The organism is Cupriavidus sp. WGlv3 (assembly GCF_023952475.1).
Taxonomy (GTDB): domain Bacteria; phylum Pseudomonadota; class Gammaproteobacteria; order Burkholderiales; family Burkholderiaceae; genus Cupriavidus; species Cupriavidus phytorum.
In genome coordinates this window covers 1-57,056 of record NZ_JALHRX010000010.1, presented here as the reverse complement: position 1 = coordinate 57,056, position 57,056 = coordinate 1, and the positions used below count along the sequence as shown (strand labels likewise).

53 protein-coding genes and 1 tRNA gene (1 of these 54 running past the window's edge) are annotated in these 57,056 nt (G+C 67.5%); 9 read left to right on the top strand and 45 right to left on the bottom strand.

Annotated elements, in window-relative coordinates:
- The 4 genes from MKD38_RS17415 to pncB all read right to left on the bottom strand — a co-directional run.
- A protein-coding gene (locus MKD38_RS17415) for a 2-hydroxyacid dehydrogenase (protein ID WP_252678560.1) crosses the window boundary here: on the bottom strand, positions 1-551 show its 5' portion. 445 nt of this gene lie to the left of the window's left edge; the window shows 551 of its 996 coding nt (coding positions 1-551); the start codon lies at positions 549-551; its stop codon lies beyond the left edge, outside the window.
- 4 nt (positions 552-555) lie between these two features.
- Entirely contained in the window at positions 556-1,974 is a 1,419-nt protein-coding gene (locus MKD38_RS17410; RefSeq protein ID WP_252678559.1) for a sodium:proton antiporter, read from the bottom strand.
- A gap of 157 nt (positions 1,975-2,131) precedes the next feature.
- Positions 2,132-2,818 carry a LutC/YkgG family protein gene (locus MKD38_RS17405; RefSeq protein WP_252678558.1) on the bottom strand — a complete coding sequence of 229 codons (687 nt, stop codon included), beginning with the start codon at positions 2,816-2,818 and terminating at the stop codon, positions 2,132-2,134.
- A 108-nt stretch (positions 2,819-2,926) separates the two neighbouring features.
- Entirely contained in the window at positions 2,927-4,105 is a 1,179-nt protein-coding gene (gene pncB / locus MKD38_RS17400; protein ID WP_252678557.1) for a nicotinate phosphoribosyltransferase, read from the bottom strand.
- Between the two features lie 368 nt (positions 4,106-4,473).
- Between pncB and fdxA the strand changes: the two genes are divergently transcribed.
- The 3 genes from fdxA (at position 4,474) to MKD38_RS17385 (ending at position 6,308) form a co-directional block, all read left to right on the top strand.
- A complete protein-coding gene (gene fdxA, locus MKD38_RS17395; RefSeq protein ID WP_115703942.1) occupies positions 4,474-4,797 on the top strand; it encodes a ferredoxin FdxA in 324 nt (107 codons plus the stop codon).
- A gap of 86 nt (positions 4,798-4,883) precedes the next feature.
- Positions 4,884-5,993, top strand: a complete 1,110-nt coding sequence (locus MKD38_RS17390; protein WP_252678556.1) for an NAD(P)/FAD-dependent oxidoreductase — start codon at positions 4,884-4,886, stop codon at positions 5,991-5,993.
- A gap of 239 nt (positions 5,994-6,232) precedes the next feature.
- Positions 6,233-6,308: transfer RNA gene (locus tag MKD38_RS17385), tRNA-Asn, on the top strand.
- 111 nt (positions 6,309-6,419) lie between these two features.
- Here the strand turns inward: MKD38_RS17385 and MKD38_RS17380 are convergent.
- The 12 genes from MKD38_RS17380 to MKD38_RS17325 all read right to left on the bottom strand — a co-directional run bounded on the left by MKD38_RS17380 (position 6,420) and on the right by MKD38_RS17325 (position 19,857).
- Positions 6,420-7,187: an IclR family transcriptional regulator gene (locus MKD38_RS17380; RefSeq protein WP_252678555.1), complete on the bottom strand. Its 768-nt coding sequence runs from the start codon at positions 7,185-7,187 to the stop codon at positions 6,420-6,422.
- 60 nt (positions 7,188-7,247) lie between these two features.
- Positions 7,248-8,408, bottom strand: coding sequence for a CaiB/BaiF CoA transferase family protein (locus MKD38_RS17375; protein ID WP_252678554.1), 1,161 nt, complete (start codon positions 8,406-8,408; stop codon positions 7,248-7,250).
- A 12-nt stretch (positions 8,409-8,420) separates the two neighbouring features.
- Positions 8,421-9,587, bottom strand: coding sequence for an acyl-CoA dehydrogenase family protein (locus MKD38_RS17370; RefSeq protein ID WP_062800923.1), 1,167 nt, complete (start codon positions 9,585-9,587; stop codon positions 8,421-8,423).
- Positions 9,588-9,627: 40 nt separating this feature from the next.
- A complete protein-coding gene (locus tag MKD38_RS17365) occupies positions 9,628-10,605 on the bottom strand; it encodes a Bug family tripartite tricarboxylate transporter substrate binding protein (RefSeq protein WP_252678553.1) in 978 nt (325 codons plus the stop codon).
- A 47-nt stretch (positions 10,606-10,652) separates the two neighbouring features.
- A complete protein-coding gene (locus tag MKD38_RS17360) occupies positions 10,653-11,042 on the bottom strand; it encodes a cupin domain-containing protein (protein WP_252678552.1) in 390 nt (129 codons plus the stop codon).
- Positions 11,043-11,213: 171 nt separating this feature from the next.
- On the bottom strand, positions 11,214-11,909 hold the full coding sequence (gene kdpE, locus MKD38_RS17355) for a two-component system response regulator KdpE (protein WP_252678551.1): 696 nt from the start codon (positions 11,907-11,909) through the stop codon (positions 11,214-11,216).
- Between the two features lie 31 nt (positions 11,910-11,940).
- Positions 11,941-14,805, bottom strand: a complete 2,865-nt coding sequence (locus MKD38_RS17350) for a DUF4118 domain-containing protein (protein ID WP_252678549.1) — start codon at positions 14,803-14,805, stop codon at positions 11,941-11,943.
- An 87-nt stretch (positions 14,806-14,892) separates the two neighbouring features.
- Positions 14,893-15,522, bottom strand: a complete 630-nt coding sequence (kdpC, locus tag MKD38_RS17345) for a potassium-transporting ATPase subunit KdpC (protein WP_252678548.1) — start codon at positions 15,520-15,522, stop codon at positions 14,893-14,895.
- A gap of 28 nt (positions 15,523-15,550) precedes the next feature.
- Entirely contained in the window at positions 15,551-17,749 is a 2,199-nt protein-coding gene (gene kdpB, locus MKD38_RS17340; protein ID WP_371925711.1) for a potassium-transporting ATPase subunit KdpB, read from the bottom strand.
- 40 nt (positions 17,750-17,789) lie between these two features.
- Entirely contained in the window at positions 17,790-19,619 is a 1,830-nt protein-coding gene (kdpA, locus tag MKD38_RS17335; RefSeq protein ID WP_252678547.1) for a potassium-transporting ATPase subunit KdpA, read from the bottom strand.
- Entirely contained in the window at positions 19,619-19,708 is a 90-nt protein-coding gene (locus MKD38_RS17330; RefSeq protein ID WP_062800936.1) for a potassium-transporting ATPase subunit F, read from the bottom strand. The genes kdpA and MKD38_RS17330 overlap by 1 nt, the downstream gene beginning before the upstream one ends.
- The gene (locus MKD38_RS17325) at positions 19,708-19,857 is read right to left on the bottom strand and encodes a hypothetical protein (protein WP_252678546.1); all 150 of its coding nucleotides are present in this window, start codon (positions 19,855-19,857) and stop codon (positions 19,708-19,710) included. Before MKD38_RS17325 ends, MKD38_RS17330 begins: the two co-directional genes overlap by 1 nt.
- A gap of 452 nt (positions 19,858-20,309) precedes the next feature.
- Here MKD38_RS17325 and rpsU point away from each other — a divergent pair, with 452 nt between their 5' ends.
- The 4 genes from rpsU (at position 20,310) to MKD38_RS17305 (ending at position 22,884) form a co-directional block, all read left to right on the top strand.
- The gene (gene rpsU, locus MKD38_RS17320) at positions 20,310-20,522 is read left to right on the top strand and encodes a 30S ribosomal protein S21 (RefSeq protein WP_010814647.1); all 213 of its coding nucleotides are present in this window, start codon (positions 20,310-20,312) and stop codon (positions 20,520-20,522) included.
- Positions 20,523-20,702: 180 nt separating this feature from the next.
- Positions 20,703-21,614, top strand: a complete 912-nt coding sequence (gene nodI, locus MKD38_RS17315) for a nodulation factor ABC transporter ATP-binding protein NodI (protein ID WP_115680665.1) — start codon at positions 20,703-20,705, stop codon at positions 21,612-21,614.
- Positions 21,615-21,627: 13 nt separating this feature from the next.
- Positions 21,628-22,479: an ABC transporter permease gene (locus tag MKD38_RS17310; RefSeq protein WP_305882526.1), complete on the top strand. Its 852-nt coding sequence runs from the start codon at positions 21,628-21,630 to the stop codon at positions 22,477-22,479.
- Positions 22,480-22,518: 39 nt separating this feature from the next.
- Entirely contained in the window at positions 22,519-22,884 is a 366-nt protein-coding gene (locus MKD38_RS17305; RefSeq protein ID WP_252678545.1) for a hypothetical protein, read from the top strand.
- A gap of 4 nt (positions 22,885-22,888) precedes the next feature.
- On the opposite strand, the gene MKD38_RS17300 is transcribed toward MKD38_RS17305, so the two are convergent.
- The 29 genes from MKD38_RS17300 to MKD38_RS17165 form a co-directional block, all read right to left on the bottom strand.
- Positions 22,889-24,094, bottom strand: a complete 1,206-nt coding sequence (locus MKD38_RS17300) for an O-succinylhomoserine sulfhydrylase (protein WP_252678544.1) — start codon at positions 24,092-24,094, stop codon at positions 22,889-22,891.
- A 350-nt stretch (positions 24,095-24,444) separates the two neighbouring features.
- Complete coding sequence (gene purF / locus MKD38_RS17295; RefSeq protein ID WP_252678543.1) at positions 24,445-25,974, bottom strand: amidophosphoribosyltransferase; 1,530 nt, start codon at positions 25,972-25,974, stop codon at positions 24,445-24,447.
- A 103-nt stretch (positions 25,975-26,077) separates the two neighbouring features.
- Positions 26,078-26,575 (bottom strand): CvpA family protein, encoded by a 498-nt coding sequence (locus MKD38_RS17290; RefSeq protein WP_025585719.1) that lies wholly within the window; start codon positions 26,573-26,575, stop codon positions 26,078-26,080.
- A 40-nt stretch (positions 26,576-26,615) separates the two neighbouring features.
- On the bottom strand, positions 26,616-27,356 hold the full coding sequence (locus tag MKD38_RS17285) for an SPOR domain-containing protein (RefSeq protein WP_252678542.1): 741 nt from the start codon (positions 27,354-27,356) through the stop codon (positions 26,616-26,618).
- 107 nt (positions 27,357-27,463) lie between these two features.
- Positions 27,464-28,774, bottom strand: a complete 1,311-nt coding sequence (gene folC / locus MKD38_RS17280; RefSeq protein ID WP_252678541.1) for a bifunctional tetrahydrofolate synthase/dihydrofolate synthase — start codon at positions 28,772-28,774, stop codon at positions 27,464-27,466.
- Positions 28,775-28,920: 146 nt separating this feature from the next.
- Positions 28,921-29,793, bottom strand: a complete 873-nt coding sequence (gene accD / locus MKD38_RS17275; protein WP_092309714.1) for an acetyl-CoA carboxylase, carboxyltransferase subunit beta — start codon at positions 29,791-29,793, stop codon at positions 28,921-28,923.
- 180 nt (positions 29,794-29,973) lie between these two features.
- Entirely contained in the window at positions 29,974-30,771 is a 798-nt protein-coding gene (gene trpA / locus MKD38_RS17270; protein WP_252678539.1) for a tryptophan synthase subunit alpha, read from the bottom strand.
- A 1-nt stretch (position 30,772) separates the two neighbouring features.
- Positions 30,773-31,702, bottom strand: a complete 930-nt coding sequence (locus tag MKD38_RS17265; RefSeq protein ID WP_252678537.1) for a DNA-methyltransferase — start codon at positions 31,700-31,702, stop codon at positions 30,773-30,775.
- Positions 31,702-32,895: a tryptophan synthase subunit beta gene (gene trpB, locus MKD38_RS17260; protein WP_252678535.1), complete on the bottom strand. Its 1,194-nt coding sequence runs from the start codon at positions 32,893-32,895 to the stop codon at positions 31,702-31,704. Before trpB ends, MKD38_RS17265 begins: the two co-directional genes overlap by 1 nt.
- A 122-nt stretch (positions 32,896-33,017) precedes the next feature.
- Entirely contained in the window at positions 33,018-33,740 is a 723-nt protein-coding gene (locus tag MKD38_RS17255) for a phosphoribosylanthranilate isomerase (RefSeq protein WP_115710196.1), read from the bottom strand.
- Complete coding sequence (gene truA, locus MKD38_RS17250) at positions 33,727-34,545, bottom strand: tRNA pseudouridine(38-40) synthase TruA (protein ID WP_252678748.1); 819 nt, start codon at positions 34,543-34,545, stop codon at positions 33,727-33,729. Before truA ends, MKD38_RS17255 begins: the two co-directional genes overlap by 14 nt.
- 115 nt (positions 34,546-34,660) lie before the next feature.
- Positions 34,661-37,495 carry a motility hub landmark protein FimV gene (locus tag MKD38_RS17245; RefSeq protein WP_252678534.1) on the bottom strand — a complete coding sequence of 945 codons (2,835 nt, stop codon included), beginning with the start codon at positions 37,493-37,495 and terminating at the stop codon, positions 34,661-34,663.
- Between the two features lie 286 nt (positions 37,496-37,781).
- Positions 37,782-38,918 carry an aspartate-semialdehyde dehydrogenase gene (gene asd / locus MKD38_RS17240; protein WP_252678533.1) on the bottom strand — a complete coding sequence of 379 codons (1,137 nt, stop codon included), beginning with the start codon at positions 38,916-38,918 and terminating at the stop codon, positions 37,782-37,784.
- Between the two features lie 90 nt (positions 38,919-39,008).
- Complete coding sequence (locus MKD38_RS31030) at positions 39,009-39,140, bottom strand: hypothetical protein (protein WP_012353360.1); 132 nt, start codon at positions 39,138-39,140, stop codon at positions 39,009-39,011.
- Between the two features lie 111 nt (positions 39,141-39,251).
- Positions 39,252-40,319: a 3-isopropylmalate dehydrogenase gene (gene leuB, locus MKD38_RS17235; protein ID WP_252678532.1), complete on the bottom strand. Its 1,068-nt coding sequence runs from the start codon at positions 40,317-40,319 to the stop codon at positions 39,252-39,254.
- A 22-nt stretch (positions 40,320-40,341) separates the two neighbouring features.
- Positions 40,342-40,992, bottom strand: a complete 651-nt coding sequence (gene leuD, locus MKD38_RS17230) for a 3-isopropylmalate dehydratase small subunit (RefSeq protein WP_252678531.1) — start codon at positions 40,990-40,992, stop codon at positions 40,342-40,344.
- Positions 40,993-41,011: 19 nt separating this feature from the next.
- A complete protein-coding gene (gene leuC / locus MKD38_RS17225; RefSeq protein ID WP_252678530.1) occupies positions 41,012-42,421 on the bottom strand; it encodes a 3-isopropylmalate dehydratase large subunit in 1,410 nt (469 codons plus the stop codon).
- Between the two features lie 335 nt (positions 42,422-42,756).
- On the bottom strand, positions 42,757-43,458 hold the full coding sequence (locus MKD38_RS17220; RefSeq protein WP_252678528.1) for an ABC transporter ATP-binding protein: 702 nt from the start codon (positions 43,456-43,458) through the stop codon (positions 42,757-42,759).
- Positions 43,458-44,231: a high-affinity branched-chain amino acid ABC transporter ATP-binding protein LivG gene (livG, locus tag MKD38_RS17215; protein WP_252678745.1), complete on the bottom strand. Its 774-nt coding sequence runs from the start codon at positions 44,229-44,231 to the stop codon at positions 43,458-43,460. Before livG ends, MKD38_RS17220 begins: the two co-directional genes overlap by 1 nt.
- A gap of 23 nt (positions 44,232-44,254) precedes the next feature.
- Positions 44,255-45,517, bottom strand: a complete 1,263-nt coding sequence (locus MKD38_RS17210) for a high-affinity branched-chain amino acid ABC transporter permease LivM (RefSeq protein WP_252678743.1) — start codon at positions 45,515-45,517, stop codon at positions 44,255-44,257.
- 36 nt (positions 45,518-45,553) lie between these two features.
- Entirely contained in the window at positions 45,554-46,480 is a 927-nt protein-coding gene (livH, locus tag MKD38_RS17205; protein WP_012353367.1) for a high-affinity branched-chain amino acid ABC transporter permease LivH, read from the bottom strand.
- An 85-nt stretch (positions 46,481-46,565) separates the two neighbouring features.
- The gene (locus MKD38_RS17200; protein ID WP_252678526.1) at positions 46,566-47,681 is read right to left on the bottom strand and encodes a branched-chain amino acid ABC transporter substrate-binding protein; all 1,116 of its coding nucleotides are present in this window, start codon (positions 47,679-47,681) and stop codon (positions 46,566-46,568) included.
- A 536-nt stretch (positions 47,682-48,217) separates the two neighbouring features.
- A complete protein-coding gene (gltA, locus tag MKD38_RS17195; protein ID WP_115703985.1) occupies positions 48,218-49,519 on the bottom strand; it encodes a citrate synthase in 1,302 nt (433 codons plus the stop codon).
- 43 nt (positions 49,520-49,562) lie between these two features.
- Positions 49,563-49,850 carry an FAD assembly factor SdhE gene (locus MKD38_RS17190; RefSeq protein ID WP_012353370.1) on the bottom strand — a complete coding sequence of 96 codons (288 nt, stop codon included), beginning with the start codon at positions 49,848-49,850 and terminating at the stop codon, positions 49,563-49,565.
- A gap of 78 nt (positions 49,851-49,928) precedes the next feature.
- Complete coding sequence (locus tag MKD38_RS17185) at positions 49,929-50,630, bottom strand: succinate dehydrogenase iron-sulfur subunit (protein WP_011298473.1); 702 nt, start codon at positions 50,628-50,630, stop codon at positions 49,929-49,931.
- Positions 50,631-50,664: 34 nt separating this feature from the next.
- A complete protein-coding gene (gene sdhA / locus MKD38_RS17180; RefSeq protein ID WP_111517512.1) occupies positions 50,665-52,443 on the bottom strand; it encodes a succinate dehydrogenase flavoprotein subunit in 1,779 nt (592 codons plus the stop codon).
- 3 nt (positions 52,444-52,446) lie between these two features.
- Complete coding sequence (sdhD, locus tag MKD38_RS17175) at positions 52,447-52,812, bottom strand: succinate dehydrogenase, hydrophobic membrane anchor protein (protein ID WP_252678524.1); 366 nt, start codon at positions 52,810-52,812, stop codon at positions 52,447-52,449.
- An 11-nt stretch (positions 52,813-52,823) separates the two neighbouring features.
- Entirely contained in the window at positions 52,824-53,234 is a 411-nt protein-coding gene (gene sdhC, locus MKD38_RS17170) for a succinate dehydrogenase, cytochrome b556 subunit (protein WP_252678522.1), read from the bottom strand.
- A gap of 279 nt (positions 53,235-53,513) precedes the next feature.
- Entirely contained in the window at positions 53,514-54,416 is a 903-nt protein-coding gene (locus MKD38_RS17165) for a GntR family transcriptional regulator (RefSeq protein WP_115703986.1), read from the bottom strand.
- A 411-nt stretch (positions 54,417-54,827) separates the two neighbouring features.
- On the opposite strand from MKD38_RS17165, the gene MKD38_RS17160 reads away from it, so the two are divergent.
- Together MKD38_RS17160 and MKD38_RS17155 are read left to right on the top strand one after the other, a co-directional pair.
- Positions 54,828-55,811 carry a malate dehydrogenase gene (locus MKD38_RS17160; protein ID WP_252678520.1) on the top strand — a complete coding sequence of 328 codons (984 nt, stop codon included), beginning with the start codon at positions 54,828-54,830 and terminating at the stop codon, positions 55,809-55,811.
- Between the two features lie 128 nt (positions 55,812-55,939).
- The gene (locus MKD38_RS17155) at positions 55,940-56,920 is read left to right on the top strand and encodes an HpcH/HpaI aldolase/citrate lyase family protein (protein WP_115710206.1); all 981 of its coding nucleotides are present in this window, start codon (positions 55,940-55,942) and stop codon (positions 56,918-56,920) included.
- Positions 56,921-57,056: the final 136 nt, after the last annotated feature.

The following is a 57,056-nucleotide window of genomic DNA, read 5'->3' as shown; positions in this document are numbered from 1 at the left end:
GTCTCGGCGGGTAGCTGGCTGCGGTTGTGGTACAGCACGTTCATGCCAAACCCGCCCGCACGCCGCGCCAGCGCCTGGCCGATGCGGCCCATGCCGAGGATGCCCAGCGTGCTGCCGTACAGGTCCATGCCGACCAGCATGTCGTAGCTCCAGCGCTGCCACTTGCCGGCGCGCAGGTAGTGCTCGGCCTCGGTGACGCGGCGCGCGGTCGCCATCAGCAGGGCCCAGCCGAAATCGGCGGTGGTCTCCGTCAGCACGTCCGGCGTATTGGTGGCGACGATGCCCGCGGCCGTCAGCGCCGGCAGGTCCAGGTTGTTGTAGCCGACCGCCATGTTGCACACCGCGCGCAACGCCGGCAGCCCGGCCACGACGCCGGCGTCGATGCGGTCGGCGGCATTGGCCAGCACGCCGGCCTTGCCCGCCAGCCGCGCCTTCAGCGCGGCGGCGTCGAGCACCGCGTCCTGCTGGTTGTCGTCGACATCGAAATACTGCGCCAGATGCGCGATGACTTCGGGATAGATGGCGCGGGTGACCAGGACGGACGGCTTCATGGCATCAGATATGGAAGAAGAGGAAGGTCATGATGACGAACAGCGGCATCAGGAAAATGCCCGAATACAGCATGTAGCCGAAGAAGCTCGGCATGCGCACGCCGCGGTTCTCGGCGATGGCCTTGACCATCAGGTTGGGCGCATTGCCAATATAGGTGTTGGCGCCCATGAACACCGCGCCGGCCGAGATCGCGGCCAGCGTCGAGGCATCGCGCGTCATCAGCGTGGCGGGGTCGCCACCGGCGGTATTGAAAAACACCAGGTAGGTCGGCGCGTTGTCGAGGAAGGAGGACAGCACGCCGGTCGCCCAGAAGTACATGCTGTCGACCGGCTGGCCGTTGGCGTCGCTGACCGCGCGGATCACCCCCGAGAAGGCACCGTCGGTACCCGCCTTCAGCATCGCGATGACCGGGATGATGGTTAGGAAGATGCCGGCGAACAGCTTGCCCACCTCGAGGATCGGTTCCCAGTTGAATTCATTGCCCACGCGCGCCGCCCGCGGCGTGACCAGCATCGACACCACCGCCACCACCACCAGCAAGGCGTCGCGTACCGCGGCCTGCAGCGGCACCTCGGTGCCCAGGATGTCGAACGAGATGCCCGGCTTCCACAGCCCGCTCATCAGCACCAGGCAGACCACGGCCAGCAGCAGCACGAAGTTGAACTTGCCTTCGATGGCGATGCTGCCCGAATCCGGGGTCGGATCGACTGGCAGCTGTTCTTCCTTGTTGCGGTAGTAGTGCCGGTCGACCAGGTAGAACACCAGCAGCAGCGCCGTGCAGAGAAAGAGCGTTTCCGGGAAGATGTTGCGCAGGGTCCAGAAGAAATCGACGCCCTTCAGAAAGCCCAGGAACAGCGGCGGGTCGCCCAGCGGCGTCAGCGAGCCGCCCGCGTTGGCCACCAGGAAGATAAAGAACACCACCACGTGCGCCACGTGGCGGCGGTTGTCATTGGCGCGCAACAGCGGCCGGATCAGCAGCATGGCCGCGCCGGTGGTGCCCATGAAGCTGGCCAGGAACGTGCCCAGCGCCAGGATCCCGGTATTGAGCCCCGGCGTGCCGTGCAGGTTGCCGCGCACGCAGATGCCGCCGGCAACGATATACAGCGTGGTGATCAGCGCGATGAACGGAATGTACTCGGCGAGCAGCGCGTGCACGGTGCTGACGGCGGCGGCATGCGCGCCGAACATGAACGCGAACGGCAGCAGGAACAGCAGCCCCCAGCCGGCGGCGATCTTGCCGTAATGGTGATGCCAGAACTTCGGCCCCAGCAGCGGCCACAGCGCAATCGACAGCAGGATGCCGGCAAAAGGCAGCCCCCACAGCGGCGACAGCGACGCCCCGTCGAGGTCGGCGGCATGGCCTGCGGCGGGAAAGGCGGCCAGCATGGCCAGCAGTGGCAACAGCACGGGGGCACGTCGCATCAGGCAGGATCTCCTCGAACAATGCAGCGGTCATGGCGCGCGCGGCGCGATGCCAAAGCGCGCGGGCAAGCCTGCAAGTGTAATGCAAGGCCCTGCCGCGCTTCCCCTTGCGGCGTGCATTTTCGGATTGCGGCGCGCCGGCTTCGCGCCGCGTCGATCAGGCCGCGTCGACCAGGATCACATGCACGCGGTACGGGCCGTGGGCGCCCAGCACGATGGTCTGTTCGATATCGCCGGTGCGCGACGGCCCGCTGATGATGTTGGTGGCGCGCGGCAGGTCGCCGCGCTCGCTGCGCACCAGCGCAAACGCATCTTCCAGGCCGGCGACGATGCGCGAGCGCGGCACCACCGCGACATGGGTCTCGGGCAGCAGCGCGGCCGAGGCGAAGGTGGCCGGGCCGGACAGCAGCATCAGCGAGCCGGTCTCGGCAATCGCGCAGAAGCAGCCGGTGATGCCGACCAGGTCGCCATGGTCGCGGTCGGCCTCGGCGTCGCGTACCGGCGGGCGGCACTCCACCGCCAGCCCCGCGTCCTGCCACGGCAACCGGCCGAATTCATCCCAGGCGACCGCGCGGCGCACCAGGGCCAGGCTGTCCAGATAGCGCACCGTGGCGGCGGGCACGTCGGCCAGGGTCGCGACGCGCTCGACGGTCGAGGCCATGCGCTGCGCCTGTGCCAGGAAGGCTTCGGCCAGGTCGGACGCGGCGGCCGGACGCGGGCCCTGCGGGTGGCGGGCCAGGTAATCGGCGACGGCGCCGCGCTCGCCCGCGCTCGGCCGGGCCGGCCTGCCCTGGGCGGCTCGGATACGGGCAAAGATGCGGTCGCGGGCGTCGTTGGTGTCCATGGGGCCTGGCTTTGGGTGGCAATGCGCAAGGGCGCGATGCGGCGATTATAGGGTCGATGCAGCGGCGCGCTGCATGGTCGATGCAGCGGCGCGCCGCGCCGAAGCCTGCTACGCGGCGGGCTGAACCGAATACACCTGGCGCAGGTAGGCCAGGTAGCCGGGATCGTCGCACATGGTCTTTTCCGGCGTGTCCGACAGCTTGGCCACCGGCTGGCCGTTACAGCGCACCATCTTCAGCACGATCTGCAGCGGCGTGTAGCCCAGATCGTTGGTGAGGTTGGTGCCGACCCCGAACGCCAGCCGGCAGCGGCCATGGAAGCGCTGGTACAGCTCGATCACGCGCGGGATGTCGAGGCTGTCGCTGAAGATCAGCGTCTTGGTGCGCGGGTCGACGCGGTTGGCGGCATAGTGGGCCACCATGCGCTCGCCCCACCGCACCGGATCGCCGGAATCGTGGCGCACGCCGTCGAAGAGCTTGCAGAAATACAGGTCGAAGTCGCGCAGGAAGGCGTCGAAGCCATAGGTATCCGACAGCGCGATGCCCAGGTCGCCGCGGTATTCGCGCGCCCAGCGCTCCAGCGCAAACACCTGCGAGTCGCGCAGCCGCGGCCCCAGCGCCTGGCAGGCCTGCAGGTATTCATGCGCCATCGTGCCCAGCGGCACCATATTGTGCAGGCGCGCGAAGTGGACATTGCTGGTGCCGGCCAGCTGCGGGCCCAGCAGGCGCCGCATGGTCAGCAGCACCTCTTCCTGCCAGTCGCGCGAGAAACGCCGGCGCGTGCCGTAGTCGGCGATCACGCAATCGCTCAGCTCGGGCGCCTTCAGCAGCGACAGCTTGGTTTCCAGCCGGCGGCGGCCTTCGGCCAGGTCGGGCTGGGGCTGGGTGCGGCGGAAATACACTTCATTGACGATGGCCAGCACCGGCACTTCGAACAGGATGGTGTGCAGCCACGGGCCGGTGATGGAAATCTCGATCTCGCCGTTGCCCTGCGGCGACGGGCGCACCGAGACATATTTCTCGTTCAGGTGGAACAGCCCGAGAAAATCGACGAAATCGCTCTTGATGAAGCGCAGGCCGCGCAGGTAGGCCAGCTCTTCCTCGGTGAAACGCAGCTGGCAGAGGTGCGCCAACTCGGCGCGGATCTCGTCGATATACGGGGTCAGATCGATGCCCGCGTTGCGGCACTTGAAGCGGTATTCCACTTGTGCCTGCGGAAACTGATGCAGCACCACCTGCATCATCGTGAATTTGTACAGGTCGGTGTCGAGCAGAGACTGGATGATCATAGCGGGCCAGACGGCAATGCCGGGTCAGAACGCCATGCTACCTGAAGTCTGCCCGCTGCCGTCCTCTGCCGGGTTGTGCTGCGCAGCATGCCGGCGAGCAGACAAAGCCGCCAGGCGGCCTCCATGCGTTAAATCAAAAGTACATAAAGAAATAAGAAAACTATCTGATCCGGCTATATAGACCGGCTATCCTTGCCAGAAGGCTCGGCTACAATATCGGTTTCCGAAAGGCCTCGGCCGGCGCTCGCCCAACCCACGCTGCCCTGCGGCGCGCGGGCACTCCCATGTGATGGATGCGGCACGTCACGCCGGCAAGAAGCGGCCCCACAGTTTCCCATTAAAAGCCGACCCGTTTTCCTGGAACCGAAATGACTCACGTTGTCACCGAATCCTGCATCCGTTGCCGCTACACAGACTGCGTTGACGTGTGTCCGGTCGATTGTTTCCGCGAAGGCCCCAACTTCCTGGCCATCGACCCGGATGAGTGCATCGACTGCGCCGTGTGCGTGGCCGAGTGCCCGGTGAACGCCATTTACGCCGAGGAAGACGTACCGGGCGACCAGCAGCAATTCATCGAACTGAACGCCGAGCTGGCCCGCAACTGGCCCTCCATCACCAAGACCAAGGCCCCGCTGGCCGAGGCCGAGGAATGGAAGGACACCACCGACAAGCTGCAGTACCTGGAGCGCTGAGCGCACCGGGCAGCAAAGAAAGCCGTCCCCACGCGCTTTCCGCAATGCCGGGCACCCGCGTGCCCAACCAACGTATCAGGACGAATATGGACTTGAGCATTCCAAATCCCGTTGCCGACACGACCCGACAGGTCGAGGGCGGCAGCCCCGCAGGCGGCCAGCCGCTGGAAATCGACGCGCTGATCGTCGGTGCCGGTCCGGTCGGTCTGTTCCAGGTGTTCGAACTGGGCCTGCTCGAAATCAAGGCCCACGTCATCGATTCCCTGAAGGTCGTTGGCGGCCAGTGCGTCGAGCTGTATCCGGACAAGCCTATCTACGACATCCCGGCCGTGCCCAGCTGCACCGGCCAGGAACTGACCGACAACCTGCTCAAGCAGATCGAGCCGTTCGAGCCCACCTTCCACCTGGGCCAGGAAGTCTCCGTGGTCGAGCGCCGTGACGACGGCCGCTTCTTCGTCGAGACCTCGCTCGGCACGCGCTTCATCACCAGGACCATCTTCATCGCCGCCGGGGTGGGCTCGTTCCAGCCGCGTACGCTCAAGGTCGATGGCATCGACAAGTTCGACGGCAAGCAGCTGTTCTACCGCGTCAAGGACCCGAGCCGCTTCCACGGCCGCAACCTGGTGATCGTCGGCGGCGGCGACTCGGCGCTGGACTGGACCCTGGACCTGGTCGGCAAGGCCGAGTCGGTGGTGATGATTCACCGCCGCGACGGCTTCCGCGCCGCGCCCGCGTCGGTCGCCAAGATGAAGGAACTGTGCGAACAGATGGAAATGCAGTTCGTGGTCGGCCAGATCAGCGGCTATGAAGAGAAGGACGGCGTGCTCACCGAGATCAAGGTGTCCGGCGCCGACGGCGTGACCCGCCGCCTGCCGCTCGACGACCTGCTGGTGTTCTTCGGGCTGTCGCCCAAGCTGGGCCCGATCGCCGAATGGGGCCTGGACCTGGAGCGCAAGCAGATCAAGGTGGACACGGAAAAATTCCAGACCAATATCCCCGGCATCTTCGCGGTCGGCGATATCAACACCTATCCCGGCAAGAAGAAGCTGATCCTGTCGGGCTTCCACGAGGCTGCGCTGGCCGCGTTCGGTGCTGCGCCGTATATCTTCCCCGAGAAGAAGATCCACATGCAGTACACCACCACCTCGCCGAAGCTGCACAAGGTGCTGGGCGTGGAATCGCCGGTGTTCGACTGAGCTTCTTGCGGGTACCACGGAAAAACCGCCGCGAGGCGGTTTTTCCTGGCACAAAGCCGGAACCGTCGCTATAATGCGGCCTCGCTGTTCGGCGCCCACGGTCTGAAGCCGGCATCCGGCCTTCTGGATCGTACGCCAGGCAGCAAGCCAGCCTTCCCCGCACCCCGTGACAAGAACTAAATGTCGAAAGGGTGTTGACGAAGAAAAGAGAAACTGGCTATAATTTCTTTCTCAGCTGTTCCCCGATAGCTCAGTCGGTAGAGCGACGGACTGTTAATCCGCAGGTCCCTGGTTCGAGCCCAGGTCGGGGAGCCAACCGATACGGAAGCCCGGTGCAATCGCACCGGGCTTTTTCGTTTTCCGTTCGCTGCGAAGCTCGAAGCGGAGCGCCACGACCGATCCGGCCGCAACGCCCTCCTCTTTTCCCTACCCTTGCAACGACGGTGCCGCAGCCTCCAGCGCCGCGACGATGCCCTGCGCATTGAGTTCCACCCGATGCAGCGGCCCCGCCACCGACAGGCCATAGGTTGCGCCGCCGATCGTCACCGGCACGGCGATGGCGCCAAGGTCGGGAAACGATTCGCCGAAATTCGGATACCAGCCCTGCTTCTGCCAGCCTCGCATCGCCGCTTCCAGCGCCTGCGCCGAGGCGATGGTGCGCGGCGTGCGCGCGGCAAAGGACACGCCCGACAACAGCTCGGCGCGTGCGCCAGGCGTCAGCGTGCCGAGGATGGCGCGGCCGATCGAATTGACATGCGCGTCGCGCAGTTCGCCCGGCGCTGCGATATAGCGCACCGGGTTGGGGGATTCGCGCACTTCCAGATACAGCACGCGCCCGTCGTCCTGCAGCTTGCCGAACACCACGGTCTCGCCGGTGGTGTCGCGCAGCGATTCCAGCACCGGCTGCACGCGCTCCAGCAGCGGGTCGTTGCGGGCGATGCGTTGCGCGATATCAAGCAGCCGGCGCGTCGGGTAGTAGCCCTGGCGGCGGCCGGTCTCGTACAGATAGCCCAGCGAAGCCAGCGTGCGGATCAGCCCCAGGCAGCTCGACATCGGCGCGCCCAGCAGCTTGGCCAGTTCGGTCAGCGTCAGCGAGCGACCTTCGCGCGCATAGATTTCCATGATCTCGATCACGCGCAGCGCCGTCTTGACGCTGCCGTAACCGGACTTCTCCGCCGCTTCGTTTGCTGCCATCGTTTGGCTTCCTCGACTTCAGTATCCGTTGGCCGGGATTGTACGCGGCGGCAGCGCGGGTCAGTCCTCCTGACGCGCGGCTGGCGGCAAGGACTGTGGCCAGCTGCGGATATTGCCGGGCGTGCGCGAGAAGCGCGTCGGAATGCCCACGCCGCGCAGGCGCCCTTCGCTCGGATGGTCGTACTCGAACAGCATGCCGGTGGCGCGCAGGTGCGGGTCCTCGGCAAGGCTGTCGAAGTGCGGCACCTCGCTGTGCGGGATGTCGGCATCGCGCAGCAGCGCCAGCCATTCGGCGGTGGTGCGCTGCGCGACGATCTCGGCCAGCGTGGCATAGAGCGCGTCGATATTGGCGCTGCGCGCGGCCGGCGTGGCGTAGCGCGGATCGCTGGCCAGCGGCGCATGGCCGGAGACATCGAAGAAGCGCTGCCATTGCGCGCTGGTGTACGGCAGCAGCGCGATATGCCCGTCGCGAGTGCGGTACGGCTTGCGATGCAGCGACATCACGCGCGGATAGCCCGCCGGCCCGAGCGGCGGCACGAAGGTCTGCCCGGCCAGCTGTTCCGTGGCCAGGAACGACACCAGCGTCTCGAACATCGGCACCTCGATGGCCTGGCCGCGGCCCGAGCGCTCGCGCTCGTACAGCGCCATCGGAATCGCATAGGCCACGGTCAGCCCGGCGACCTTGTCGGCGAGGATGGTGTTGACGTACTGCGGCCCTTCGTTCGAGTTGGCGCCCTGGAACTGCGCCATGCCGCTGCGCGCCTGGATGATGTCGTCGAACGCCGGCGCGCCGGCGTACGGCCCTGACTCCGAATAGCCATAGGCGCCGCAGTAGATCAGCCGCGGATGGTCCGCGCACAGCGAGGCATAGTCGAGCCCGAGCTTGCGCAGCGACTGCGGCCGCACGTTCGAGACAAAGACGTCGGCGCCGGCGATCAGCGCCTTCAGCGCCGCCAGGTCGTCGGGCTGCTTCACGTCCAGCACCACGAACTGCTTGTTGCGGTTCAGGTTCAGGAAGCTGGCGCCCATGGCGGCGTGCCGCGCCGGCTCGGCATGGCGGAACACATCGCCCGCCGGCGGCTCGACCTTGATCACCTCGGCGCCCATGTCGCCAAGGATCTGTGTGGCATACGGCCCCATCGCCACCGAGGTCATGTCGATCACGCGGATCCCGGCCAGCGGCCCGGTCGGCGCACTGGCCTGCACTGGCTTGTCTTGCATCGCCGCTCCCGCTCAGTACGACTTGGGCAAGCCCAGCACGCGCTCGGCGATAAAGCACAGGATCAGCTGCGGGCTGACCGGCGCGATGCGCGGGATATACGATTCGCGCAGCAGCCGCTCGACCCGGTACTCGCGCGAGTAGCCCATGCCGCCCAGCGTCAGGATCGCGGTCTGGCAGGCATTGTGGCCGGCCTCGGCGGCGAGGTACTTGGCGGCGTTGGCCTCGGCGCCGCACGACTGGCCCGCGTCGTAGCGCGCCGCGGCCTTGAGCATCATCAGGTTGGCCGACTCCAGCTGCATCCAGGCCTGCGCCAGCGGATGCTGCACGCCCTGGTTCATGCCGATGGGGCGGCCGAACACCACGCGTTCCTTGGCGTACTGCGTAGCGATGGCCAGCGCCGCGCGCCCCAGCCCGATGGCCTCGGCCGCGATCAGGATGCGCTCCGGGTTGAGCCCGTGCAGGATGTACTCGAAGCCTTTGCCCTCTTCACCGATACGGTCCTCGTCGGGGATAAACAGGTCATCGATGAACAGCATGTTGGTGTCGACGGCGGCGCGGCCCATCTTGTCGATCTCGCGGATCTCGATCTTGCTGCGGTCGACCTTGGTATAGAACAGCGACAGCCCCTCGGTCGATTTCTTCACCGACTCCAGCGGCGTGGTGCGCGCCAGCAGCAGCATGCGGTCGGCCACCTGCGCGGTCGAGATCCAGATCTTGCGCCCGCTCACCGAATAGCCGCCTGGCACCTTGCGCGCAAAGGTCTTGAGCTTGGTGGTGTCGAGCCCCGCGTCGGGCTCGGTCACGCCGAAGCAGGCCTTCTCCTGGCCTGCGATCAGCGGCGGCAGGAAGCGTCCCTTCTGCGCGTCGGTGCCGAACACCACCACCGGGTTCAGGCCGAACACGTTCATGTGCACCGCCGACGCGCCCGTCATGCCCGCGCCCGACTGCGAGATGGTCTGCATCACCAGCGCCGCTTCCAGGATGCCCAGCCCCGCGCCGCCGAAGGCCTCGGGCATGGCCACGCCGAGCCAGCCACCTTCGCACAGCGTCTGGTAGAACTCGTGCGGATAGGTGCCGGACTTGTCGAGGCGGTCCCAGTATTCCATGTCGAATTGCGCGCAGACCTGCTGCACCGCCTCGACGATGGAGGCCTGTTCTTCGGAGAGATCGAAATTCATCGCGTTACCTGCTTGCTGTCGTTGTCGGTTCGATGGTGTCTTATTCCGGCTGGATGCCCGCGTCCTTCACCAGCCGCGCCCACTTCTGCAACTCGGCCACGACAAACTGGTTGAGCTCGGCCGGCGTGCTGCCGAACGGCTCGAAGCCCAGCGCATGGAACTGCGCGGCATGCTGCTTGCTGGTGGCGATCGCCACCAGCTCGCGGTTCAGGCGCGCCACCACCGGGGCCGGCACCCCGGCCGGCGCGAACACACCATTCCACGAGGTCACGTCGAAGCCCTTCAGCTCCGGCACGCTCGCCAGCGGCGGCAGGTCCGGCAGCAGCGCGCTGCGCTGCGCGGTGGTGACCGCCAGCGCGCGCAGCTTGCCGGCGCGCACGTTGGCGATGCCGGCGGCGAAGTCGACGAACATCGCCTGCACCTGGCCGCCCATCACGTCGGTCATCGCCGGCGGCGTGCTCTTGTACGGCACGTGCAGCATCTTCAGCCCCGCCATCTTCGACAGCGTCGCGCCCGAGACAATGCCGGTGCTGTTGCCGCTGGCATAGGTCAGGCCCGGATGCGCCTTGGCGTAGTCGACGAACTCGCGCAGCGTCTTGACCGGCAGCGCCGGGTTGACCACCAGCATGAACGGCAGGTTGCCCATGCGCGAGATCGGCGTGAAATCCTTGACCGGGTCATAGCGCAACTGCTTCATCAGCGACGGGTTGGCCGAATGCGTGGTGTTGGTGGTCATGAACAGCGTATAGCCGTCGGCGGGCGCCTTGGCCACGAACTCGGCGGCGATGGTGCCGTTGGCGCCGGGCTTGTTGTCCACCACCACCGGTTGCTGCAGCGACTCGCCCAGGTACTTCGCGGTCAGACGCGCCACGGCATCGGTACCGCTGCCGGCGGCAAACGGCACCACCAGCCGCAGCGGCTTGGCGGGGAATTCATCGGCGGCCTGCGCCGGGATCGCGGCCAGCACCGCGCTGCAACCCAGCGCCAGGCCGGCAAAAGCGTTCTTGAAGGACTTCACGGTGGTTGTCTCCTGTAGTTTTGTGCCCTGCCCGTGACCGCCGCCGGTCAGGCGGGCCGTATCACGCGTTCAGGGGATTCCTCGTAAGGCGGGGAATAGATCACCAGAATCTTTGCGGGCTCGTCGCTGACTACCGTGAAGACGTGCATCTGGTCCGGCGGGAAGAAACAGCAGTCGCCCGGGCCCAGCTCGCGGCGCTGGCCGCCGACCTCGGCGACGGCGCGCCCTTCCAGCACGTAGCAGACCTGCTCAATGCCCGGGTGCGCATGCGGCAGCGCGCCCTTGCCCTTCTCGATGGTGCCGTGGATCACTTCCAGATGGCGCGAGCCGACCGTCTCGGGCGCGATCAGCCGGCGGTTGAGCGTGCCGACATGGTTGGCGGGGTGGTAGCCCTCGACCTCATCGGTCGAGATGAAATACACGGGTTGGTCCGGCATGCGGCCTCCTGCCTGAATTCATGTTTATGAATAATAGTTTATACACATGAATTTACTCGTCAAACGTTTTCGACACGTTTGCGGGTTTACCGGGAGCGCCTGGCCGTGACGAGCGCCGTCCTCACGCGCCGCGTGATCGGTCGGAAATAGAGAATGTAACGCCTGGTGGGCCTAGCCGGCGAAGCGGTAACCGACGCCGACCTCGGTCAACAACCACGCCGGCTGGGCCGGATCGGCCTCCAGCTTGTGGCGCAGGTGGCCCATGTAGACCCGCAGGTAGTGGCTGCTGTCGGCATGGGACGGCCCCCACACTTCGCGCAGCAGCTCGCGGTGCGTCATGACCTTGCCGCGGTGCGCCAGCAGCACGGCGAGCAGGCGGTATTCGATCGGGGTCAGGTGCACCGCCTCGCCCCCGCGCGTGACCTGCCGGTTGGCGAGGTCGACGGCGACCTCGCCGAACGCCACCTGCGCCCGCCCCTGCGCGCCGGCGCGAGCATGCCGGCGCAACAGCACGCGCAGCCGCGCCACCAGCTCGCCCACGCCGAAGGGCTTGGTCAGGTAGTCGTCGGCGCCGGCGTCGAGCGCGCGGATCTTCTCGGTCTCGTCGGTGCGCGCCGACAGCACCAGCACCGGCACTTCGGTCCAGGTGCGCAGCTCGCCGATCATCGAGACGCCGTCGCCGTCGGGCAGGCCCAGGTCCAGGATCACCAGGTCGGGCTGGCGCGTGCCGGCCTCGATCAGCCCGCGCTGCAGGGTATCGGCCTCGTGCACGGTGCAGCCCTCGTCCTGCAGTGCCGCGCGCACGAAGCGGCGGATATGGGGCTCGTCTTCCACCAGCAGCAGCGTGGGCGAAAACTCGAATGGCATGACGCGTCGCTTCCTTGCAAGGTTGGCGGGTTCAGGCCGGCACGCCGGCCGCTTCGGGCTCCAGCACCGGCGGGGTGCCGCGCGGCAGCGTGACCACGAAGCGCGCGCCGCCCCCATCGACCCTCGCGGCCTGCGCGGGGTGCACCGGCTCGACCCGGATGCTGCCACCGTGCGCCTGCACGATCGCCTCGCACACGGCCAGCCCCAGGCCGACGCCGCTGGTGGCGGATTCGCGCTCGCCGCGCGTAAATTTCTCGAACACCTGGCGCGCCATCGCGGCCGGCACGCCGGGACCGTCGTCCTCGACGATCAGGTGCACCGAGGCTTCGGTGACCTCGCCGCGCAGCCGGATCTCGGTGCCCGGCGCGGTGTACTTGGCGGCGTTCTCGAGCAGGTTGCACAGCACGCGCTCGATCAGCACGCCGTCGCACTCCACCAGCGGCAGCGCCGACAGGTCGGCCACCACCACGCGGTGCCGCGCCAGTGCGTCGCGCAGCGACGCCAGCGCCGCGCCGGCCAGCTCTTCGAACGACTGCCAGGTCTTGCGCAGCGCCACATTGCGGCCCTGCAGCCGCGCCATGTCGAGCAGGTTGGCCACCATCGCATGCATGCGCCGCGCCTGGTCGCGCATGGCGCCGACCGTTTCCGCCACCCCCGGCGCCAGCGGCGGGGTGCCGCGCTGCAGGGTCTCGGCCATGCCGATCAGGCTGGTCAGCGGCGTGCGCAGGTCGTGCGACACCGCCGCCAGCAGCGAGCTGCGCAGGCGCTCGGACTCCATCGTCAGCAGGGCCTGCTGCGCGACCTCGACGTAATGCAGCCGCTCCAGCGCGATCGCGATCAGCGTGGCGAAGACATCGGCCTGGCGCCGCAGCGCCGGCTGCGCGAAGGCACGCCAGGCGCGCGGCTCGACCGCGAGCACGCCGCGCACCTGCATCGGCGCTTTCAACGGCAGGTACAGCACCGTGCCGGCCGGCAGCGTGTCGGTGCCGGTGCCGGCCGGCTGGCCGTGGTCGAACACCCATTGCGCCAGCACATGGTCGATGGCGTCGCTCTGCGCGGCGACGCCGGCTTGGGCAGCGCTCTCGGCATCGGTTGCGGCGGGCAGCAATCGCCCTTGCTGGCCGGCCCGGAAGAACGCCGCGCGCGCGTCGAACGCCGCGCGCAGGAAGCGGCTGCCGATGGCAACGATCTGCGCATCGGTCAGCGCCGCCGACAGTTCGCGCGCCAGCTCGTACAGTGTGCGCGCATCGGTCTCGCGCTGGACCGACACGCGCGCCTGCTCGCGCAGCCCGGCGGTGAGCTGGCCGATCACCAGTCCCACTGCCAGCATCACCAGGAAGGTCACCAGGTATTGCACGTCGCTGACCGCGAACGACAGCTGCGGTGGCACGAAGAAGAAGTCGAACGCACCCACCGCCACCAGCGCGGCGAAAGCGCCGGCGGTGCGTCCGTGGCGCAGCGCCACCCCTGCCACCGCCAGCAGGAACAGCATGGCGATATTGACCAGGTCGAACCATGGCCGCGCCAGCGCCGACAGCGCGGTGGCGCCGGCGCACCAGGCCACCGCCCACAACAGGCCGGGCCACTGCGCCGGACGGGCCTCGTCACCTTGCGCTTCGATGCCATGCGCAGCGCGGGCGGCATCGGGCGCGTCATGCCGGACCCCGTCGGCGGCGACTCGGATCACGTCGACCTCCGGACACGCGGCCGCCAGCGCATCGGCAAAGTTGCTGCGCCCGAACAGCCAGGCGCGCGCGCCCAGCCACGGCGCCAGCAGCTGCGCCAGCCAGGCATGCAGGCGGCCCGGTAGCGCATCGCCGCGGTCACGCCAGCGCGCCGGGGTGCGGCCGATCAGGACCTTGGTCAGGTTGTGCCGCCGCACATAGCCGGCCACTGCCGCCACCATGTCGCTGCCGGCCAGGGTCTCGGTGCGCGCGCCCAGCGCCTCGGCCAGCCGCATCGCCTCGTCGAGCTGCGCGCGCAGCGTGTCCGGCACCGGCGCCAGCCGCGGCACCGACACCGTCACCACATGGCAGTCGCAATCGAGTTGAGCCGCCAGCCGGCGCGCGCTGCGCACCACTTGCACGGCATCGCTGCCGTGGCCGATGCAAGCCAGCACCGCTTCGCGCGTGCGCCACACCGGCTCGATCGACGCCTGCTGGCGGTAGGCGCGCACATCGTCGTCGACGCGGTCGGCGGTGCGTCGCAGCGCCAGCTCGCGCAGCGCGATCAGGTTGCCCTTGCGGAAAAAGTGCTGCACCGCGTGGCGGGCCTGTTCGGGCACGTACACGCAGCCTTCGCGCAGCCGGCGCAGCAACTCGTCGGCGGGCAGGTCGACCAGCACGACTTCGTCGGCCTCGTCGAAGACCGCGTCGGGCACGGTCTCGCGCACGCGGATGCCGGTGATGCCGGCCACCGCCTGGTTCAGGCTGTCGAGGTGCTGGACGTTGACGGTGGTCCAGACGTCGATGCCGGCCGAGCGCAGCTCGGCGATGTCCTGCCAGCGCTTGGGATGGCGGCTGCCGGGCGCGTTGCTGTGGGCCAGCTCGTCCACCAGCACCAGCGCCGGCCGGCGCGCCAGCGCGGCGTCGAGATCGAATTCCTGCAGCGCGCGGCCGCGGTGCTCGAGCACGCGCCGGGGCAGCTGCTCGAGGCCTTCGGCCAGCGCCTCCGTCTCGGCGCGGCCATGGCTTTCGACCACGCCCACGACGACATCGCCACCCTGTTCGCGCAGCGCGCGCGCGGCCGCCAGCATGGCAAAGGTCTTGCCGACGCCGGCCGAGGCGCCGAAGTAAATGCGCAGGCGTCCGCGCGCGGAGCGTTCGCCATCGGCCTGCAGGCGTTGCAGCAGGTGGTCGGGATCGGGGCGGAGGTCGTCGGCTGGGCGCGCGGGCATGGTGGGCGCGCTCACGTTGCGGCAGCGCAAGCGCAGCCAGATTGTGCCATGCAGGCCGGCGCGTGGCCCCCAACGTGGCCTCCCGCCTCAGCGCGCCGGCAGCGCATCCAGTGCCAGGTTTAGCCGCAGCACGTTGACGCCGGCCTCGCCCAGCACCGGCAGCAGCGGCTTGTCGGTATGCGCGGCGATCAGCGCGCGCACCTGCGCGAGCGGCAAACCCCGCGCCCGCGCCACGCGCGCCGCCTGGTACTCGGCCGCGGCCACGCTGACATGCGGGTCCAGGCCGCTGCCGGAGGCGGTCACCAGGTCCACCGGCACCGGCGCGGTGTTGCCGGGATCGGCCGCGCGCAGCGCGTCGATGCGCGCGCGTGCCGCGTCGGCCAGCGCGGGGTTCGACGGCCCCAGGTTGGAGCCGCCGGAAGCCCCGCCGTTGTATGGCATCGGCGCGGTCGCCGAGGGCCGGCCCCAGAAGTCCCCGGGCGCGGAGAACGGCTGGCCGATCAGCTCGGATCCCAGCACCTTGCCGTCGCGCTCGATCAGCGAGCCGGCGGCCTGGTGCGGAAAGGCCGCGCCGGCAATCATGGTGATCGCCGCGGGGTACAGCAGGCCGGTCAGCAGCGACAGCGCCAGCAGGATGACCAGCGCCGGGCGCATCAGGCCGCCCTGCGCTTCAGTGTGCGCGGCGTGCGCGGTATCGGCTGTGATTGGATTGGACATGGTTGCTCCGAACATTGTTTGGGGTCGGTCAGGCCCAGCCCATGGCGGCCAGGCCCAGGTCGATCAGCTTGATGCCGGCAAACGGCAGCGCGATGCCGCCCAGCCCGTACACCAGCAGGTTGCGGCGCAGCAGCGCGGCGGCGCCGAGCGCGCGGTAGCGCACGCCGCGCAGTGCCAGCGGGATCAGCGCCACGATGATCAGCGCGTTGAAGATCACGGCCGACAGGATCGCCGATGCCGGCGTCGCCAGCCCCATCACGTTGAGCAGGTCAAGCTGCGGATAGGTGGTGGCAAAGGCCGCGGGAATGATCGCGAAATACTTGGCCAGGTCGTTGGCCACGCTGAAGGTGGTGAGCGCGCCGCGGGTCATCAGCATCTGCTTGCCGATGCCGACGATCTCGATCAGCTTGGTCGGGTTACTGTCGAGGTCGACCATGTTGCCGGCCTCGCGCGCGGCCTGCGTGCCGCTGTTCATCGCCACCGCGACGTCGGCCTGCGCCAGCGCCGGGGCGTCGTTGGTGCCGTCGCCGGTCATCGCCACCAGCCGCCCTTCGGCCTGGTACCGGCGGATCAGCGCCAGCTTGGCTTCGGGCGTGGCCTCGGCGAGGAAGTCGTCGACGCCCGCTTCGGCGGCGATCGCGGCGGCGGTCAGCCGGTTGTCGCCGGTGATCATCACGGTGCGGATGCCCATGCGGCGCAGTTCGCCGAAGCGCTCGCGGATGCCGCGCTTGACCGTGTCCTTCAGCTCCACCACGCCCAGCACGCGCACCTCGGCGCCGGTCAGCTCGGCCACCACCAGCGGCGTGCTGCCGGCCCGCGCCACGTCCTCGACCGCGTGCGTGACCGCATCCGGGAACTTGCCCGCATGCTCGGCCACGTAGCGGCGCACGGCATCGGCCGCGCCCTTGCGCACGCTGCGCCGCGACGTGCGCTCGTCGAGGTCGACGCCGCTCATGCGCGTCTGCGCGCTGAACGGCACGAACACCGGCCGCGCCGCGCCCATGCCCGGGGCGTCGGCGCCGGCCTGCTGGCGCGCCAGCGCCACGATGCTGCGGCCCTCGGGGGTTTCATCGGCCAGCGACGACAGCCACGCGGCGGCCCCCAGCTGGCGTTCGCTCACACCCGGCGCCGGCAGCAGCCGCGCGGCCTGGCGGTTGCCCAGCGTGATCGTGCCGGTCTTGTCGAGCAGCAGCACGTCGACGTCGCCGGCGGCCTCCACCGCGCGGCCCGAGGTGGCGATCACGTTGGCCGCCATCATGCGGCTCATGCCGGCCACGCCGATTGCCGACAGCAGCCCGCCGATGGTGGTCGGGATCAGGCACACCAGCAGCGCCACCAGCACGGTCACGGTGACCGGCAGCCCCGCGCCCGTCGCCAGCACGCTGTAGGCGGAGAACGGCAGCAGCGTGGCGGTGGCCAGCAGCAGCACCATCGACAGTCCGACCAGCAGGATGGTCAGCGCCAGCTCGTTGGGCGTCTTCTGGCGCCGCGCGCCTTCGACCATCGAGATCATGCGGTCGATAAAGCTTTCGCCCGGATTGGTGGTGATGCGCACCACGATCCAGTCGGACAGCACGCGGGTGCCGCCGGTGACCGACGAGAAATCGCCGCCGGATTCGCGGATCACCGGCGCCGACTCGCCCGTGATGGCGCTTTCGTCGACCGAGGCCACGCCTTCGATGACCTCGCCGTCGCCGGGGATCATGTCGCCGGCCTCGGTCAGCACCACGTCGCCGCGGCGCAGCGTGGTGGCCGGGCGCACCTGCACGGCGCCGTCGCGGCGGCCCTCGGCCAGCACGCGCGCGTTCGCGGTGCGCTTGAGCCCGCGCAGCGACGCGGCCTGCTGGCGGCTGCGGCCTTCGGCCAGGGCCTCGGCAAAATTGGCAAACAGCACGGTGACCCACAGCCAGATCGTTATCGCGACGATAAAGCCGGCGCTTTCCGTGGCATGCGGCTGCGGCGCGACCAGCGCACGCAGCGCCAGCAGCGTGGTCAGGATGGCGCCGGCGTAGACCACGAACATCACCGGGTTGCGCAGCTGCTCGCGCGGTGACAGCTTGCGCAGCGCCGCGAACAGCGCCGGGCGCACCAGTTCGGGCGACAGCAGGCGGAGCGGCGCGCGTGCCGGGTCGTGCGCGGCATCGTGGGCTGGATCGTGGGCGGCGCCATCGTCGGCGCGCTCCGGGGCGGCCTGGGGCCGCGTGCTCAGGGTATCGGGTTGCATCATGGAGACAGGTTCGCGAGTGGCGATGAGTCAGGACAGCGGTTCAGCGCGCGGCGCCGGCCAGCACGCCCTGCAGGTGTTCGGCGACGGGGCCTAGCGCCAGCGCCGGGACATAGGTCAGCGCGCCCACCATCAGCACTGCGCCGGCCAGCAGCACCACGAACAGCGCGCCGTGCGTGGGCATGGTGCCGCCGGTGGCCGGCAGCTTCGGCTTGGCCGCCAGCGAGCCCGCCAGCGCCAGCACCGGGATCACGATCCAGAAGCGGCCGAACCACATCGCCGCGGCCAGCAGCGTGTTGTAGAACGGGGTGTTGGCCGACAGGCCCGCGAATGCACTGCCGTTGTTGTTGGCCGCCGAAGACAGCGCGTACAGGATCTCGGAAAAGCCGTGCGTGCCCGGGTTGAGCACGCCCGCGCGGCCCGCGCCCGCCATCACCGCCACCGCCGTGCCCAGCAGCACCAGCAGCGGCGTGACCAGGATCACGATCACGGTCATCTTCATCTCGAAGGCCTCGATCTTTTTGCCGAGGTATTCCGGCGTGCGGCCGATCATCAGGCCGGCGATGAACACCGCCAGCACCGCGTAGACCAGCATGCCGTACAGCCCGGAGCCGACCCCGCCGAACACCACCTCGCCCAGCTGCATCAGCAACATCGGCACCATGCCGCCCAGCGCGGTGAAGGAATCGTGCATGGCATTGACCGCGCCGCACGACGCCGCCGTGGTGATTGCCGCGAACAGCGCGGAGGCGGCCACGCCGAAGCGCGTTTCCTTGCCTTCCATATTGCCGCCCGCCTGCAGCGCAGAGCCCGCGTGGTCCAGCGGCAGCGCGGACAGCACCGCGCCGGCGCGCTGCTCGGCGAGCGCGGCCAGACAGGCCATGGCCACGAACAGCAAGGTCATCGCCGCCAGCACCGCCACGCCCTGGCGGCGGTCCTGCACCATCTCGCCGAAGGTGAAGCACAGCGCGGCGGGGATCAGGAAGATCGCCAGCATCTCGATCAGGTTGGACAGCGCGGTCGGGTTTTCGTACGGATGCGCCGAGTTGGCGTTGAAGAAGCCGCCGCCGTTGGTGCCCAGCATCTTGATCGCTTCCTGCGACGCCACCGGCCCCATCGGCAGCGTCTGCGTGTGCGCCATGGCCGGCCGGGTCGGCACCCCGCCCTGTGCATCGGCGATGGGATTGCCGGCGGCGTCCGTGACCGGCTGGCTATAGGCCACCGGTCGCAGCAGCGCGGCATCGCGATAGCCGCCGAAGTTCTGGATCACGCCCTGGCTCGCCAGCGCCAGCGCAATCACCGATGCCAGCGGCACCAGCACGTACAGCGTGATGCGCGTCAGGTCGACCCAGAAGTTGCCGATGCCGCCCGCGCGCTGGCGCGCGAAGCCGCGGATCAGCGCGAACACCACGGCGATGCCGGTGGCCGCCGAGACAAAGTTCTGCACCGTCAGCGCCAGCATCTGCGTCAGGTAGCTCATGGTCGATTCGCCGGCATAGCCCTGCCAGTTGGTATTGGCGACGAAGCTGACGGCGGTATTGAAGGCCGAATCCGGCGACACCGCGCCGAAGCCCTGCGGGTTCAGCGGCAGCCAGCCCTGCAGGCGCTGCAGCGCATAGACCGCCACCGCCCCGAGCAGGTTGAAGGCGAGCACGGCCAGCGCGTAGCGCCGCCAGCCCATCTGCGCGCCGCCCCGCTCGCCGCCATGCACGCCGGCGAGCCGGTACAGCGCGCGCTCGAGCGGCCGGCCCCAGACGGTCAGTCGGTAGCCGTCGTCTTCGACCGCGCGGCGCAGGTAGCGGCCCAGCCATGGCGCCAGCGCCAGCAGGATGGCCAGGTACAGGGCCAGCAGGCCCGGGAAATCGGTCGGCATCAGAACTTCTCCGGGCGGCACAGCGCAATCAGCAGGTAGAGGAAGATGGCCACGGCAAGCGCGCCGGCCAGCAGTTCGGTCCAGTCCATCAGAGGTCTCCGCCGGTGGCTGCGTCCGGCTGCGGCCGGTCCGCGGCGGAAACCGGCCGCGCCGGGCCGCACAACCATGCGCACAGCGCGACCAGGGCGACGCTGGCGGCGCCGAAGGCAATCAGAACGAGCAAGAACATCGCATCCATGACGGGAGAATCGTGAGTGGCAGACGTCACCCAGATTAGGGATGCGGGGATAAAAACGGGGTAGAAAGACCCGCTATGGCTATAAAAACGGTATAAAGACGCCTCGCGGTTCCGTCGCGCGCGCTGCGGTCCGCTTGAAGTGGCCTGGAAATAACTATCAGGCCCGGCCGCCGCGCGTACGTTGCACTGCATTCTTGACAGCGCCGTCGTATACATGCCATAGTTACGGGCGTATAGCATTCATGGAAACCGGTACTGTCAGGCTCCAGTTATGTTTGGACCTGGCGCTATCACCCCTGACACTGGTTGCACGGACTGAAACGTCCACATCTTTCAGGTTCGCGGGGGCGCACCAGGGCATCGGCCCGGCGTGCAATACCAGTCGCTCCGGCGGCCGCAGTTTCCCCCCGTGTGAACCAGCCGCCCCGGCGGCAATCCCCTAAAGGACTGAATTGACTAAGATCGTCTTGAAACCCGGTGAGCCCGTTGAAGTTGCAATGCGGCGTTTCCGTCGTGCCATTCTGCAGACTGGCCTGATCGTTGAACTCAAGAGCCGTACCGCTTACGAGAAGCCGACGACCGAGCGCAAGCGCAAGAAGAAGGCCGCCGAAGCACGCCTGCGCAAGCGCCTGCGCATGCAGATGCTGCCGAAGAAGATGTACTGATTCCGGCACGCTTTGCTGCCTGGTTTAGCCAGGCAAGAAAAACCGCCAGTTCGCTGGCGGTTTTTTTATGCCCGCGCGCCGGGGCCCTCGCGTCCGCTGCACCGCGCCAACTGAGCCCGGCGCGGATGACCGGCATAATGGCGGATATTGCGCCGTTGCGGCGCCACACCGGACCCTGCCTTGACTGCCATCCTCGAGTTGCGCAAGGTGCGCAAGCAATACGGCGACACGGTCGTGGTCGACGACCTCGACCTCCAGGTTTTCCGCGGCCAGTGCTTCGGCCTGCTGGGCCCCAACGGCGCCGGCAAGACCACCACGCTGCGGCTGCTGCTGGGCCTGACCACACCCCTGGCGGGCACGCTGACGCTATGCGGCGAGCCCATCCCCGAGCGCGCGCCGCAGGCGCGCATGCGCGTGGGCGTGGTGCCGCAGTTCGACAATCTCGATCCGGACTTCTCGGTGATCGAAAACCTGCGCATCTTCGGCCGCTACTTCGGGCTGTCGTCGGCCGAGATCGAGCGGCGCGTACCGAAGCTGCTGGAATTCGCGCGGCTGGAAAACCGCGCCGACGCCCAGGTGCGCGACCTCTCCGGCGGCATGCGGCGGCGCCTGACCGTGGCGCGCGCGCTGATCAACGACCCGGACCTGCTGGTGATGGACGAGCCCACCACCGGCCTCGATCCGCAGGCACGCCACCTGATCTGGGAGCGGCTGAAGTCGCTGATGGCCAGCGGCAAGACCATCCTGCTGACCACGCACTTCATGGAAGAAGCCGAGCGGCTGTGCAACTACCTGTGCGTGATCGACGGCGGCCGCAAGATCGCCGAAGGCAAGCCGCACGAGCTGATCGACAGCCAGATCGGCTGCGACGTGGTCGAGGTCTATGGCGATGAACTGGAGACGCTGCGCGGCACCCTGACGCCGCTGGCGCAGCGCACCGAAATGAGCGGCGAGACACTGTTCTGCTACGTGCGCGAGCCCGCCCCGCTGCTGGCGGCGCTGCACGGCAGGAGCGGCGTGCGCTACCTGCACCGCCCGGCCAACCTCGAGGACGTGTTCCTCAAGCTGACCGGCCGCGAGATGCGGGACTGAACCAAGGGACGACATGAGCGAACAGGACCCCCGCGCGGACGCCACCGAGGCCTCCCCCGCCGCCGCCATGGCGGCGCGCCAGGCCTATCCGCAGCCGCTGCTGCCGCGCAACCTGCGCAACTGGATGATGGTCTGGTACCGCAACTACATGGTGTGGAGGAAGCTGGCAATTCCGTCGATGATCGGCAACCTGGCCGACCCGATGATCTACCTGTTCGGCCTCGGCCTCGGGCTCGGCCTGATGGTGGGCCAGGTCGACGGCGTGTCGTATATCGCCTTCCTCGCGGCCGGCACCACCGCGTCCAGCGTGATGATGTCGGCCAGCTTCGAATCGATGTATTCGGCGTTCTCGCGCATGCACGTGCAGCGCACCTGGGAAGCGATCATGCATGCGCCGCTGACGCTGGGCGACGTGGTGCTGGGCGAAATCGCCTGGGCCGCCAGCAAGGCCGTGCTGTCGGGGCTGGCCATCATGCTGGTGGCGGGCGCGCTCGGCTATGCGCAGATGCCGGGGGCGCTGCTGGCGCTGCCGGTGATCGTGCTGGCCGGGATCGCCTTCGCCGCGCTGGCGATGATCGTCACCGCGCTGGCACCCAGCTATGACTTCTTCATGTTCTACCAGACCCTGGTGATGACGCCGATGCTGCTGCTGTCGGGCGTTTTCTTCCCGCTGGAACAGCTGCCCGAAGGCGTGCAGGCCGCCGCCAAGGCACTGCCGCTGGCGCACGCGGTGGCGCTGATCCGGCCGCTGATGCTGGGCCGCCCGCTCGACGGCGCCGGCCTGCACCTGGCGGTGCTGGCCGCCTATGCGGTGGCCGCGCTGGTGGTGTGCCTGGTGCTGCTGCGCCGCCGGCTGCTGCGCTGACTCCGCCCCATGCCAGGCTCAACCACTATCAAGAGTTCCATGCCGTCTTTATTCCCCCGCCTGCGTCGCAACCTGCGCAACGATAGCGCAACCTCCGCCTCCCTGCCGCGCATCGCCCTGATGCTGGCAGTCGCCTGCGCCACCGCGTCGCTGTCCGGCTGCATGGTGGTCGGCGCCACCGTGGCGGTCGGCAGCGCCGCGGTGTCGACGGTGGCGACGGTGGGCTCGGCCGCGGTCAGCGTGGCCTCGACCGCGGTCGGCACCACCTACGACGTCACCGCCGCCGGCGTGAAGGCGATGGCCGGCGGCGATGAGCCCGCGCTGCAAGCGCCGGCACCGCAAGCGCAGCCATCTCAAGGCCCGGCCCCGCAAGAACAGGCCCCGGTGGTCGCGGCGACCGAGTAGCGCCTCAGTCGCCCAGGCCGCGCAGCAGGTCGGCCTTCAGGTCCTCGACCGACTCCAGCCCGACCGCCAGGCGGATCAGCCCTTCGCCAACGCCCGCGGCCGCCTTGGCCTCGGGGCTGACGCGCGCATGCGTGGTGGTGTACGGGTGCGTGATGGTGGTGCGGGTGTCGCCCAGGTTGCCGGTGATCGAGCACAGCCGGGTGTTGTCGATCACGCGCCAGGCATTGGCGCGCTGCTGCTCGGGCGTCGCGCCCTTGAGCTCGAACGACACGATCGCGCCGCCGCCGCTTTGCTGGCGCATGGCGATCTGGTGCTGCGGATGCGACGCCAGCGCCGGATGGAACACGCGCGCCACGGCCGGGTGCGATTCCAGGAACTGCGCCAGCGCCAGCGCGCTCGACGAATGGCGCTCCATGCGGATCGCCAGGGTCTCCATGCCCTTGAGCAGCACCCACGCATTGAACGCCGACAGCGTCGGCCCGGCGGTGCGCACGAACGGGAATACCTTGCCCATGATGAAGTCGTGCGAGCCCAGCACCGCGCCACCCAGCACCCGGCCCTGGCCGTCGATATGCTTGGTGGCCGAGTGCACCACGATGTCGGCGCCGAACTTCATCGGCTGCTGCAGCGCCGGCGAGCAGAAGCAGTTGTCGACCACCAGCAGCGCATTGGCGTCGTGGGCGATGTCGGCCACGGCGGCGATGTCGGCCACTTCGGTCAGCGGGTTCGACGGCGTCTCCAGGAAGAACAGCCTGGTGTTCGGCCGCACCGCGGCACGCCACGCCTGCAGGTCGGTCGGATCGACGAAGGTGGTCTCGACACCGAACTTGCCAAAGATATTGTTGAACAGCGTCATGGTCGAGCCGAAGATCGCGCGCGAGCTGACCAGGTGGTCGCCGGCCTGCATCGACGACAGCACCACCGACAGGATCGCGCTCATGCCCGAGGCGGTCGCCATGCAGGCCTGCGCGCCTTCCAGCGCCGCCAGGCGCGACTGGAACATCGACACGGTCGGGTTGGTGAAGCGCGAATAGGTATAGCCCTCTTCCGAGTTGGCAAAGCGCTCGGCGGCCTCGGCGGCGCTGTTGAAGCAGAAGCTCGAGGTCAGGTACATGGCCTCGGAGTGCTCCATGAATTCGCTGCGCAGCGTGCCGGCGCGCACGCCGAGGGTATCGATGCCGAGCGATTCGGGATTGAGCGGTTGGTTCATGCTGGTGGCGCGGTCGTACCCGCGCGAAGGCGATGGTTGCGACAAGCTGCGCAGCGCCCGGTGGACGGCGCGCGGCCATGAAAAAAGCCCGTGCGATCGGTTGCTCGGATCGACGGGCTTGCTGTCCTGCGTGTGCGTATGCGTATGGCCTTGGGCTTCAGGCTGTGGCGGCCGGCTTCCGGACATTGCCGCGCCGGCAAGGCGCTGCGCAGCGGGAATCGTTGCTGGCGACCATCTCTTTAGCTGTTTCGGGCTGTACCCGCGTCCGCAAGCTGACTGTCAAATCGACGCCCGGCCATGTTACGGCCGGGCATCGCATTCGTCAACGCGCGCCAACGCGGTGGCGGGGCTTACTCGTTGCCGCCGGAGCGCTGCAGGTGCAGTTGCGAGCGCTCGGTGTCGCCGCCGGTGCCGTCGCGGTCGGCCTGGCTGCGCGCGGTTTCCAGGCGGTCCAGGTAGGCCTCGTCGATATCGCCGGTGATGTAGCGGCCATCGAAGCACGACGCGTCGAAGTCCTTCAGCGCGGGGTTGATGTCGCGCACCGCCTGCTTCATCGCTTCCACGTCCTGGTACACCAGCTTGTCAGCGCCGATGATCTTGGCGATCTCTTCGTGCGTGCGGCCATGCGCCACCAGTTCGCTGCGGGTCGGCATGTCGATGCCGTACACGTTGGGGAACTTCACCGGCGGCGCGGCCGAGGCGAAGATCACCTTGTTGGCGCCGGCGTCGCGCGCCATCTGCACGATCTCGAACGAGGTGGTGCCGCGCACGATCGAGTCGTCGACGATCAGCACGTTCTTGCCCTTGAACTCCACGCCCATGGCGTTGAGCTTCTGGCGCACCGACTTCTTGCGCACCGCCTGGCCCGGCATGATGAAGGTGCGGCCGACGTAGCGGTTCTTGAAGAAGCCTTCGCGATAGTTGACGCCCAGGCGGTTGGCCACCTGCATCGCGGCCGGGCGGCTGGAATCCGGGATCGGCATGACCACGTCGATATCGCCGGCCGACACTTCCTGGCGAATCTTCTCGGCCAGGTAGTCGCCCATGCGCAGGCGCGCGTCGTAGACCGGCACGCCGTCGATGCACGAATCCGGGCGGGCCAGGTAGACGTATTCGAAGATGCACGGCGTCAGCACCGCGTTGTCGGCGCATTGCTTGCTGTAGAGCTTGCCGTCGAGGTCGATGAAGATGGCCTCGCCCGGCGCCACGTCGCGCTCGAGCTTGTAGCCGATACCTTCCAGCGCCACCGACTCCGACGCCACCATCCATTCCTTGCCGGTCGGGGTTTCGACACTGCCCAGGCACAGCGGGCGGATGCCGAACGGATCGCGCACCGCCAGCATGCCGTAGCCGGCGATCTGCGCGGCGATGGCGTACGAGCCGCGCACGCGGCGGTGCAGGCCGCCGACCGCCTTGAAGATGGTGTCCGGCTCCAGCGCCATGCCATTGCTGGCGCGCTGCAGCTCGTCGGCCAGCACGTTCAGCAGCACTTCGGTGTCCGAGTGCGTGTTGATGTGGCGGCGGTCGCGGCGGAACATCTCCTCGCGCAGCTGTTCCCAGTTGGTCAGGTTACCGTTATGCGCCAGGATCACGCCGTAAGGGGCGTTCACGTAGAACGGCTGCGCCTCTTCTTCGCTGGAAGCGGAGCCCGCGGTCGGATAGCGCACCTGGCCGATGCCGGCGGCGCCCGGCAGGCTGCGCATGTTGCGGGTGCGGAAGACATCGCGCACCAGGCCGTTGGCCTTGTGCATGTGGAAGGTACTGCCGTTGGCGGTGGCGATGCCGGCAGCATCCTGTCCGCGGTGTTGCAACAACAGCAGGCTGTCGTAAATCAATTGGTTGACGGGCGTGGATGACACCACACCGACGATACCGCACATGCCAAGCTCCCAGGAAAGGCTTTGATTCAGGGGGCGCAGCCCGGCCCGGGATCCTCCGGGCCCGAAGGCCTGCGTTACTACCAGCCGCGCAACGTGCCCGGCCTTATGTCTTCACGTACTTCGCCAGCTCCGGCGGCAACCATGGCTTGATCGATTCCATGGCCTGCATCACATACGGGCGGCTCACCGCATCGCGCCAGAACGGTTCTTCCGGCAATTTCGTCAGGCTGGCCAGCGTCACCATCACCATCACCAGCAGCACGCCGCGCAGCAGGCCGAACACCAGTCCCAGGCCGCGGTCGGCGGGCTTGAGGCCGGTGCTCTCCAGCAATTGCCCGACCACCATGCCGGCCAGCGAGGCCCCCAGCACGGTGCCGATCAGCAGCACCACGAAACCCAGCGCGTGGCGAGCCAGCTCGCCGCCCGGCAGGGACTCGGGCATCCAGCCCGCGGCCACCGCGCCGTAGCGGAATGCCACCCAGAACGCCACCACCCAGCCGATCAGCGACAGCACCTCGCGCACCAGCCCGCGCAGCACGCCCAGCAGGCCCGAGGCCAGCAGGATGAAGACCACGGCATAGTCGAAGAAAGTCGGCTGCATCGTTGCTGGCGGCCGCGCACACGCGCCGGCCACCGCGCCCTTACTGTTCCACGACCTTCGAGGTCAGCCCCACGGCGCGCACGCGCTTGTCGGCGGCGTCGGCGGCGTCGCGGTCGTTGAAGGGACCGGCACGCAGCAGGATGCGCTCGCCATCGGCCAGCACTTTCTTTTCGACATAGGCCGGCACCTTGCTCGCCTTGAGCTTGGCCAGCCAGCCCTTGGCGCGCTCTTCCGAAGAAAACGCGCCGATCAGGATCAGGTACTTGCCGCTGCCGGTCTTGGCTTCGGCCCTGGCTTCAGGCTTCGGCTCGGGCCTGGCTTCGGTGCGTGCAGCGGGCTTGTCGGCCGCAGCTGCCGCGGACTTCGGCGCATTGACGATTTCCTCGCCGGCATCGAGCGCCGCGGCATCGTTGCGCGAGGCCGGCGACGCCGGCGCGGGCGGCAGCGGATCGGCCTTGCGCGGCTCGACGCGCGGCTTCTGCGAGCTGGTGACGCCGTTGGCGACCTTGACCGACACGTCGTCGGACACCGGCCGCGGCTTGGTCTCGAACACGATCGGCAGCACGATCACGGCGGCCACCATCAGCACCACGGCGCCGATCAGCCGGCGGCGCGCGCGTTGCTTCTGCGGGAATTCAGGGTCCAGCGTGTCGTCGGCATACTCGTCGGCCAGGCGGCGCGACGAGGCGATGCCCGCACCCGTATCGGCGCGCTGGCGCCGGGCACGCTCGGGTGCCGGGTCGTTGCCCTTGCGGGAGGAAAACAGCGAAAGCAGGCCCATAGATTGGTTCGGTGATACGGCCCGGTGGGCCGCTCGTTGCGTTTGCCGCTCAGTGATCGGCCAAGGCCGCCGGGGTTGCCAGCACAGCGCGCGCCGGGACGCCCGCTTCAGTTAGCCTGCGTGGCACGGTAGGCCATCACGCCGGCGACGGTATAGAACGATCCGAAGACCAGAATTCTATCATTCTCGGTGGCACGTTCGATGGCGTCGCGGAATGCCGCCTCGGGACTGGAAAAGCAGGCCGCGGTCGCGTCCGGGCCGGGCTGGAAGCCCCCTGCTTCGAGCTTGTCGAGCAGGTCCGCGGCGCTGGCCGCGCGTTCGGTCGGCAGGTCGCACAGGCACCAGTGGTCGACCTTGTCGGCCACGTGCTGCAGCACCCCGGCGATGTCCTTGTCCTGCATCGCGCCGAACACCGCGTAGGTGTAGCGGAAGAAGCCCATGTTCTCGAGGTTCTGCCCCAGCGTCGCCGCCGCATGCGGATTGTGCGCCACGTCCAGGATTACCGCCGGACGGCCCGGCAGCACCTGGAACCGGCCCGGCAGCTCGACGAAGGCCAGGCCGTTGCGGACTTCCTGCGCGCTCACCGGCAGGCGCTCGCGCAGCGCCTGCAGCGCCGCCAGCGCGGCCGACGCGTTCAGCAGCTGGTTGGCGCCGCGCAGCGCCGGATAGCCCAGGCCGTTGAGCTTGCGCCCGCCGCCGCTCCAGTCCCATTGCTGGCGCTCCTGGCCTTTGGCGGCCTGGAAGTGATAGTCGCGCCCCACCAGCCACAGCTCGGCGCCGACCGCCTCGGCGTGCGCCAGCAGCGACTTGGGCGGCACCGGGTCGCCGCAGATCGCCGGCACGCCCGGACGGAAGATGCCGGCCTTCTCGAAGCCGATTTCCTCTCGGGTATTGCCCAGGTACTGGGTATGGTCGATGTCGACGCTGGTGATGATGGCGCAGTCGGTATCGATCACATTGGTGGCATCGAGGCGGCCGCCCAGCCCCACTTCGAGGACGATCGCATCAAGGCCGGCCGCGGCGAAGCAGTGGAGGATCGCCAGCGTGGTGAACTCGAAGTAGGTCAGGCTGACCGGGTCGGCAAAGCTGGTGCGCGCGTGCTCGACCGCCTCGAAGTGCGGCAGCAGCTGCGCGTCGGTGGCGATCTCGCCGTTCAGCCGCGCGCGCTCGTTGAACGTGATCAGGTGCGGCGAGGTATGGCAGCCCACCTTGTAGCCGGCTTCCAGCAGGATGCGTTCGAGCATGGCGCAGGTCGAGCCCTTGCCGTTGGTGCCGCCCACGGTGAAGACCGCGGCATCGATGCGCAGCCCGAGGGCTTCCTTCACGCGCGTGATGCGCGTCAGGCCCATGTCGATGCCCACGGGATGGGCGGTTTCGAGATGGGCGAGCCATTCGGGGAGCGTGTGGAAGACAGGCATTTCGGGTGTGCGAGGGAAACGTTCGAAGCGTTTGCTACCAGATTCGGGCAGGCGGGCGCAAAGTCAAGGGGCGGCGCCGCGCCCGTCCAGAAAAGGCGAAAGGCGCGTCAACCACCCGCGCCTTCGGTACCGCGATACTGGCGGCGTTATGCCACCGCGTCGGCCGGCTGCTTCTGCAGCAGCGCCAGCAGCTGCGCCAGTTCGGCGCGCATCTTGCGGCGGTCGACGATCATGTCGACGGCGCCCTTGGTGAGCAGGAATTCCGAGCGCTGGAAGCCTTCCGGCAGCTTCTCGCGCACGGTCTGCTCGATCACGCGCGGACCGGCAAAGCCGATCAGCGCCTTGGGCTCGGCGATCACCACGTCGCCCAGGAAGGCGAACGAGGCCGACACGCCGCCCATGGTCGGGTCGGTCAGCACGCTGATGAACGGCAGCCTGGCCGCGCTCAGCTGGTTCAGCATCGCCGTGGTCTTGGCCATCTGCAGCAGCGACAGCAGGCTTTCCTGCATGCGCGCGCCGCCGGTCGCGGTAAAGCAGATGAACGGCACCTTCTGCTCGAGCGCGGCCTGCGCGCCGCGCACGAAGCGCTCGCCCACCACCGAACCCATCGAGCCGCCCATGAACTCGAACTCGAAGCAGCTCGCCACCACCGGGATGGTGTGGATGGCACCGCCCATCACCACCATGGCATCGGTCTCGCCGGTGTCTTCCATGGCGGCCTTGATGCGGTCCGGGTACTTCTTGGAATCCTTGAACTTGAGCGCGTCGACCGGCACGATCTCCTGGCCGATCTCATAGCGGCCTTCGGCGTCGAGCAGTGCGTCCAGGCGCGCGCGCGCGCTGATGCGCATGTGGTGGTCGCACTTGGGGCAGACGTGCAGGTTGGCCTCGACGTCGGTCCGGTACAGGGTGGACTCGCACGACGGGCACTTGACCCACAACCCCTCGGGGATGCCCTTGCGGGTGCTGGGGTCGGTCTGTTGAATCTTGGGGGGCAGGAGTTTATCCAACCAGCTCATGAAAGCTCCTTTCGGATGACTGCGCTCCGCCGGCAGGTCCATGGTCTGGGCGCCGGTTGGCGGAAGGCAGGGAATCAACCCGCGAATTTACCATGCCGGCCCGGTGAGCTCGAAGCGCAACGCGCGAATTGCGCACGATAAGGCACCTGTCACCCTGCCCCGAGTCAGCAATGGATCACTTCAGGCGTCCAGCGCCTGGCGAATTTCGGCGATAAACGATTGCAGCGCCGACACCGCCTGCTCGCGCGGCGTATCTTCCAGCAGCTGCACCAGCCGGCTGCCGATCACCACGGCATCGGCCACGCTACCGATCGCGCGCGCGGTCTGCGCGTCGCGGATGCCGAAGCCCACCCCCACCGGCAGGTTGGCGTGCTGCTTGATCAGCGGCAGGCGCGCCGCCACGCTGTCGAGGTCGATCGCCGCGGAGCCGGTCACGCCCTTGAGCGAGACATAGTAGAGGTAGCCGCTGGCCACGCGCGCGACCGCCTCGATGCGCGCATCGGTCGAGGTCGGCGCCAGCAGGAAGATCGGGTCCATGCCGTGGTCACGCATCAGCCCGGCGAACGACTCGGACTCCTCGGGCGGATAGTCGACCACCAGCACGCCGTCGACGCCGGCGGCGCTGGCGGCCTTGGCGAAGGCCTCTTCGCCCATGCGCTCGATCGGGTTGGCATAGCCCATCAGCACCACCGGCGTGTCCGCATTGGTCTGGCGGAACTCGCGCACCCACTGCAGCACCTGCGTCAGCGACACGCCCTGCGCCAGCGCGCGCTCGGAGGCGCGCTGGATCACCGGGCCGTCGGCCATCGGGTCGGAGAACGGCACGCCCAGCTCGATCACGTCGGCGCCGCCCGCCACCAGCGCGTGCATCAGCGCCACGGTCAGGCCGGGTTCGGGATCGCCGGCGGTGATGAACGGAATCAGGCCCTTCTTCTGCTGCGCGGCCAGCGCCGCGAACGTCTTCTGGATACGGGACATATCAGGGAATCAGGTGAGGCCGCGGCGCCGGCGAGACATCGTCGTTGGCGGCGGCCAGGGTTGGGGTGGCGAGGCTTGGGGCACCATCGGGCTCGATCGCGGGCATGGCCTCTGCTGCGGCGGCCACGCGCCCGCACGCCACCTGCACGTACTCGGGATTGATCTCGTAGCCGACAAAGCGCCGGCCATGGCGCAGGCAGGCCACCGCGGTGGTGCCGCTGCCGGCGAACGGATCCAGCACCAGGCCGCCCGGCGGGCAGCTCGACAGCACCATGCGCTCGACGATCTCCAGCGGCTTCTGCGTCGGATGGTTGGCGCGCTCGGGGTCCTGGCGATGGATGCGCGAGACGCTCCACAGGTCCTTCGGGTTGTAGCCCACCTCCAGCCACTTCTTGCCCTCGAAGCGCGGCCGGCTACGCGCCTTCTTGGTCTCGGGGTCGTACGGGATGCGCACCGGGTCGAGATCGAAGTAGTAGTCGCGCGCCCTGGCAAAGAAGCCGATGTTGTCGTGCACCGACGAGAACTTGCGCGTGGTGCCGCCCATACTGGGCACGCGGCGGTCCCAGATGATCTCGTTGATCATGGTCAGGCGCCGCTTCAGCATCACGAATAGCTCCGGCGAGTACTGCCAGGTGCAGAACAGGTAGAGCGTGCCCCTGGGCGCGAGCTTGGGCACCACCGCGTCCATCCAGCGCTCGGACCAGTCCAGGTAGGCCTGGCCCGACAGCAGGTCGGAATCGTTGCCGTAGTCCTTGCCCAGCCCGTACGGCGGATCGGCGACGATCAGGTCGACCGAGCCGTCCGGCAGGCGCGCAATGCCCTCGAACATGTCTTCCTGGAACAGCCGCAGCGGGGCGGAGTCGGGCGCGCCGGCAGCATCCGGCGCGCCGGCGCCGCCCACGGCAAGTCCGGTCGGAGGCAGCGCGCGCATCAGAGCTTGAGCCCCGCGCGCTCGGCCACGGTGTGCATGTCCTTGTCGCCGCGGCCGGACAGGTTCACCAGCAAGAGCTTGTCCTTGGGCAGCGTCGGCGCCAGCTTGCAGGCATAGGCGATGGCGTGGCTCGATTCCAGCGCGGGGATGATGCCCTCGATGCGGCAGCAGTCGTGGAAGGCCTTGAGCGCCTCCTCGTCGGTGACCGGCACGTATTGCGCCCGGCCGCTGTCCTTGAGCCAGGCATGCTCGGGGCCAACGCCCGGATAGTCCAGCCCGGCCGACACCGAATGGGTCTCGATGATCTGGCCGTTGTCGTCCTGCAGCAGGTAGGTGCGGTTGCCATGCAGCACGCCCGGCGTGCCGCCGGTCAGCGAGGCCGCGTGGCGGCCGGTGTCGAGCCCGTCGCCGGCGGCTTCGACGCCGATCAACTGCACATCGTTGTGCTCGAGGTACGGGTAGAAGATGCCCATGGCATTGGAGCCGCCGCCGACGCAGGCGATCACCGCATCCGGCTGGCGCCCGGTCATTTCGGGCATCTGCACCTTGGCTTCCTCGCCGATCACGCACTGGAAGTCGCGCACCATCATCGGGTACGGGTGCGGGCCGGCCACGGTGCCGATGATGTAGAAGGTGTTCTCGACGTTGGTGACCCAGTCGCGCATGGCTTCGTTGAGCGCGTCCTTGAGCGTGCGCGAGCCGCTTTCCACCGGCACCACGGTCGCGCCCAGCAGCTTCATGCGGTAGACGTTGGCGGCCTGGCGCTTGACGTCCTCGGCCCCCATGTAGACCACGCACTCCATGCCGAAGCGCGCGGCGATGGTGGCGGTGGCCACGCCGTGCTGCCCTGCCCCGGTCTCGGCGATCACGCGCGGCTTGCCCATGCGCCGGGCCAGCAGCGCCTGGCCGATGACGTTGTTGATCTTGTGCGCACCGGTGTGGTTCAGGTCCTCGCGCTTGAAGTAGATCTGCGCGCCGCCGAGCGTCTCGCTCCAGCGCTGCGCGTGGTAGATCGGCGACGGGCGGCCGACGAAGTGCTTCAGCTCGCGGCGGAATTCGGCGTCGAACTCGGGGTCCTTCTGGTAGTGCGCATAGGCGTCGCGCAGCTCATCGAGCGCGTGCACCAGCGTTTCGGACACGAAGGTGCCGCCATAGGGGCCGAAATGGCCGCGGGAATCGGGCAGGTCGTACATGTCTAGGCTCTTCGGAACAGCGGCCTTGCCTCAGCCGGCAAGGGCGCGTGGTTGACTGGGTGCGCGATCCGCCTGGAAGCGGCGGGACACGGGGTGGGCAAGGGAGCGGTCTTCGCTCCGGCTCATCCGGCCTCGGCGCTGCGGACAGCGCGCACGAATTCGGCAATGCGGGCGTGGTCCTTCACGCCCTTGGCGGCCTCTACCCCGCTGCTGACATCGACGGCGTAGGGGCGCACGCGCTCAATCGCGCCAGCGACGTTTTGCGCGTTCAACCCACCACTCAAAACGATGCGAGGAGCGCCGCTTGCGTTCGGGTTGCCGGTTGCCATAACCGGGGGATTGGGCGGAAGCCATGCCGGAGGAATCAGGGTCCAGTCGAAGACGTGCCCGCCACCGCCATAGCCTTCGACGAAGGCATCGAGCAGCAAGGCAGCGGCATCACGGTATTGGTCGGCGAATTCTACCAAATCGAGGCCCGCGCGGACACGGGCGGCGCGCAGGAACGGCAACGCGCAGCGCTGGGCGGCCTGGGTGCAGAACTGCGGGGTTTCGTCGCCGTGCAGCTGCAGCAGCGTCAGCGGCACACGCTCGGCGACGTGGGCGATGTCTTCAAGGTCGGCATTGACGAACAGGCCCGTCACCGTGACGAACGGCCCGGCGGCCTCGGCCAGCGCCGCGGCCTGCGCCACGTCGACGTAGCGCGGGCTGTTCGGGTAGAACACCAGCCCGATCGCGTCCGCGCCGGCATCGACGGCGGCGCGCACGTCGTCCTCGCGGGTCAGGCCGCAGATCTTGATGCGGGTGCGCTGCGGCAGGTGCGCCGCACTGCCCTCAGGCTGCGTCATCGAACACTCCATGGAACAGGCTCGCGGACGGGTCGGCCGCGGGGATCGGGTAAGCATCAGGATACTTGACCCCGACCAGGTAGAGGCCATCCGGCATGAAGGTTGGCGCCGCCAGCTTGCGGTCGCGCCCGGCCAGCACCTGCGCCAGCCACTGCGGCGGGTAGCGCCCGCGCCCCACCGCCACCAGGCAGCCCATCAGGTTGCGCACCATGTGGTGCAGGAAGGCGCTGGCGCGGAAGCGCAGGAACACCCAGTTGCCGTCATCGCGGATGGTCACGTCATACATGGTCTTGACCGGCGACTTGGCCTGGCATTCGGCGGCGCGGAACGCGGAAAAATCGTGCTCGCCGATCAAGTGCGCCGCGGCCTCGCGCATGGCGTCCACGTCGAGCCGTTGCCCGGGCGGCAGCATCTGGTAGCCGGCGCGGCCATGCACCAGCGGCACCCGGTGCGGACCCGTGTAGAGCGCGTAGTAATACATGCGCTCGTACGCCAGGAAGCGGGCATGGAAGCCATCATCGACCGGCAGCGCCCACTGCAGCGCGATCGACGGCGGCAGGAAGGCATTGACGCCGCGCACCCAGGAAAAGGGTTCGCGCGCCAGCTCGGTATCCAGGTGGATCACCTGGCCCAGCGCGTGCACGCCGGTATCGGTGCGCCCCGCCACCGTGGTCGGCAGACGCACGCCGGCAAAGCGCTCGATGGCGTCTTCGAGGTGGTCCTGGACGGTATTGCGGTGCGGCTGCGACTGCCACCCGGAAAAGGCGGCGCCGTCGTAGTGCAGGCCAAGGGCGATGCGGTTCATGTCAGGGGAAAAGGCATGGCGGCGCGCAGCCATGCGCGCCGGCTATGTGCGCAGAAAAAGCAAATGCGCCGGAAGGGGCGCTTCCGGCGCATCGCTTCGGACCGCCAATGATAGCTCAGGCCACTTCCAGCAGTAGCGAGCGGGCCTCGGCCTGCAGCGGGTCCTGCGACTGCTCGACCACCTCCTGCAGCAGCTCGCGCGCGCCCTCCTTGTCGCCGATCTCGATATAGGCGCGCGCCAGGTCGAGCTTGATCTGCATGTCGCGCCCGCCGTCCATGCCGTCGGTCGACAGCGTGCTCGGCGACACGCTCTGGCCCAGGCCGCCGGCGGTGTCCGGTGCCACCCGCGACAGGTCGATCGGCTCGGCCAGCTTGCCGTCACGCAGCATGGTGGTGGCGGGAAGCGGCACCGAGGCCTCGTCGAGCGCGGCGGGGGCCGCGGCCTTGCCTTGCGGCGCGCTGCCCAGGTCCAGCGACAGCCCGGACATGTCGAACTCCAGCGGGCGGCCGCGGGTCGGCGTGTCGAGCGTCGGCACGTCGTCATCGGCGAGCGGATCGGCGCCCGGCAGGCCCATGTCGAGGCGCACCGCCTCACCCGGCTGCGGCGTCTCGGCGCCGAACACCATCGCTGCCGAGGCCGGCGCGACGATCGGGTCGCCGGCGGCCGGTGCCGGGAAGGCATCCAGCGGCAGCGACAGGTCGCCCAGCGACGGCTCCAGGCGCGCGATCGAGGCGGGATTCTGCGACGGATCCTGCGTGCGCCACTGGTCGGTTGCCGGCGATGCCGTATCGGGGCCCGCCGCCTCCGGCGTCACCACCATGAACAGTGCGTTGCCGGGCTCCAGCGCGCGCCCCATGTCCGCGGCCTTCAGCCATTCCGCTCCGTGTCCGCCGGTCTGGGCGAACATTTCCTCTGCAATCACGCGGAACCCTTCCACATCCTGTCTGTTGCTGTAAATCTCCAGGAGCTTGAGCCGTACCGGCTGCTGCTCCGGGTGTTTCTCCAGGGCTTCGCGCAGGATTTCCTCTGCCTGCACATCGCGCCCGTAGGCGATATAGACCTCGGCCTCGGCGATCGGGTCGACCTCGTTGGCTTCCGGGGTGTTGTTGCCGATGCGGAAGTCGGCGCCGAACACGCTGTGCTGCGAGGTGTCGACGCTCTGGCCGCCGGCGGTGCCGAACAGCGAGTTGGCGCCGGCCATGACCGTGCTCTCCTGCGACAGGATGCTGTCGCCGAAGCCGGTGGCCTCGCCCTCCTTCTGCTTCTGGCGGCGGCGATAAATCGCGTACACGCCCAGCAGCGCCACCACCAGGCCACCGCCCGGCAGCAGCATGGGGTTGGCCAGCAGGCCATCGAGGAACGACGGCTCGGGCACCGGCTCGGGCTGCGCGGCCACCGGCGGCACAGGCTTGGCCGCAGGCGTCGATGCGGCGCCCTGTGTCGCGTTGGCTGCCACCTCGGCGGCAGGCTGCGAGGCGGGGGCCGCGGCCACGGCGGAGGCTGCCGCGGGTGCCACGGCGGCCGCGGCACTGGCGCCGGCAGCAGGCGCGGCAGGCGCGCTCGCCGCATTCGCGATCGCGGCAGCGGTGGCTGCGGCCGCGGCGGTGGCCGCCACGGCGTCGGCCTTGGGCGGCTCGGCCGGCACTACGGCGGGCGCGGCGGCTGCCGCCCTGGCGGCGGCGTCGGCCTTTTCCTTGTCGGCCAGCGCGGATTGGTTGGCCTGGCTGAGCTTGGCGATCTCGGCGTTCTTCAGCTCGAGCAGCTTCTGCATGTCGCCGACATTCTTTTGCAGCTGGGCCAGGCGCGCCTCGGCTTCCTTCAACTGGCGCTCGCGCGCGACCTCGGCTTCAGCCTTGGCCGCGGCGTCGGCCTGCGCGCCACGCGCGGCCTTGCTCAGCTTCAGCTCATCGCGGGGGCCGTCGGTCGGTGCCGCCTGTTCCTGCACGCGCGCGGTCACGTTGCCGGACTGCTGGCGGCCGCTGTCGGGCTCGACCGATTTGGCCGCGGCGGCGGTGGCCAGCCGGCTGCGGTAGGCGTCGAAGCCCTGCGTGCGCGCCACCACTTCGCGGCGCGCCGCCCTGGGCGTGACCGCCTGTGCCTGCTGCTGGGTCGGCACCTGCAGCACCGCGCCGCTGCGCAGGCGGTTCATGTTGCCGCCGATAAAGGCGTTGGGATTATTGCGGTAGAGCGCCACCAGCATCTGGTCCAGCGAGACCGATTCCTGGCCCTGCACGGCCTCGCCGGCAATGCCATAGAGCGTGTCGCCGCGCTGCACGGTGTAGCCGCCACCGGGGGCCATGTCGGTGCCGGCGGCCGGCGTCGCGGCGCGCCTGGCGCTCTGTCGTGCGGGACGGGCCGGTGCGGCCGGCCGGGCCGGCTCGGCCTCGGCGCTGGGGGCGGCCTGCTGCGCCGGCGCTGGTGGCGCGGCGGCAGGTGCCGACGCGGCCGGTGCGTCGGGCGTGGCGGCCTGCACCACCGGTGCCGGCGAGAAAGTCTGGCTGGAAGCCCTGGCCCCGGCGGGGTCGAGCAGGAAGGTGTAGGCGCGCGAGACCTTGCCGCTGGCCCAGCTCATGTCGACCAGGATATCGACGAAGGGCTCGCTGATCGGCTGGCTGGAACGGACCCGTGCCACGTAGCTGCCGTTGGCGCGGCGCTCCAGTTCCAGGCGCAGGTTGCCGACGCTTGGCAGATAGGTCAACCCGGCCGCGGCATAGGCGCCCGGCGGCGCCAGCTTGACGCTGAGCCCCGCGGCCTCCTCGGCGGTGACCCCGCTGATGTCGATCTCGGCCTGCAGCGGCTGCCCCAGATTCGACTGAACCCGCAATTGCCCGAACCCCGCGGCATACGCGGCCGGCTGCGCAAGCAGCAGGCCCAGTGCCGTGACGGCCAGCGTTGACCAGCGCTGACGGGCAGTAGGCGCATCTTTCCGGCGATGTTGGCTCACACTCACCTTGTGCTCCGTTATGTTTTAGTAGCGATATGAATCGACAAACCGACCCCATAAACCAGGTCCGCCCGGCCGGCGGGGCATTCTGAACGGCCCCTTTGCCAGCCTGCGCGCAGGCACCCGTCCCTGCGGGCGCGGGGCGCATGCCGGCGTATTGTGACGCATCGCCCAGGAAAATAGGCGTCCGGATACAACAACGCCGCGCATGGGCGCGGCGTCGTAAGCAAAGCGCTGCAATCTGTTGCCTGGCTGCAACGGGCGCAACCAGGCCTCAGGCGGCGGCCTGCGATCAGGACTCGATCAGGATACGCAGCATGCGGCGCAGCGGCTCGGCCGCGCCCCACAGCAGCTGGTCGCCGACCGTGAAGGCCGACAAGTACTCGCCGCCCATCTGCATCTTGCGCAGGCGGCCGACCGGGATCGTCAGCGTGCCGGTCACGGCCGCGGGGGTCAGGCCGGTCATGCTGGCTTCGCGCGTATTCGGCACCACCTTGGCCCACGGGTTGTGCGCGGCGAGCATGCCTTCGATCTCGTCCAGCGGCACATCCTTGCGCAGCTTGATGGTCAGCGCCTGCGAGTGGCAGCGCATCGCGCCGATGCGCACGCACAGGCCGTCGACGGCGATCGGCGTGGCGCCGGTCGCGCCCAGGAAGCCCTCGCCGCGGCCCAGGATCTTGTTGGTCTCGGCCCCGCCCTTCCACTCTTCCTTGGACTGGCCGTTGCCCAGGTCCTTGTCGATCCAGGGGATCAGGTTGCCGGCCAGCGGCACGCCGAACTGCTTGGTCTCTTCCGCCGACAGGCCGTGCTGGGTCGCCAGGATCTGGCGGTCGATCTCCAGGATGGCCGACGCCGGGTTGTCCAGCAGCGGCCTGACCGACGCATTCAGCGTGCCGAACTGGGTCAGCAGTTCGCGCATGTGCTGGGCGCCACCGCCCGAAGCGGCCTGGTAGGTCATCGAGGTCATCCATTCGACCATGTCGGCCTGGAACAGGCCGCCGAGGCCAATCAGCATGCAGCTGACGGTGCAGTTGCCGCCGATGAAATTCTTGACGCCCTTGGACAGCGCGTCCTTGATCACGCCCTGGTTGACCGGATCGAGCACGATGATGGCATCGTCCTTCATCCGCAGCGACGACGCCGCGTCGATCCAGTAGCCCTTCCAGCCCGCCGCGCGCAGCTTGGGGAAAACCTCGTTGGTGTAGTCGCCGCCCTGGGCGGTCAGCACCACGTCGCACTTCTTCAGTGCCTCGATGTCGTTGGCATCCTTGAGCGTGGTTTCGTTCTTGGCCATGGCGGGCGCCTTGCCGCCGGCGTTGGACGTGCTGAAGAAGACGGGCTCGATATGGTCGAAATCACGCTCTTCCTGCATGCGCTGCATCAGGACGCTGCCGACCATTCCCCGCCAACCGACGAGACCTACAATCATGATTTACCTCGGATGTGATTTTTACTTCCCCGCCATTTTCCTCGCCCGGCGTGGCTGCGCGGGGAAGACGGGCAGGCACGACGAACGGATCTAGGCGATCGCGGTTTTAATAATGGTTTTAATCGTCGTTGCGGTCTGGCCGAGCGAAATCGTGCCAACCGGGCCGCGGGTAGCGGTCAGGGCGACAACAGCAGTCAGGGTGGACTGGGAAAATCGGGCCATCGGCAGAGTCTACACGATTTTGCGGCGCTGCCGCAGCGTGCAAATTGGGGACAAATAAAACGCAGGGCACCGCGATGGCGGTGCCCCTTTTGCGTGTGGCTTGCGTGTGCCTTACAGTGCCGCCAGCACGGCCTCGCCCATCTCGCGGGTGCCCACCTGCTTGCAGCCCGGCGTCAGGATGTCGCCGGTGCGGTAGCCCTGCGCCAGCACCTTCTTGACGGCGTTCTCGATGCGGTCGGCCTGCTCGGCCTTGTTCAGCGAGTAGCGCAGCATCATCGCCGCCGACAGGATGGTGGCCAGCGGATTGGCCACGCCCTTGCCGGCGATGTCCGGCGCCGAGCCGTGCGAGGGCTCGTACAGGCCCTTGTTGTTGGCATCGAGCGACGCCGACGGCAGCATGCCGATCGAACCGGTCAGCATCGCCGCCTCGTCCGACAGGATGTCGCCGAACATATTGCCAGTGACGATCACGTCGAAGCTCTTGGGCGCCTTGACCAGCTGCATCGCCGCGTTGTCGACGTACATGTGCGACAGCTCGACCTCCGGATACTCCTTGCTGACATCGATGACGATGTCCTTCCAGAACTGGAAGGTCTCGAGCACGTTGGCCTTGTCGACGCTGCACAGTTTCTTGCCGCGCTTGGCCGCGGCCTGGAACGCCACGTGCGCGATGCGGCGGATTTCCGGCTCGCTGTAGCGCATGGTGTCGAAGGCTTCGCGCGCCCCCTGGAACAGGCCGTCCGGCGCTTCGCGCAGGCCGCGCGGCTGGCCGAAGTAGATGTCGCCGTTGAGCTCGCGCACGATCAGGATGTCGAGGCCGGCCACCAGCTCGGGCTTCAGGCTCGAGGCACCGGTCAGTTCCGGATAGCAGATCGCCGGGCGGAAGTTGGCGAACAGCTGCAGGTGCTTGCGCAGGCCCAGGATGGCCTGCTCGGGGCGCAGCGCGCGTTCCAGGCTGTCGTACTTCCAGTCGCCGACGGCGCCGAACAGGATGGCGTCGGCCTCCTTGGCCAGCTTGAGCGTATTCTCCGGCAGCGGATGGCCTTCGGCCTCGTAGCCGGCGCCGCCCACGGGCGCGGTTTCCAGTTCGAACTTCTCGTCGAGCGCGTTCAGGACCTTGACGGCCTCTGCAACGATTTCGGGACCGATGCCGTCACCCGGCAGGACTGCGATCTTCATTGTTGTCTTTCCTCGTAGAGCCTTATCCGACCAGGCGGTTGTTCAGCCACGGCATCTTCGCCACGCGCTCGGCCTCATAGGCCTTGATCTTGTCGGCATGCCGCAGGGTCAGGCCGATATCGTCGAAGCCGTTCAGCATGCAGTACTTGCGGAACGGGGCGATGTCGAATTCGTAGCCCTGCCCCGACGGCGTCAGCACCACCTGCTGGTCCAGGTCGATGGTGAGCTGGTAGCCGTTGAACGCGTTGGTCTCGTTGAACAGGTGTTCGACCTGCTGCTCGCTCAGCACCACCGGCAGCAGGCCGTTCTTGTAGCAGTTGTTGAAGAAGATATCGGCGAAGCTGGGCGCGATCACGGCGCGGAAGCCGTATTGCGTCAGCGCCCACGGCGCGTGCTCGCGCGAGCTGCCGCAGCCGAAATTGCGGCGCGCCAGCAGGATCGACGCGCCCTGGTAGCGCGGCTGGTTCAGCACGAAGTCCGGGTTCAGCGGACGCTTGCTGTTGTCCATCCCGGGCTCGCCCACATCCTTGTAGCGCCACTCGTCGAACAGGTTGGGGCCGAAGCCGGTGCGCTGGATCGACTTCAGGAACTGCTTCGGAATGATAGCGTCGGTATCGACGTTCTCGCGGTCGAGCGGCGCGACCAGGCCGCTGTGTACGGTGAACTTTTCCATGTGCTCTGTCCTTGCTTGTTCAGCCCAGCTTGCGGATATCGACGAAGTGGCCTTCGATGGCAGCCGCGGCGGCCATCGCCGGGCTCACCAGGTGGGTGCGCCCGCCCGCGCCCTGGCGGCCTTCGAAGTTGCGGTTCGAGGTCGAGGCGCAGCGCTCGCCGGCATCGAGGCGGTCGGCATTCATCGCCAGGCACATCGAACAGCCCGGCTCGCGCCACTCGAAGCCGGCGGCCTTGAAGATCTGGTCCAGGCCTTCGCGCTCGGCCTGCTCCTTGACCAGGCCGGAGCCCGGCACCACCATCGCCAGCTTTACGTTCGATGCAATCTTGCGGCCCAGCTTCTGCACCACCCAGGCGGCGGCGCGCATGTCTTCGATGCGGCTATTGGTGCAGGAACCGATGAAGACCTTGTCGATGCTGATGCTCTCGACCGGAACGTTGGGCTGCAGGCCCATGTATTCGAGCGCGCGCTCCATCGCGTTGCGCTTGTTCGGGTCCTTTTCCTTGTCCGGGTCCGGCACGCGGTCTTCGATGCTGATCACCATTTCCGGCGAGGTGCCCCAGGTCACCTGCGGACGCACCTCTTCCGCGCGCAGCTCGACCACCTGGTCGAACTTCGCACCGGCATCCGAATGCAGCGTGCGCCAGTAGGCCACCGCCTGCTCCCACTCCACGCCCTGCGGCGCGTACGGGCGGCCCTTGACGTATTCGAGCGTGACATCGTCCACCGCCACCAGGCCGGCGCGCGCGCCGGCCTCGATCGCCATGTTGCAGACCGTCATGCGGCCTTCCATAGTCAGGTCGCGGATGGCCGAGCCGGCGAACTCGATGGTGTAGCCGGTGCCGCCGGCGGTGCCGATCTTGCCGATGATGGCCAGCACGATGTCCTTGGCGGTGCAGCCGCGCGGCAGCTTGCCTTCCACCTTGACCAGCATGTTCTTTGCCTTTTTGCCCAGCAGCGTCTGCGTGGCCAGCACGTGTTCGACTTCCGAGGTGCCGATGCCGTGCGCCAGCGCGCCGAAGGCGCCGTGGGTACTGGTATGCGAGTCGCCGCACACCACGGTCATGCCCGGCAGCGTCGCGCCCTGTTCCGGCCCGATCACGTGCACGATGCCCTGGCGGTGGTCGTTCATCTTGAATTGGGTAATGCCATAGCTGTCGCAGTTGGCATCGAGCGTATCGACCTGCAGCTTCGACACCGGATCGGCAATGCCCTGGCTGCGATCCGTGGTCGGCACGTTGTGGTCCGACACCGCCAGGTTGGCGCTGATGCGCCACACCGGACGCTCTGCCAGCTTCAGGCCCTCGAACGCCTGCGGGCTGGTCACTTCATGCAGCAGGTGGCGGTCGATATAGAGCAGCGTGGTGCCGTCTTCCTCGACGTGGACGGTGTGGTCATCCCAGAGTTTGTCGTAGAGCGTCTTGGCCATGATGCGATGGCGGGCCGGAAGACCGACTCCCTGGCAGGAGAGGTCCGCGGTGACCGCGCGTAGTTTGCAGGGGTTTTATCCGCTTCGGTCGCGGTGACGAGCCGGACCACGATGATGATGATAATCGCGCCGGAAGCCGCCTGAAGCGGGCGTTATTTCAAGCGTTGCGGCAATGCTTGACTTGGCAATCGATTATGCCACCGGTCCGGCCCCGGGGCCGGGCCGGGTCGGGGTGGCAATGTAATGTGATTGGCGAAAGGGGGATTTCGCGGATGGCGAAAAGGCGGATGGCGGAAAGGAGCGGCCGCCGCGGCAGGCGCGGCGGCCGGCCGGCGTCAGCCGCCGAGGTAGGCGGCCTTGATCCGGTCGTTGGCGAGCAGGTTGGCGCCGCTATCGGCCAGCACCACCTTGCCGGTCTCCAGCACATAGCCCCGGTCCGCCACCTGCAGCGCCTTGTTGGCGTTCTGCTCGACCAGGAACACGGTGACGCCTTCGTCACGAATGGTGCGGATGATGTCGAAGATCTGGGCGATGATCAGCGGCGCCAGGCCGAGCGTGGGCTCGTCCAGCAGCAGCAGGCGCGGCCGGCTCATCAGCGCGCGGCCGATCGCCAGCATCTGCTGCTCGCCACCCGACATGGTGCCGGCGCGCTGGCCGGCGCGCTGGTTCAGGCGCGGGAACAGCTTGAACACATGCTCGATGCCCGCCTCGATCTCGTCGCGCCTGGCGAAGAACGCGCCCATCTTCAGGTTTTCCAGCACCGTCAGGCTCGGGAACACGCGCCGGCCCTCGGGCGAGATCGCCATGCCCAGGCGCATGATCTCGTGGGTCGAGCGATGGGTGATGTCCTGCCCTTCGAACAGCACGCGCCCGCTCGAGGCGCGCGGGGTGCCGCACACGGTCATCATCAGCGTCGTCTTGCCGGCGCCGTTGCTGCCGATCAGGGTGACGATCTCCCCCTTGTTGACTTCGATCGATACGCCCGACAGCGCCTCGACGGCGCCGTAGTGGGTATGGACCCGTTCCAGCTTCAGCATCAGTCCTCTCCCAGGTAGGCCTTGATCACGCGCGGGTCGTTGCGCACTTCTTCCGGCTTGCCGATCACGATGGGCTTGCCGTGCTCCATCACCAGGATGCGGTCGGACACGCCCATCACCAGGCTCATGTCGTGCTCGATCAGCAGTACGGCAATGCCGAACTCCTTGCGCAACTGGTCGATGAGCTGCGACAGCTCGAGCTTTTCCTGGGGGTTCAGGCCGGCGGCGGGCTCGTCCAGCATCAGCAGGCGCGGCTGGGTGATCATGCAGCGCGCGATCTCGAGCCGGCGCTGGTGGCCATAGGAAAGCGTGCCGGCCTCGCGGTTGGCGACGCTGGTCAGGCCCATGCGCTCCAGCCACTGCGCGGCGCGCTGCAGCGCCTCGCGCTCGGCGCGGCGGTAGGCCGGGGTCGCGAACAGCCCGCGCAGGATGCCGGACTGCACCTGCAGGTGCTGCGCCACCATCAGGTTCTCGACCACGGTCAGGTTCTTGAACAGGCGGATGTTCTGGAAGGTGCGCACCAGGCCCTTGCGCGCCACCATGTGGCTGGGCAGGCCGGCGATGGCGTGGCCGTCGAGCGTGACGTCGCCCGCGGTCGGCTTGTAGAAGCCGCCGACGCAGTTGAACACCGTGGTCTTGCCGGCGCCGTTCGGGCCGATGATGGCGAAGACCTCGTCCTTGCGCACATCGAAATCGATGCCGTCGACGGCCAGCAGGCCGCCGAAGCGCATCTGCAGGCCCGACACCCTGAGCAGTTCTGCCGTTGTATTGATCGGCGCATTCATCATTGGCGCATTCATCGGGGCAGCTCCACGTGCGGGCGGCTCGCGGGCAGCAGGCCCTGCGGACGCCACATCATCATCAGCACCATCACCAGGCCGAAGATCAGCATGCGATATTCGGCAAAGCCGCGCGCCACTTCGGGCAGCGCGGTCAGCAGGATTGCCGCCAGGATCACGCCCAGCTGCGAGCCCATGCCGCCCAGCACCACCACGGCCAGCACCAGCGCCGATTCGATGAAGGTGAACGATTCCGGATTGACCAGGCCCTGGCGCGCGGCGAAGAACGCGCCGCCCAGGCCGGCGAACGACGCCCCCAGCGTGAACGCCGACAGCTTGATGCGGGTCGGGTTCAGGCCGAGCGAGCGGCAGGCGATCTCATCCTCGCGCAGCGCCTCCCAGGCGCGGCCCATCGGCATGCGGATCAGGCGGCTGGTCACGAACAGCGTGATGCCGACCAGCAGCAGCGCGATCAGGTAGAGGAAGATCACCATGTGCTGGCTGGCGTAATCGAGGCCGATCAGCTCGTGGAAGGTGCGCGTGCCCTCGACGCTGGCGCTGCGCGCCATCTCGATGCCGAACACGCTGGGCTTGGGAATGCCCGAGACGCCGTCCGGGCCGCCGGTCAGGCTGGTCAGGTTGTTCAGCAGCAGGCGGATGATCTCGCCGAAGCCGAGCGTGACGATCGCCAGGTAGTCGCCGCGCAGGCGCAGCACCGGAAAGCCGAGCAGGAAGCCGAAGCCCGCCGACATCGCCGCCGCGATCGGCAGGCATTCCCAGAAGCTCAGGCCGAAGTACTGGTTCAGCAGCGCGTAGGTATAGCCGCCCACGGCATAGAAGCCGACATAGCCCAGATCGAGCAGGCCGGCATAGCCCACCACGATATTCAGCCCAAGGCCCAGGATCACGTAGATCAACGCCAGCGTGGCCACGTCGACCGCTCCGCGCGAGCCGAAGAACGGCCACACCAGCCCCACCGCCAGCAGCACCCACACCGCCACGCGCTGCCGCTGCGCGCCCAGCTGCGGCAGCGCCGGCAGGCGCACCGCGCTGCCCGCGCGCGACAGCATCGGCTTGAACAACTGGAACAGGAACACCGCCGCCACGGCCAGCCACACCGGCCGCCAGTGCGGTTCCAGCACCACCTGGTAGCCTTCCAGCTTGAGCTGCAGGCCGAGGATGGGGATGGTCAGGATGGCGGTCATCACCGCCGCCGTGATCGCGTTCTTGAGCGACTGGCCCGGCGTGGCGCCGCGCGCCGCGGCCTTTGCCGCAGGCATTGCGGAAACATTGTTGGTCATGGTCACACCCTCCCCTCAGACCTTTTCGACATCGGGCTTGCCCAGCAGCCCGGTCGGACGGAACAGCAGCACCAGCACCAGCAGGCTGAAGGCGACCACGTCCTTGTATTCGGCCGGCATGTAGCCCGAGGCGAAGGTTTCCGCCAGGCCCAGCAGCACGCCGCCGAGCATCGCGCCCGGGATGCTGCCGATGCCGCCCAGCACCGCCGCGGTAAAGGCCTTGATGCCGGCAATGAAGCCGATGAAGGGATTGAGCTTGCCGATGGTCAGCCCGATCAGCACGCCACCCACCGCCGCCAGCATCGCGCCCAGCACGAAGGTGAACGAGATCACCTTGTTGGTGTCGATGCCGAGCAGGTTGGCCATGCGCATGTCCTCGGCGCAGGCGCGGCAGGCGCGGCCCATGCGCGAGCGGCCGATAAACAGCGTCAGCGCCACCATCAGCGCCAGCGTCACGCCGACGATCAGCAGGCGCGAGTACGGCACCGTCACGGTGAAGTCGCCGCCCATCTGGAACTCGATGGCGCCCGAGATCAGCACCGGCACCGAGACATCGCGTGCGCCCTGCCCGATCTGGACATAGTTCTGCAGGAAGATCGACATGCCGATGGCCGAGATCAGCGGCACCAGCCGCGGCCCGCCGCGCAAGGGGCGGTATGCCACCCGCTCGACCGCATAGCCGTAGACGCCGGTGACCATCACCGACACCAGCAGGGCGGCGCCGAGCACCAGCGGCAGGGGGTAGCCTGCCTGGGCACCGATGGCGGTGAGCGTGACCAGCCCGACATAGGCACCGATCATGTAAATCTCGCCGTGCGCGAAATTGATCATGCCGATGATGCCGTAGACCATTGTGTAGCCGATGGCGATCAGCGCATAGATCGCACCCAGCGTCAGGCCGTTGACCAGCTGCTGGGTGAACTGTGGAAGGAATTCATTCATTGGGGAAGCCTCAGGAACTTGAAGCCCGATACCAGAACGCCCCGCCCGGGGTACGGGCGGGGCGTGTGCGGGAGGGAGCGCCTGCTTAGTTCGCGGCGGTCTTGCTGGCGTCCTTGTGCCAGGTGTAGACCACGAACTTGAAGGACTTCAGATCGCCCTTGGCGTCGTACTCGACCTTGCCGATCGGCGTGGTGAAGGCGTTCTTGTGCATGTACGCCGCGACCTTGGTGGGATCGGTGCTCTTGGCACCGGCGATGGCATCGCCAATGATCTTGACGGCGGCATAGGCCGGCATCTGGAACGGACCGTTGGCGTCACGCTTCTTGTCGGCAAAGGCCTTGACCAGGCCGGCGTTGGCCGGATCGGCCGAGAAGTCGGCCGGCAGCGTCACCAGCATGCCTTCCGACGACGGGCCGGCGATCGCGGTCACGTCCTTGTTGCCCACGCCCTCGGGGCCCATGAAGGCGGCCTTCACGCCCTGCTCGCGCGCCTGGCGCAGCAGCAGGCCCATTTCCGGGTGGTAGCCGCCGAAGTAGACGAAGTCCACGCCCTGCGACTTGAGCTTGGTGATCACCGCCGAGTAGTCCGAGTCGCCGGCGTTGATGCCTTCGAACACCGCCACCGGGATCTTGGCGGCTTCCAGGTCCTTCTTCACCGAGCTGGCGATGCCCTGGCCGTAAGACTGCTTGTCGTGCAGCACCGCGACCTTCTTCGGCTTGACCTTGCCGATGATGTACTGGGCGGCGGCCGGGCCCTGCTGGTCGTCGCGGCCGATGGTGCGGAAGATGAAGCTGCGCTTCTTGGTCTCGGTCAGCTGCGGCGCGGTGGCCGACGGCGTGACCATCACGATGCCTTCGTTCTCGTAGATGTCCGAGGCCGGAATGGTCGAGCCCGAGCACACGTGGCCGATCACGTACTTGATGTTCTGGCTGACGATCTTGTTGGCCACCGCCACGGCCTGCTTCGGCTCGCAGGCGTCGTCCATCAGCACCACCTCGAACTTGTTGCCACCGGCGCCGCCGGCAGCGTTGATCTGTTCAACGGCGGTCAGCGCACCGGCCTTGACCATGTCGCCATACTGCGCCACCGAGCCGCTCATCGGGCCGGCAATGGCGATCTTCACGGTTTCGGCGTTGGCGGCGGCGCCAAAGGTAGCCAGCATGGCAGCCAGCGAAATGGTGGAAAGACGGGACAGCGTCATCAGGAGCTCCTCGATTTATGTTTGGGTCATCCGGGCAGAAACGGTATGACCTGCGCAATCGAACAACACCCGCGGACGACTGGGATCGGGATTGGCGACCAGCGCCACCCGAGACGCGGAAGTCGGGCCTGCAAGGAAGAGACAGCGTATGCGGGGCCCGGCAAGTGTCAGTCCCGCTGAGGTATGGGGACCAAGGTTCGGAAAGACAACGTTTGATGCGTTCTCTATTGCGCAAGCGATTCGCCTGCCCCGCTTGCCGCACCGCACGCCGGAAGGGTGGCCCGGCTGCCGTCGGCAAAGCAGCCCGCATTATAGGGTCAAATTTCCTGCCGCACGCGACTATCGCACAATATATGCGGAACGGATTTGGGAAAACGCGACACAATCCTCCACAAATTGCGCTTCTGACCATTCAAGGTGCAATTTCCTGCCCTTTCCGCCGCCGCAGTGCACAACCGCGCCCGCGCCACAAAGACAAACGCCCCGGCGGGGCCGGGGCGTCTGGATTTGCTGCGCTGCGCAGCGGCGGGCCGAGCTTAGCGCTTGGCCACGTCCGGCACGTCGCGGGTGGCGGCGCCGACGAACAGCTGGCGCGGACGGCCGATCTTGTATTCCGGATCGGTGATCATCTCTTCCCACTGCGAGATCCAGCCCGGGGTGCGGGCCAGCGCGAAGATGCAGGTGAACAGCGAGGTCGGGATGCCCAGCGCGCGCTGCACGATGCCCGAGTAGAAGTCCACGTTCGGGTACAGCTTGCGGCTGACGAAGTACTCGTCTTCCAGCGCGATCTTTTCCAGCTCCATGGCCAGCTTGAACAGCGGGTCGTTGTGCAGGCCCAGTTCGTTCAGCACTTCATGGCAGGTTTCGCGCATCAGCTTGGCGCGCGGATCGTAGTTCTTGTACACGCGGTGGCCAAAGCCCATCAGGCGCACGCCCGAGTTCTTGTCCTTGACCTGCTTGATGAACTCGCCAATGTTGTCGACGCTGCCGATTTCTTCCAGCATCTTCAGCGCGGCTTCGTTGGCGCCGCCGTGGGCCGGGCCCCACAGGCAGGCCACGCCGGCGGCGATGGCGGCGAACGGGTTGGTGCCCGACGAGCCGGCCAGGCGCACGGTCGAGGTCGATGCGTTCTGCTCGTGGTCGGCGTGCAGGATGAAGATGCGGTCCAGCGCACGCTCCAGCACCGGGTTCACGGTGTACGGGGCGCACGGCGTGGCGAACAGCATGCGCAGGAAGTTGCCCGAGTAGGACAGGTCGTTCTGCGGATAGATGTACGGCTGGCCGATGTTGTACTTGTACGCCATCGCGACCATGGTCGGCATCTTTGCGATCAGGCGGATGGCCGAGATCTCGCGCTGGTGCGGATCGTCGATGTCCATGGCGTCGTGGTAGAACGCGCTCATGGCACCCACCAGGCCGGTCAGCACGGCCATCGGGTGGGCATCGCGGCGGAAGCCGCGCATGAAGAACTGCAGCTGCTCGTGGACCATGGTGTGGTTCATCACATGGCCGACGAATTCTTCCTTCTGCTTGGCGTTGGGCAGCTCGCCCTTCAGCAGCAGGTAGCTGGTCTCGAGGTGGTCGCACTTCTGCGCCAGCTGCTCGATCGGGTAGCCGCGGTACAGCAGCTCGCCCTTGTCGCCGTCGATATAGGTGATCTTGGAATTGCACGAAGCCGTCGACATGAAACCGGGGTCGTAGGTGAACTTACCGGTTTGTCCGTACAGCTTGCGAATGTCGATCACGTCCGGGCCAACCGTACCCTTGTAGATCGGCAGCTCAACGCTGGGGGAACCATCGGAGAACGATAGCGTGGCTTTCACATCGGACGGCGTCATGTCGGATCCTTCAAATGCTGTGAATAATAATGTTGACCAAAACTCAGACCGTACGCAGCAGGGCAATGACTCGCTGCATCGGGGGCGTGTCGAGCTCACCGTCCAGCTCCTTGCGCGCAAGGAGCAGGTCCATCAACTCGTTGTCGCTGAGCTCGAACAGCTGGCTCAGCGCAGCCACATCCTCGTCGGACAGGCTCTCCTCGTAACGGTTGAAGAAACGTTCGACGATGATGTCGTTCTCCAGCAGGCCGCGGCGGGCACGCCAGCGCAACCGGGCGCGCTTGTGCGGATCGGCCTGATGGGAGAAGGTGGTGGCAGGACTCTCAGTCATGGCTTCCTACTTTCGGCGCGCCCGCCAGATATAGCCGCTCTGGCTGACGCGCCGCTTACTACTTAGACAGCCGCGGGATCACACCGCGCGGCGGACCATCAGCTCCTTGATCTTGCCGATGGCCTTGGTCGGGTTCAGACCCTTCGGGCACACGTCGACGCAGTTCATGATGCTGTGGCAGCGGAACAGGCGGTAGGGGTCGTTCAGGTTGTCCAGGCGCTCGCTGGTGGCCTGGTCGCGGCTGTCCGCGATAAAGCGGTAAGCCTGCAGCAGGCCGGCGGGGCCGACGAACTTGTCCGGGTTCCACCAGAACGACGGGCACGAGGTCGAGCAGCTGGCGCAGAGAATGCACTCGTACAGGCCGTCCAGCTCGTCACGCTCTTCCGGCGACTGCAGGCGCTCTTTCTCGGGCGGCGGCTCGTCGTTGATCAGGAACGGCTTGATCGAGTTGTACTGCTTGAAGAAGTTCGTCATGTCGACGATCAGGTCGCGCACCACCGGCAGGCCGGGCAGCGGACGCAGCACGATGCGGTCCGGCAGCTCGCGCATGTTGGTCAGGCAGGCCAGCCCGTTCTTGCCGTTGATGTTCATCGCGTCCGAGCCGCACACGCCTTCGCGGCACGAACGGCGGAACGAGATGGTCTCGTCCAGCTTCTTCAGCTTCACCAGCGCGTCCAGCAGCATGCGCTCGTGACCGTCCAGCTCGACCTCGTAGGTCTGCATGCGCGGCGCCGCATCCTTGTCCGGATCGTAGCGGTAGACTTCGAAAATACGCTTCATTTCTGTGGGTCCTGTTGTCTCTACGATGCGGTGCTCAGAACGTACGGGCCTTCGGCGGCACGCTTTCCACCGTCAGCGGTTCCATCTTCACCGGCTTGTAGTCGAGGCGGTTGCCTTCGCTGTAGAACAGCGTGTGCTTGAGCCAGTTCTGGTCGTCGCGATTGGGGAAGTCGCTGTGCGCGTGGGCACCGCGCGATTCCTTGCGCGCCGCGGCCGAGATCATGGTGGCCTTGGCCACTTCCACCAGGTTGGCCACTTCCAGGGCTTCCACCAGCGCGGTGTTGAAGACCTTGGACTTGTCCTTCAGGTGGATGTTGGCGGCACGCTCGGTCACTTCCAGGATGCGCTCGACGCCTTCGTCCATCAGCTTCTGGGTACGGAACACGCCGGCATGCGACTGCATGTTCTTGCGGATGTCGTTGGCGACGTCCTGCGTGTACTCGCCCGACGACGAAGCCTGCAGCTTGGCCAGGCGCGAAAGCGCCAGGTCGGCGGCATCGGCCGGCAGCGGCTTGTGCTCTTTCTGCTTCAGGTTCTGCGCGATGATGTGGTTGCCGGCGGCGCGGCCGAACACCACCAGGTCGAGCAGCGAGTTGGTGCCGAGGCGGTTGGCGCCGTGCACCGACACGCACGAGCATTCGCCGATCGCGTAGAAGCCGTTGAGCACTTCGTTCGGGTTGCCGTTCTTCGGTACCACGACCTGGCCGTGGTAGTTGGTCGGGATGCCGCCCATCTGGTAGTGGATGGTCGGGACCACCGGGATCGGTTCCTTGATCGCGTCGACGTTGGCGAACTTCAGGCCGATCTCGCGGATCGACGGCAGGCGCTTCATGATGGTCTCGGCGCCGACGTGGGTCAGGTCGAGCAGCACGTAGTCGCCGTTCGGGCCGCAGCCGCGGCCTTCCTTGATTTCCTGGTCCATCGAGCGCGAGACGAAGTCGCGCGGCGCCAGGTCCTTCAGCGTCGGGGCATAGCGCTCCATGAAGCGCTCGCCGTCCTTGTTGCGCAGGATACCGCCCTCGCCGCGCACGCCTTCGGTGATCAGCACGCCCGCGCCGGCCACGCCGGTCGGGTGGAACTGCCAGAACTCCATGTCTTCCAGCGGCACGCCTGCGCGCGCGGCCATGCCCAGGCCGTCACCGGTGTTGATGAAGGCGTTGGTGGAAGCGGCGTAGATGCGGCCGGCACCGCCGGTGGCGAACAGCGTGGTCTTGGCCTCGAGGATGTAGACCTCGCCGGTTTCCATTTCCAGCGCGGTCACGCCCAGCACGTCGCCGTCCTGGTCGCGGATCAGGTCCAGCGCCATCCATTCGACGAAGAAGTGGGTCTTGGCGCGCACATTGCGCTGGTACAGCGTGTGCAGCAGCGCGTGGCCGGTACGGTCGGCCGCGGCGCAGGCGCGCTGCACGGGCTTTTCACCGTAGTTGGCGGTGTGGCCGCCGAACGGACGCTGGTAGATGGTGCCGTCGGGGTTGCGGTCGAACGGCATGCCGAAGTGTTCGAGCTCGTACACGACCTTCGGCGCTTCACGGCACATGAACTCGATGGCGTCCTGGTCACCCAGCCAGTCCGAGCCCTTGATGGTGTCGTAGAAGTGATAGTGCCAATTGTCCTCGCTCATGTTGCCCAGCGAGGCACCGATGCCGCCCTGCGCCGCCACGGTGTGCGAGCGGGTCGGGAACACCTTGGACAGCACGGCCACGTTCAGGCCGGCTTCCGCGAGCTGGAGGGATGCGCGCATCCCGGCGCCGCCAGCACCGACGATGACCACGTCAAAGCGGCGACGCGGCAATCCAGTCTTGACTGCGACCATTTATTACACCCTCCAGAGAATCTGAGCAGCGTAGCCCGCGCAACCGACGAGCCACAGAATCGTAAGAACTTGCAGCACGAGGCGAACCGCCATCGGACGCACATAGTCCATCCAGATATCGCGCACGCCGATCCAGGCGTGATACAGCAGCGACAGGATGGTCAGGAACGTGATGATCTTCATCCACTGGTTGGCGAAGAGACCTGCCCACGCTTCATACGAAGCGCCGTTCGACAGCAGGAAGGCAATGGCCAGGATCACGGTGAAGACCACCATGACCACGGCGGTGACGCGCTGCGCCAGCCAGTCTTTCAGACCGTAGTGCGCACCGACGACAAGACGCTTGGGACCGATATTGTTATTTGCCACCTTGATTCTCCTCAGAACAGGCCGAACAGCTTCAGGCCGAAAATCAGGGTAAGCAGCAGGCTGACAACCAGCACGCTGACGGCAGACTTGGCCGAGGCGGGCTTGGAGACACCAACGTGCACATCCAGCAGCAGGAAGCGGATCCCGGCGCAGAAGTGATGCAGATAACCCCAGATCAGGGCCAGCACAACCAGCTTGACAAAGCTGCCGGACAGAAGGGCCGAGAACTTTGCGAAGCTCAGTTCGGAGGTGATGCTCTGCTCAAACAGATACAGGACGAAGGGAAGGAGGAGGAACATCAGTGCACCGCTCACGCGATGCAGGATGGATACCTTGCCGGCCCAGGGCAACCGGTATTTCGCGATCTGCGAAATACCGATATTCCGGAACTCCGGCCTGGCTTGTTTGACGGCTTCAGCCATGCGAGACCCCATTAGCGGTAAACAAAGAAACGAAACTGCCATTGCCTGCATGCAGCGGGATGCATTAGGGCAAATCCATGAGATTTTAGCGCCTTTGTTGCGCGCTGCACCAATAATTTTCTGCTATCACGGCCCGACAAGCGCCGCCCGACAATCGCACACTTCGCACATCCGGCGCGTCACGCTACGCGCCAACCAGCGCGTCGCGCAACCGCCGGTATTAACCATGGCCAGGCCCACAATGATCGGGGCGCGCACCGCTGGCGCGACGCCGCCATTTCAGCTCAGGTCGTTCTGGTAATAGTGCCGGGTGGTGACGTAGAGCCCACGGCGCACTTCCACGGGGCGGTCGCCATAGGTGTAGGACACGCGCTCGACCGACAGCAGCGGCGCGCCCACCGGCACGGACAGCAGCTCGGCGGCGGTCTCGTCGGCGGGCACGGCGCGGATCTTTTCCGAGGCGCGGATCATGCGCGTACCGAATTCGGCCTCGAACAATGCATACATGGGCCCTTTCCACTCGGTCAGCTTTTCCGCGGTCAGGCCCTTGAAGTTGGCGCCGAGCAGCCAGATTTCATCCAGCACGGTCGACTCGCCGGAGAAAGTCAGCACGCGGCGGATCTGCACCACGCTGTCGCCGGTGCGGATATCGAGCAGCCGCGCGATTTCGGCGGGGGCGCGCAGGCGCTTGCATTCGAGCACGCGGCTGGCGCCATAATGGGGTTCGCCCTCGTCCGGGACCAGGCGCAGGAAACGGAACTTGACCACGTCTTCATGGTGCGTGGTCACGAAGGTGCCCTTGCCCTGGCGGCGCGCCACCAGGTTCTCGGCGGCGAGTTCGTCGATGGCCTTGCGCACCGTGCCCTGGCTGACCTTGTAGCGCGATGCCAGCTCCATTTCGCTGGGAATCATCTCGCCCGGCTTCCATTCGCCGGATTGCAGGCTGCGCGTGATCAGCGCCTTGATCTGCTGGTAAAGCGGGCTGAACGTGGGCGATGGCACTGACTGCAGACCAGGAGCGGGACCAGAAGCGGCACCAGTTGGCGGGGCGGCCTGCGGCGCGGCGGCCGGCGCGGGCGCCGGCGGCGAAAGCGGCTGCGTCCCGGCGCCAGGCGTGGCGGCGCCAGATTCCTGCGCGCCGGGTGTGGCTGCGCCGGTCAGGGACGTAGGCAGGGAGGACATAGCGCGATTTCACCACAAAAGGGCGCGTAACGTCCAGCCTTACGTTAATTGTCTTATGTCTTATATAAGACATATGAATTGACAGGATGCAGAGGCCGGGCCTACACTCGCGCTGGTCCACGCCCGCGAACGCCCGCCTCCAGGCCCGCCAGCCGCTGCCCCAGGCGGAAATGTACCGCGCCCGCGGCGGCACGGTCTGGAAATGGCGCCTCGCTTAGCAGTAGACTAACGCTTTGTTGCATCACCATGACCCGTTGTGGCTCTCCCCCACCGGCCCCGCCACGTGGCTCCGGCGGACGGCCGCTCCCCGCTGTGGCGACAACCAGCACCCGGTGACACACCGCGCGCCTCTGCATGGCGCCGGCGCGCCACCGACCGGCATCCCCCCTTCTATCGTTTGGAGATTTACTCATGGCTAAAGCCCCAATGCGCGTCGCAGTGACCGGCGCCGCTGGCCAGATCGGCTACTCCCTGCTGTTCCGCATCGCCAACGGCGACATGCTGGGCAAAGACCAGCCGGTCATCCTCCAACTGCTCGACCTGCCGCAAGCCCAGCAAGCCGTCAAGGGCGTGGTGATGGAACTGGAAGACTGCGCGTTCCCGCTGCTGGCCGGCGTGGTCATCACCGATGACCCGAAGGTTGCCTTCAAGGACGCCGACGTGGCCCTGCTGGTGGGCGCCCGTCCGCGCAGCAAGGGCATGGAGCGCAAGGACCTGCTCGAAGCCAACGCCCAGATCTTCACGGTGCAGGGCAAGGCGCTGGACGAAGTCGCCAGCCGCAATGTCAAGGTGCTGGTGGTCGGCAACCCGGCCAACACCAACGCCTACATCGCCATGAAGTCGGCCCCGAACCTGCCGCGCGAGAACTTCACCGCGATGCTGCGCCTGGACCACAACCGTGCGCTGTCGCAGGTCGCCGCCAAGACCGGCAAGCCGGTGTCGTCGATCGAGAAGATGTTCGTGTGGGGCAACCACAGCCCGACCATGTACGCCGACTACCGTTACGCCACCGTCGACGGCAAGAGCGTCAAGGACATGATCAATGACCCGGTCTGGAACAACGACGTGTTCCTGCCGACCGTCGGCAAGCGCGGCGCCGCCATTATCGAGGCCCGTGGCCTGTCGTCGGCCGCTTCGGCTGCCAACGCCGCCATCGACCACGTGCATGACTGGGTGCTCGGCACCAATGGCAAGGTCGTCACCATGGGCATCCCGTCGAACGGCGAATACGGCATCCCGGCCGACACCATGTTCGGTTACCCGGTGACCTGCGCCAACGGCAAGTACGAAATCGTCAAGGGTCTGGAGATCGACGCCTACAGCCAGGAAAAGATCAACATCACCCTGAAGGAACTGGAAGAAGAAAAGGCCGGCGTGCAGCATCTGCTGGGCTGATCTTCCCAACGCTCGACGAAAGACCGGGGTTCCGCAACGATTCCAGAATCGGCGCGGACCCCGGTTTTTTCATAGGCAGCGGCCGTGCGGCCCTGCCCTGTTCGCCAACTTCAACTTTCTGAATCCACGTGCATCCTTCCGAGGTCTTGTTCCAGGGCGAAGCCATCCCGGTCCAGTTGCCGGTGTGTGACCATTACGCGGGCAGCGAAAAGCTGATGCGCAAGTCGCTGGCCCTGCAACAAGAGCTTGGCCCCGTCTTCGACATCACCTTCGACTGCGAGGACGGCGCCGCCGTCGGCCATGAGCGTGAGCACGCCGAACTGTGCGCGCAGCTGGTCAATGGCCCGCTCAATGCCCACAACCGCGTGGGCGTGCGCATCCATGACCCGGCTCACCCCAGCTGGCGCCAGGACGTCGACGTGCTGGTGCGCGCCGCCGGGGCGCGGCTGGCCTATGTGGTGGTGCCCAAGGTCACCGACGTGGTCGAGGTCGCGCGCGTGACCGACCATGTCAACCAGGTGGCGCGCAGCGCCGGCATTGCCCGCCATATCCCGATCCATGTGCTGATCGAAACCCATGCGGCGCTGGAGCAGGCCTTCGATATCGCCGCGCTGGTGCAGGTGGAATGCTTGAGCTTCGGCCTGATGGACTTTGTCTCGGCCCACCATGGCGCGATCCCCGGCGAGGCCATGCGCTCGCCGCAGCAGTTCGAGCACCCGCTGGTGCGCCGCGCCATGCTGGAAATCTCGGCCGCCTGCCACCGCCACGGCAAGGTGCCGTCGCACAACGTCAGCACCGACGTGCAGGCGCCGCAACGCGCCGGCGACGACGCGCTGCGCGCGCGCTGCGAATTCGGCTACCTGCGCAAGTGGAGCATCCATCCGGGCCAGATCGCCCCGATCGTGGCGGCGTTCCGCCCCGGCGCGGAAGAGATCGGCGCGGCCAGCCAGATCCTGCTGTCGGCGCACGAGAACAACTGGGCCCCGATCCGCCATGAAGGGCAACTGCACGACCGCGCCAGCTACCGCTATTACTGGTCGCTGCTGCAGCGCGCCCAGGCCACCGGCACGCCGCTGCCGGCCAACGTGGAAGCGCTGTTCTTCGGCTGAAGCCGGCCCCCACCCATTCCATCATCATCCGCAGTGCCCAAGGAGACACGGATGCCTGCCTCGAAACTTGCCGCGACCGACCCCACGCTCGACCCCGCACCCGACACCGGGGCCAGCGTGCCGGCCGCGCCGCGGG

Bases quoted from the DNA above. Each gene is read 5' to 3' on its own strand.
- sdhA (WP_111517512.1), bottom strand. From the start codon at position 52,443: ATGGTCGCAGTCAAGACTGGATTGCCGCGTCGCCGCTTTGACGTGGTC.
- MKD38_RS17390 (WP_252678556.1), top strand. From the start codon at position 4,884: ATGGACTTGAGCATTCCAAATCCCGTTGCCGACACGACCCGACAGGTC.
- MKD38_RS17375 (WP_252678554.1), bottom strand. From the start codon at position 8,408: ATGCAAGACAAGCCAGTGCAGGCCAGTGCGCCGACCGGGCCGCTGGCC.
- leuD (WP_252678531.1), bottom strand. From the start codon at position 40,992: ATGGAAAAGTTCACCGTACACAGCGGCCTGGTCGCGCCGCTCGACCGC.
- asd (WP_252678533.1), bottom strand. From the start codon at position 38,918: ATGATTGTAGGTCTCGTCGGTTGGCGGGGAATGGTCGGCAGCGTCCTG.
- pncB (WP_252678557.1), bottom strand. From the start codon at position 4,105: ATGATCATCCAGTCTCTGCTCGACACCGACCTGTACAAATTCACGATG.
- MKD38_RS17185 (WP_011298473.1), bottom strand. From the start codon at position 50,630: ATGAAGCGTATTTTCGAAGTCTACCGCTACGATCCGGACAAGGATGCG.
- fdxA (WP_115703942.1), top strand. From the start codon at position 4,474: ATGACTCACGTTGTCACCGAATCCTGCATCCGTTGCCGCTACACAGAC.
- leuB (WP_252678532.1), bottom strand. From the start codon at position 40,319: ATGAAGATCGCAGTCCTGCCGGGTGACGGCATCGGTCCCGAAATCGTT.
- trpA (WP_252678539.1), bottom strand. From the start codon at position 30,771: ATGTCCCGTATCCAGAAGACGTTCGCGGCGCTGGCCGCGCAGCAGAAG.
- MKD38_RS17410 (WP_252678559.1), bottom strand. From the start codon at position 1,974: ATGCGACGTGCCCCCGTGCTGTTGCCACTGCTGGCCATGCTGGCCGCC.
- MKD38_RS17370 (WP_062800923.1), bottom strand. From the start codon at position 9,587: ATGAATTTCGATCTCTCCGAAGAACAGGCCTCCATCGTCGAGGCGGTG.
- trpB (WP_252678535.1), bottom strand. From the start codon at position 32,895: ATGTACGACCTGCCCGATTCCCGCGGCCATTTCGGCCCCTATGGCGGC.
- truA (WP_252678748.1), bottom strand. From the start codon at position 34,545: ATGAACCGCATCGCCCTTGGCCTGCACTACGACGGCGCCGCCTTTTCC.
- kdpC (WP_252678548.1), bottom strand. From the start codon at position 15,522: ATGTCCAATCCAATCACAGCCGATACCGCGCACGCCGCGCACACTGAA.
- MKD38_RS17190 (WP_012353370.1), bottom strand. From the start codon at position 49,850: ATGACTGAGAGTCCTGCCACCACCTTCTCCCATCAGGCCGATCCGCAC.
- sdhC (WP_252678522.1), bottom strand. From the start codon at position 53,234: ATGGCTGAAGCCGTCAAACAAGCCAGGCCGGAGTTCCGGAATATCGGT.
- MKD38_RS17160 (WP_252678520.1), top strand. From the start codon at position 54,828: ATGGCTAAAGCCCCAATGCGCGTCGCAGTGACCGGCGCCGCTGGCCAG.
- MKD38_RS17265 (WP_252678537.1), bottom strand. From the start codon at position 31,702: ATGCGCGCGCTGCCTCCGACCGGACTTGCCGTGGGCGGCGCCGGCGCG.
- MKD38_RS17255 (WP_115710196.1), bottom strand. From the start codon at position 33,740: ATGACGCAGCCTGAGGGCAGTGCGGCGCACCTGCCGCAGCGCACCCGC.
- MKD38_RS17300 (WP_252678544.1), bottom strand. From the start codon at position 24,094: ATGAACCAACCGCTCAATCCCGAATCGCTCGGCATCGATACCCTCGGC.
- livH (WP_012353367.1), bottom strand. From the start codon at position 46,480: ATGAATGAATTCCTTCCACAGTTCACCCAGCAGCTGGTCAACGGCCTG.
- folC (WP_252678541.1), bottom strand. From the start codon at position 28,774: ATGCCTGTCTTCCACACGCTCCCCGAATGGCTCGCCCATCTCGAAACC.
- MKD38_RS31030 (WP_012353360.1), bottom strand. From the start codon at position 39,140: ATGGCCCGATTTTCCCAGTCCACCCTGACTGCTGTTGTCGCCCTGACC.
- kdpB (WP_371925711.1), bottom strand. From the start codon at position 17,749: ATGATGCAACCCGATACCCTGAGCACGCGGCCCCAGGCCGCCCCGGAG.
- kdpE (WP_252678551.1), bottom strand. From the start codon at position 11,909: ATGCCATTCGAGTTTTCGCCCACGCTGCTGCTGGTGGAAGACGAGCCC.
- accD (WP_092309714.1), bottom strand. From the start codon at position 29,793: ATGAGCTGGTTGGATAAACTCCTGCCCCCCAAGATTCAACAGACCGAC.
- MKD38_RS17165 (WP_115703986.1), bottom strand. From the start codon at position 54,416: ATGTCCTCCCTGCCTACGTCCCTGACCGGCGCAGCCACACCCGGCGCG.
- kdpA (WP_252678547.1), bottom strand. From the start codon at position 19,619: ATGCCGACCGATTTCCCGGGCCTGCTGGCCCTGTACCTGGCCATCCTG.
- MKD38_RS17380 (WP_252678555.1), bottom strand. From the start codon at position 7,187: ATGGCAGCAAACGAAGCGGCGGAGAAGTCCGGTTACGGCAGCGTCAAG.
- leuC (WP_252678530.1), bottom strand. From the start codon at position 42,421: ATGGCCAAGACGCTCTACGACAAACTCTGGGATGACCACACCGTCCAC.
- MKD38_RS17290 (WP_025585719.1), bottom strand. From the start codon at position 26,575: ATGCAGCCGACTTTCTTCGACTATGCCGTGGTCTTCATCCTGCTGGCC.
- MKD38_RS17305 (WP_252678545.1), top strand. From the start codon at position 22,519: ATGCCGTCTTTATTCCCCCGCCTGCGTCGCAACCTGCGCAACGATAGC.
- MKD38_RS17220 (WP_252678528.1), bottom strand. From the start codon at position 43,458: ATGCTGAAGCTGGAACGGGTCCATACCCACTACGGCGCCGTCGAGGCG.
- MKD38_RS17285 (WP_252678542.1), bottom strand. From the start codon at position 27,356: ATGGGCCTGCTTTCGCTGTTTTCCTCCCGCAAGGGCAACGACCCGGCA.
- MKD38_RS17325 (WP_252678546.1), bottom strand. From the start codon at position 19,857: ATGGATGCGATGTTCTTGCTCGTTCTGATTGCCTTCGGCGCCGCCAGC.
- MKD38_RS17350 (WP_252678549.1), bottom strand. From the start codon at position 14,805: ATGCCCGCGCGCCCAGCCGACGACCTCCGCCCCGATCCCGACCACCTG.
- gltA (WP_115703985.1), bottom strand. From the start codon at position 49,519: ATGACGCCGTCCGATGTGAAAGCCACGCTATCGTTCTCCGATGGTTCC.
- purF (WP_252678543.1), bottom strand. From the start codon at position 25,974: ATGTGCGGTATCGTCGGTGTGGTGTCATCCACGCCCGTCAACCAATTG.
- MKD38_RS17330 (WP_062800936.1), bottom strand. From the start codon at position 19,708: ATGGACTGGACCGAACTGCTGGCCGGCGCGCTTGCCGTGGCCATCTTC.
- MKD38_RS17360 (WP_252678552.1), bottom strand. From the start codon at position 11,042: ATGCCGGACCAACCCGTGTATTTCATCTCGACCGATGAGGTCGAGGGC.
- MKD38_RS17310 (WP_305882526.1), top strand. From the start codon at position 21,628: ATGAGCGAACAGGACCCCCGCGCGGACGCCACCGAGGCCTCCCCCGCC.
- MKD38_RS17200 (WP_252678526.1), bottom strand. From the start codon at position 47,681: ATGACGCTGTCCCGTCTTTCCACCATTTCGCTGGCTGCCATGCTGGCT.
- MKD38_RS17210 (WP_252678743.1), bottom strand. From the start codon at position 45,517: ATGCCTGCGGCAAAGGCCGCGGCGCGCGGCGCCACGCCGGGCCAGTCG.
- MKD38_RS17405 (WP_252678558.1), bottom strand. From the start codon at position 2,818: ATGGACACCAACGACGCCCGCGACCGCATCTTTGCCCGTATCCGAGCC.